This is a genomic window from Nocardia sp. NPDC049707, assembly GCF_040674855.1.
Classification (GTDB): Bacteria; Actinomycetota; Actinomycetes; order Mycobacteriales; family Mycobacteriaceae; genus Nocardia.
In genome coordinates, this window is record NZ_JBFANN010000003.1 from 88437 (window position 1) to 144641 (window position 56205).

A 56205-nucleotide genomic window follows, 5' to 3' on the forward strand; every position below is an offset into this window, starting at 1 on the left:
ACCCCTAGTGGTACCCCCCCCACCACTCGCCGCCCGGGGGCGCGCGCCGCCGCCCCCCGCGGCTGGGCTCCCCCAGGGTCTTTGCGGTCTTTTGAGCTTGTTGGAGATTTAGTGAGATTGATAGTTTAATATGCATATCTAAATATCGAGATGTAGTTTGTGGTGAGGCTCGCCGTTTCAGCAGATACGTTCCCCGTGAACCGATTTCGAGCCTCACCACAACATCGTCCAGCTCGTCGTCGCGGATCGAAGCGCTCCCCTATCCGCGCAACAGCGCGTCGATGTGACGCACACCACCACTGCCCCGCTGTTACAAAACGAACGGATAGGACGTCTGATGAGCGACACCGCCGAGAGTGAACAGGAGCCGCCCATGCCCGGCATGTCGCAGACACCCGCCGACCGCGGCGAGAGCAGCAACCGCGACGACCGTCCGAACTCGGCGACGAAAGCGTTTGTCGCACACCGCAACTTGCTGTTCACTGTCGCGTACGAAATGCTCGGCTCGGCCGCCGACGCCGAAGACGTCCTCCAGGAAACTTGGCTACGGTGGGCCGGCGTCGACCTCGATACCGTGCAGGACCAGCGGGCCTACCTGGTCCGCATCACCACCCGCCAGTCCCTGGACCGCTTGCGCACCCTCGGGCGCCGCAAAGAGTCATACGTCGGCCCCTGGCTGCCGGAACCACTGCTCACCGCACCCGACGTCGCCGAAGACATCGAGCTGGCCGACAGCGTCTCAATGGCGATGCTGCTGGTATTGGAGACCCTCACACCCATCGAGCGTGCGGTGTTCGTACTGCGCGAGGTATTCGATCTGGAGTATGCCGAGATCGCCCAGGCGGTCGACAAGAGCCCGACCGCGGTCCGCCAGCTCGCGTACCGGGCACGATCGCATGTCGCTGCACGGCGACCACGTGGGGCGGTTTCCGCGGACGAAACCCGAGACGCGCTCGCGGCGTTCCAGCAAGCCGTCGAAACCGGCGAACTGCAGAATCTCCTCGACATTCTCGCACCGGATGTCGTCTTCCTAGGCGACGGTGGCGGAGTCGCACAGGCCGCGCTGGTGCCCATCGTCGGAGCCGACGCGGTGGCCGGCTTGCTCGCGGTCGCGCTCGGTAACCTCACCTCCAGGTCGGCGCAGCCTGCCTTGGTCAACGGCTACCCGGCGCTGATCCTGCGACTCGACGGCCAGATCGACTCCGTCGTGGCGGCGCGCATCGACGACGGTCGCATTACCGGGATCTACTCGGTACGCAATCCCGAGAAGCTGTCACGTTTGCAGCATGAGACCACCCTGCATCGCTGAAACGCGGCTTGCCAACAGGCCGCCCACCGACATTTCGGGGGCCGACCCACCGCAGAGCTGGCATGCGATGAGGGCCCTGCCGACCGAGACCACGCCGGAACGCGTCGTCGACGGGCCGTGTTCATCCCCGACAGCAGACCGTACATCTCGCCGAGGCGGTCTGGGAGGGACCGCACGGTTACCGCGCGGCGATCGGTGGCGGAGTTGTGCGGCGACTATTCTCCGAAGGAGTTGGCCTTGCTGGCCGACTTTCTCGACCGAGTCGCCCGCGCGGGCCTACACGCCACCGACAGTCTCGCTTCCGAATCGAGTTGAACACCGGTCAGGCTGCTTGCGTTCGCAAGCCGACTGCCAACCCGACAGGCCCAAAATGGTTACGGCGGCGGTGTCCATCCGAGCGTCGCCCTTAGCTGACTCGGTATAACGTTCGTTGACGAGACGCTATGTAGCGACGAGATGTCCGCCCAGGTCCGGAATGCCTCACCTGCCGTGTCCGCTTCAACGTCTCGTTGTCGAGGGTTCTCGATACAGTTCGCGGCATGAGGATCGGCTATGGACGGGCCTCCACCCGCGACGCATCCGAACAGCCCTCCCCTACCCTTTCCGTGCCCGTTCAGCGAAGCCGGACGTGTTGCTTGCGGTTCAATGGTGAGCATACATGTTTAGATGCGCATATCTACGTATGGACATGTCAATCTGAATTCACGAGCGGATGGTTGTCGGCGTCGGGATAAGGTGAGCCATGGTCGCCGGATCGACAATGCGGCCGCAGCGCTGGTCCGCACCGCCTGCCCCCCAGCTGGCGAAACATGTAGTGCCACAACACTTCCCCAGGTCACGTGATTGGAACTGCGCGGTGCGGCACCCGAGGACACGGTGCGCACCGCCGAGGGGCGGATCATTGCGGGAGCCGATGACGGTTCGATCTACCGCATCGATCCTGCGGATGGTGCGGTGAACTTGCTGGCGAAACCCGGTGGCCGCCCGCTCGGTGCACATGCCGACGCCGATGGGGCGCTACTGGTCTGCGACTTCGATCGCGGCCTGCTGCGACTGGACAGCGAGAGGGCGGTGGCGAGGGTGCTCGTGGACGAAGTCGACGGCGAACCACTCCCCTTCGCCGAGGAAGGCACTATCTACTTCTCCTCGTCGGCGCGCTGCCATCCGCTGGACCAGTGGATGGATGATCTGCTGGAGCATTCCGGCACCGGCCGCCTGCTTCGCCTCGATCCGACCGGCAAGCCCGAAACTCTTACCGACGGAATGCCATTCGCCGATGGCGTGGTCCGCTCCCCTGACGGCTCCTGCGCGCTCATCGCGGAAACCGGCGCTTGCCGCGTGACCCGCTACTGGCTCACCGGGCCGGAAGCGGGCACATTCGACCGCTTGATCGAGAACCAACCACCTCACCCGGTCAACCACGACGCCGTGTACCAGGCGCTGCTCCGACGGCTCGCCGCCGATGTGCACCAGGGCTGGGTGCGCTGCGGTTGATCGGTTCAGAACAGTTGGTCGGGGTGGGCGTCGGCTTCCCTTCTGACATCGGCGGCGAACTGCGCTTCGACCTCCGCGTCGGCACCCGCGGTGTGAGCCGAGTAGAGCAGTAAGCAGCCGCGGATTCCGTCGAGAAGATCTTCCAGTAGGTCAAGAGCCGGGCGGGTAGGGTCGAGGCGGCTGATCCGAAACTCGTCGAGCAGGGCAGCACGGGAGGCGCTGTCGAGATCGAATTTGTGGGCCTGCTCTTCGATTTCGGCGACTCGGGCTACCACCCCCCATGGCGCGGGCACGTGTCCCTCGGAAACGGACATGGCTTCGGCGATGAGGTCGACGACGATGTCGGTCGGGGTTTCGCCGCCGGTCAGCCGCTCCAGCACCAGGGTCGGGGTTTCGACCTGCAGTACCTCGATATCGTCGGCTTCGACGACCACATCGGCGGTCGGCACGCCGGCGAGTTCGCCCGCGACCTCGGCGGCGGCGTAGAGCCAATGCGCGGCCGCGACGGACGCGGAGGCGGGATCGAGTTCGGTGAACAGCTCCGCGGTGCCGAGCGGGTCCGCGCGCAACAGTTCGTCGGCGGCCTGTACCTGGGCCGGTGAGACATCCGGGCGGGAGAGTTCGACCGCTTGGCGCGCGCGGGCGGACAGATCGCCGAGTTCGGCGGATTCGATGGCGGCTTGTTCGGCGCGGACCTCGGCGGCGATGGTGTCTCGCAGGGCGGAGTCGTCGATGGCATGCAGGGTGCGTCCGATGCGGTGCGCGGATTCGACCACGCCGCTGTAGGAAACGACGAGACCGTGATCGGTCGGCAGGTTCGGGGTGCGGATTGCGGCCTCGACCTCCTTGAAGTTGCTGCGCTCCTCCGCGCGCCGCCAGGCCTCACTATTAGGAATGTCGGGATCGCCTGCGGCACTTGCCGGATGGGTATAGGTGCGCCACTGGAACCGGGACAGGATTGTCAGACTCGACGCCAAACTCGTTGCCTGGTCATGGTTTATCGGCGGCAACTCGGCCACCGTTGTCGCGAGATCGCCACGTCCGGTCGCCCAGATGGCGACAAGGGCGTTGCGATCGGCGTCGAATGCATATCGGGTCACGCACGCCAGTCTCGCCGATCCGCGGCCGTTGTGCGCGCGATCGATCGCTTCGATATCCGGTCGTCGGCGTTTCGATTGTCCGATGTCAGCTGTTCGGCATCGCTGCGTGGTCTCGCTGCTCGACCGCGTCCAGGGCGGTATCACTCTGAATGGCAGTGGGATACCTGCGAGGATGGACAGTATGACTCTCGATCACGGTGATCCGGGCGACGCGCCTTCGATTCCACAGCCGACCGCACCGGTGGTGAATCCCGCGCGCCCGTCGGCGGCCGAGGAGGCCAGAACCGTTGCGGCCGCGACGAATATCGCGACCTTGGCGAGTTTGAGCGAGGACGGCGGCCCGTGGGCGTCGTTCGTCACCTACGGGTTGCTGGACGGTCAGCCGGTGCTGTGTGTATCGCGGATGGCCGAGCACGGGCGCAACCTCGCAACGGATCCGCGAGCCAGCCTGTCGGTGGTATCGCCCGATGTGCCCGCGGATCCGCTGGCCGGAACCCGGATCACGCTGGCCGGTGTGGTGGAGCGTCCGGTCGGTGATGAGGCTGCGGCCGCGCGCGAGGCGCATCTGACCGCGGTGCCAGCGGCGAAGTACTACGTGGATTACAGCGATTTCTCGCTGTGGGTGTTGCGGGTGCGGCGCGTTCGGTGGGTCGGTGGGTATGGGCGGATGGATTCCGCGACCGCCGAACAGTATCTGGCAGCCGCGCCGGATCCGGTCGTTCCGGTGGCGGGGCGGGCGATCACGCATCTGAACGACGATCACGCGGAAGCGCTGCTGTCGATGGCGCAGGTTTTGGGCGGGTATCCGGATGCGACCGAGGCGAGTTGTGAACGCGCCGACCGGTACGGGCTGGACTTGCGGGTCGTGACGCCGCGCGGCGTGGCGCGAACACGGGTGGGCTATGCGACGGCGATCGATTCCGCAGCCGAGTTGCGTGCCGCGACAGTCGAGTTGACGCGGCGCTCCCGCGAGGTGTGACGACGCGCGGATGGTGAGTGGGGGCTCTGGTCGCCGTTGCGGACGTCACGTTCTGCCCGTAAGCGCCGCTAGCGGCGGATCGGCCGCAGCCGCCGCTCCGTTCGGCTGGAGCCGGTTAATCGCGCGGCAGCGCGCACCGATCCTGGTTGCCGGGATACGCACCGCCTGGTGGCTGGACAAGAGCCTGCCCGACCCCGACGTCGGGCCGGGCTCGCACACGCACCCGAGCTGACCCCTCGGAGGTCGCGGGTCACGACGTGACCTCGCGCACTGCCAGGGTTCAGTGTGCGAGTGCGCGGCTGATGACCAGGCGCTGGATCTGGTTGGTGCCCTCGAAGATCTGGGTGATCTTGGCTTCACGCATATAGCGTTCGACGCGGAAATCGCGAGTGTAGCCGTAACCGCCGTAGACCTGAACGGCGTCGGTGGTGACCTTCATGGCGGCATCGGTGGCGATCAGCTTCGCCACGCTCGCCTGCCGGGAATAGGTCAGACCGGCATCTCGGCGCCGCGCCGCGTCGAGGTAGGTGGCGCGGGCCGAATCGACGGCGGCGGCCATATCCGCGAGCAGGAAACCCAGACCTTGATGGTCGATGATCGGCCTGCCGAAGGCGGTGCGTTCCTTCGCGTAGGCGACGGCCTCATCGAGCGCGGCCTGGGCCAGGCCGGTCGCGACGGCGGCGATACCGAGTCGCCCGGAATCCAGTGCGCTCAAGGCGATTTGGAGTCCTTGGCCCTCCGCGCCGATGCGGCTTTCCTCTGGGAGGAATGCGTCGTCATAGTGGGCGGTCGTGGTGGGCACGGCGTGCAGGCCCATCTTCGCTTCGGGTTTGCCGAAGGTGAGCCCGGGGGTCTCGCGCGGAACCAGGAAGCAGGAGATGCCACGCGATCCTTCGCCGGTGCGCGCGAAGAGGTTGTAGAAGTCCGCAATGCCGCCGTGGGTGATCCATGCCTTTGTACCGTTGATCCGGTAGCCGCCGTCGCCCGGGGTGGCCCGGCATGCGACGGCGGCGGCGTCGGAGCCGGCCTGTGGTTCGGACAGGCTATAGGCGCCGATCAGGCTGCCGCCCAACATATCCGGCAACCAGCGCTGCTTCTGCTCCTCGGTGCCGAACGCAAGCAGCGGATGGCAGGACAGGCTGTGCACGCTCACCGCAACCGCCACCGCGGCCCATCGGGCCGCGATCTCCTCGAGCACCTGCAGATACACCTCGTACGGCTGTCCCCCGCCGCCCCACTCGACCGGGTACGGCAGGCTCAGCAATCCCGCGGCACCCAAGGTGGCGAAGACGCCCTCAGGATAGGTCTCGGCTCGCTCGTGTTCGTCGACGATCGGGGTGAGGACCTTGTCGGCGATCTCCCTGGTGAGCTCGATCAGATCACGGGCCTCTTCGGTGGGCAGCAGGCGTTCGACGGCCACGGGACTCCTTGGCTACGGATAGCAGTACTGAATTACCGCTCACAGTACTGTCCGGTGGAGCAGTACTGCAAGCCGAGCCTCAGTACTATCGGATCACATGGACCAGCTCACCCGCGGTGGCTTCGCCACTCGTCGACGCACCGAACTCTTCGACGCGCTGGTCGAGTTGTTCCTGTCCGAGGGGTTCGCGCATCTGACCCTCGATGAGATCGCCGCCCGCCTGCGCTGCTCCAAGTCGACGCTTTACACCCTCGCCGGAAGTAAGGAGCAGCTGGTCCGGGCGGCGACGGTGCACTTCTTCCGGCGCGCCACCGGCGATGTGGAGTCCCGCATCGCGGCTGTGACCGAGGCCCGCCAACGCATCACCGACTACCTGTCTGCCGTCGGAGCCGCCCTGTCGGCCGCCTCGCCGCAGTTCATGGCCGACCTGCACGCCTTCGCACCCGCACGCGAAATCTATGAGCGCAACACTCGCATCGCCGCCCGCCGAGTCCGGGAGCTGATCGACGCCGGCGTCACAAGCGGTGAATTCCGCGGTGTGCACGCAGCTTTCGCCGGTGACCTCGCGGCCACCATGATGGCCCGTATCCAGCAGGGCGGAGTGCGCGAATACACCGGTCTCGACGACGCGGCCGCCTACCGCGAATTGGCCGCCATCCTCACCGCGGGTATCAGCGCGTAGCCGTTCCGCCGAAACGCCTGTACCGAAGGCCGATCCGCGAACTCGCCAGACAGCATCCCGCACCATCGCATACGCCAACCACCATACCCACGTCTTATGTATCACCCTTCGATCCGCGCGGCCAAACCCGTTGTGGCGAACGCACTTTCGCCGATTCAACGAGCACTCGTCCGCCCCGAGCGATGCGCGACAGCCACCACGGCAACCGCCCGATGTACTCACCGGGACCACGAACCACATGCAGTGTCCGGGTCCAGCATCATCGTCGCGGTCAACGCCCTGGCACTCAAACGACTCCGGCTCCCCAACCCGACCGGATAAGTCGGCTCCGATCGTCGGTCAGCAGCAGCCAGGCCGCCGCATTCCCGGAGCTGGCGGATGCCTTCGAAATCCCTGATCATTTGCGCTGCACCTTCGCCAGTGCCACGCCGGCGACCACCGCGTAGGGCTGGCCGCGACCGGGATCGCCATGGCTCATGGCAAGGAGTCTCGGATGTCTCACCCGGCGGTTTCGGGCTGGTCGGACAGCCCCAGGCGGAGGTGTTCGCTGTGGTAGACGGCTTCGTCGAGGAGTTGGGCGACGTGGTTGTCGTAGAGGCTGTAGACGATGGAGCGGCCGGTACGGGTGCCGACGACCAGGCCTAGGTTGCGTAGCAGCCGTAGCTGGTGGGAGACCGCGGACTGTTCCATCCCGATCGCGTCGGCCAGTTCGGTGACCGGCCGGGGGCCGTGGCGCAGCTCGGTGAGGATCAGCAGCCGGCTCGGGGTCGCCAGCGCCTGCAGGGTGGTGGCGACGTGGGCGGCGGACTCGGAGTCCAGCCGCGCGGCGGGGCGGTCGCGGCCCTCGATTCCGTGTCCCATACTCGCGCAGCCTACCTCACACATGACACATGAAGACGTGTTCATTTCTTCTGTTATGGTAGCCGGGTTCCATCGCAATCAACTCTGGAGGTGAACCGTGGCCGCGCCGACCCGCACATCCGCCCGTCCGAGACCCGTGCCCGCCCAGGTGCCGGTGCGCCGCACGAAACTGTTCGCCCTGCCCGAGATGCGGTGGGCTGCACTGGCATTGGGCCTGTTTTTGCTCGGCCTGGTCGCTCAGCTGGCCGGTGCCCCGGCCTGGGTGTGGTGGGCGCTGTATCTGGCCTGCTACGGGGCTGGTGGCTGGGAGCCCGGCCTGGCCGGGCTGCAGGCGCTGCGGGCGAAGACCCTGGATGTGGATCTGCTGATGGTGGTCGCGGCGATCGGCGCGGCAGCGATTGGGCAGATCACCGACGGTGCGCTGCTGATCGTCATCTTCGCCACCTCCGGCGCCTTGGAGGCCCTCGCCACCGCCCGCACCGAGGACTCGGTGCGTGGGCTTCTGGATCTTGCGCCGGAGACCGCGACCCGCGTCGACGCCGACGGTGGGGAGCAGACGGTGGCGGCGGCCGACCTCGAGGTCACAGATCTGCTGATAGTGCGTCCCGGTGAGCGGATCCCCGCCGATGCCACGGTGATCGGCGGCGGCAGCGAGGTCGATCAGGCCACCATCACCGGCGAGCCGTTGCCGGTGAACAAGACCACCGGCGACGAGGTGTTCGCCGGAACGACCAACGGCACCGGTGTGCTGCGGTTGCGGGTGGATCGCCGCGCCGCCGATTCGGTGGTGGCGCGCATCGCCGCCCTGGTCGAGCAGGCCAGCCAGACCAAGGCCAAGACGCAGCTGTTCATCGAGAAGGTCGAACAGCGCTACTCCGTGGGGATGGTCGCGGTCACGATCGCGGTATTCGTGGCGCCGCTGCTGTTCGGGGACTCGCTCGATCGTGCGCTGTTGCGGGCGATGACGTTCATGATCGTCGCGTCTCCGTGCGCGGTGGTGCTGGCGACCATGCCGCCACTGCTGGCTGCGATCGCCAACGCCGGCCGCCACGGCGTGCTCGCCAAGTCCGCCGTCGTCATGGAACAGCTCGGCACCGTCACCCAGATCGCGTTCGACAAGACCGGCACCCTGACCCGCGGCACCCCCGAACTCGTCGACATCCGCGTCCTCGACCCTCGGTTCGACCGGGACGAGCTGCTGCGGCTGGCCGCGGCCGCCGAGCACCCCAGCGAGCATCCCCTCGCCGCGGCGATCGTGCGTGCCGCCCACACTCGCAGCCTGGCATGGTCGGCGGTGGAGGAATTCACCGCGCAACCCGGCCGCGGTGTCTCCGCGCTGGTCGGCGACCGCTTCGTCGGTGTGGGTGCGCCGGCCGCGCTGCTCGAACCGGACGGCAGCCGGACCGCCACCACAGCGGCGGCTGCCGTCGATGCGCTGCAGAACCGTGGCTACACAGCCGTGGTCGTCACCTGCGAACGCCAGCCGATCGGGGTGTTGGCCATCACCGACCAGCAACGCGCCGAGGCGGCCACCGCCGTGGCCGCCTCTCGCGCGGTGACCGGCACCGCGCCGGTGCTGTTGACCGGAGACAACCAGGTCGCCGCGGACCAGCTCGCCGTCCGGGTCGGCATCACCGACGTCCGCGCGGGGCTGCTGCCCGACGACAAGGTCGCCGCCGTGCGGATCCTGCAGGCCGGCGGGGCGAAGGTCGCCGTCGTCGGTGACGGCATCAACGACGCTCACGCCCTGGCTGCCGCGCACACCGGCATCGCCATGGGCGGCGCCGGATCGGATCTGACCCTGCAGACCGCCGACGCGGTCGTCGTCCGCGACGATCTCACCACCATCCCCGCAGTGATCAATCTGTCCCGCCGTGCCCGCCGGGTGGTGATCGCCAATCTCGCCATCGCAGCCAGCTTCATCGGGGTACTGGTGATATGGGACCTCGTCGGCACGCTGCCGCTGCCGCTGGGCGTGGCCGGGCACGAAGGCTCCACGATCATCGTCGGTCTCAACGGGCTGCGGCTGCTGCGCCAATCCGCATGGCGGCGCGCAGCACAACTCGACTGACCCGAACAGTCGCATTAGTTGACTTGTGCTGGCCGCGGCCTTGACCCTCACCGTCGCCTGCTGGCGGCTTGCCTCCACACGGTCCCGCCGCTGACAGGCACCACGGAGCCGAATCAGTCGACCGGACAACGGATTTGCTTTGGCCCCCGTAGGGATCACTCAGGAAGCGTCCGATGCCGGTGTAGCACCGACGACGCGGCTGTCGCCGCGGAATTCGGCCACCAGGTTTCCCGCGCTGTCGGTGACGCTGACATCGTAGATTCCGTTGCGGCCGAATCTCGTTCGCTCCACGGCGGTGGCGGCGAGAACATCGCCGACCCTGGTGGGCCGTATGTATCGGATGTCCGCACGGGCCGCCACCGCCGGTCGGCCATGGCTGTTGCAGGCCAAGGCGAAGGTCGTGTCCGCGAGCAGGAATACGTAACCGCCGTGGGTGATCCCGTGTCCGTTGACCATCGTGGCGGTTACCGTCATGGTGGCGGCGGCATGTCCGTGGCCGATGTCGACCATTTCTATGCCGAGTGCCATGGAGGCCGCGTCTGCTTGAAACATGCTGTGGGCGAGTCGAAGTGACGCATCGTCGACGGCCGCCGGAGCGGCTTGTGTTTTCATGCCGGTAGTCAGAGCTTTCCCCTGGATTGGATCTGTTCGGTGTACATGGTGACGCCGCCGGTGGCGAAGTTGCGCACATCGCGACCTGCCGCCTTCATTTCGGGTGACGAAAGCGCTTCGCGCAGAGCCGCTTCGGTCTCGAACGCCAGATGAGCGATGGCGTAGTACGGTGGTTCGCCGCCATCCAGGGAGGTGCATTTGGACCAGGAGAAGCCGGCCAGTCCCGGCACCGCGATCGCCAGCGGGATGTGGCTGGCGACGTAGTAGTCGTCGAAAGCGGCCGGATCGTCGGGCCTTCCGTAGCAGACCGCTATCTCGTAGCTCATCGGTTGTCTCCGTTCGTTTTCGCGACGAGGGTGAGAACGTCGTAGGCGGCGACCACCGCGCCGTCCTGATTGGCGACGGTGGCGTCCCAGCGGACCTCGCCGTAGTCGGCGGTGCTGCGTGGGGTGATCTGCTTGGCGGTCAGCGTCACGGTGAGCTCGTCCTCGGCCTTGACGGGCGTCAGGAATCGCAGGTTGTCCACGCCGAAGTTGGCCAGCACCGGACCGGGCGCGGGGTCGACGAACAGACCCGCCGCCAGCGACACCACCAGATAGCCGTGCGCCACGATTCCGCCGAAGAGCGGATTCGCCGCGGCCGCGACGGGATCGGTGTGCGCGTAGAAGGTGTCACCGGTGAACTCGGCGAAATGCGCGATATCGGCGCGGGTCACGCGGCGCGGCCCGGCGACGATGGTGTCGCCCAGCCGCAACTCCGTGAGGGTCTTGCGGAACGGGTGGACCGTGTCTTCGACCCTATCGGCTCCGGCGACCCAGCGGCGGCCGACGGCGGTGAGGATGTTGGGCGTGGCCTGGACCGCGGTCCGCTGCATATGGTGCAGCACGCCGCGGATGCCGCCGAGTTCCTCACCGCCGCCGGCGCGACCCGGGCCGCCGTGCACCAGTACCGGCAGCGGTGATCCGTGACCGGTCGATTCCGCGGCATCCTCGGCATTGAGAACCAGCACCCGACCGTGGTAGGGCGCGAGGCCGAGGACGATCTCCCGAGCGAGCGCGGTATCGCCGGTGACCACCGACGCCACCAGGCTGCCCTGTCCGCGTGCGGCGAGTTCGATCGCCTCGGCGGTGCTCCGATAGCCGATGATCGTGGCGACCGGGCCGAACGGTTCCACCTCATGCGGCTCGGGTGCGTCGTTGTCGGTGCAGCGCAACAGGATCGGAGGCAGGAACGCGCCCGGCCCCGCAGGGGCCTCGGCATCGCCGAAAACGATCTCGCAGCTCTTGGTCAGGGTACGGACGGCGTCCAGTACTTCCTCGCGCTGCGTCGTGCTCACCAGCGCGCCCATGGTGACCTCCGGGTCGGCGGGATCACCGACGACGGCCCTGGCCAGGCGCGCGGTGGTTGCCCGCGCCACGTCGTCCACCCGGTCGGCGGGAACCAGGGCGCGGCGGATGGCGGTGCATTTCTGACCGGCCTTCACCGTCATCTCGGTGGCCAGTTGTTCGACATACAAATCGAATTCAACCGAGCCGGCCGCGATGTCGGGGCCCAGGATCGAGGCGTTGAGGGAATCGGCCTCGGCGGTGAACCGGACACCGTTCGCCACCACCGCCGGATGGGTGCGCAGCATGCTCGCCGTCGCCGCCGAGCCGGTGAACAGGATCGAATCCTGCCCGCCGAGATGTTCCAGCAAGGGTTGTGCGCTGCCGCAGACCAGCTGCACCGATCCCTCTGGCAGCAGCCCGGATTCGATGATCCGACGGAACACCAACTCCGTCAGGTAGGCGGTCTGGCTCGCCGGTTTCACGATCGATGGCACACCGGCGATGAAGGCGGGCGCCAGCTTCTCCAAGAAGCCCCACACCGGAAAGTTGTACGCGTTGATCTGCACGACCACACCGCGGCGGGACGTGCAGACGTGTTGGCCGGCGAAAGCGCCGGCCTTGCTCAGCTGTTCGACCGGGCCGTCGAGGACGACGGTGTCGTTGGGCAATTCTCGCCGGGTCCGGCTGGCGTAGCTGAGCAGGGTCCCGATCCCGCCGTCGATGTCGACGGCCGCATCGCGATCGGTGGCTCCGGTGGATCGGGACAGCTCGTAGAACTCGGTCTTGCGCTCCTTCAGAGCGAGCGCGAGAGCCTTCAGCGCGGCCGCGCGCTCATGGAAGGTCAGTCGCGCCAGCGCGGGGCCGCCCGTGACACGGGCGTGGTCCACCGCTCCGGCGAAATCCACCCCGGTGGATGAGACCCGAGCGATCTCCGCGCCGTCCACGGCGCTGTGTACGGGCGTGCCCGTATCGGACGCGGTATGCCAGCGTCCCTTCACGTAACTCGTCAGCAGTCTGCTCACCACAACTCCGTTCAACCGTCCATTCGGTCGGTAATTACAATCGCGCCGGAGTCGCGGTATGTCAAGGAGCAGACCTGGGGTCAGGCGGTGCGCAGGCCCTCGAAGGTCATGCGCACCACTGCGACGGCGATCTCGTCGGGGTTCGCGTCGCCCCGCGGGCGGTACCACTCGATGAGCGAGTTCACCATGCCGAACAGCAGCCGGCTGATCACTCCCGGCTCGATGTCCGAGCGCAGATCCCCCTCGGCGACGGCCCGTTTGACCAGGTCGGCGACGAAATCGTCGAATTCGCGGCGCTTGGTGAGGGCACGTCGCTCGACCGCACTGTTGCCCCGCACGCGCAGCAGCAGGGTCACGTACGGCAGTTCCGTGCACAGCACATGCACACTGCGGCAGACCAGGTGCTCGAGGCGGTCGACGTAGCGACCGGAGGTCACCTCGGGCTCCGTGGTGACCGCGAACAGTCCGTTGAGAGCCCGGTTCAGCGCCAGTTCCAGCAGTTCCGACTTACCCGAGACATGGTGATAAATCGAGGATTTGGTGATTCCGAGCCGCTCGGCGAGGGCTTCCATACTTGTGCCTTCGTAGCCCTTGTCGTTGAACACTTTGACGGCGACCGAAAGCAGGGAGTCCAGGTCGTAGCCCGGTCGGCCGGGGCCTGACCTGCGGGCGGGTCGTGCGGAAGTCATGGCCTCATCTTCCCAGTTGCCGGACCGGCTCTCACAGAACCGCTCCCCAACACTCTTGATTACCGACCGAATATTCGGTAATTATTATCCGGCAGAAGATGGGAGCGAGCAGTGCGTGAAGTGTTTCTGATAGACGAGGCCCACACGCCTCGAAAGCGAGAGGGCAGCACTCTGGCCGCTGAGCGACCCGATGATCTCGCCGCCCTCGCGGCGGCCGAAGCGATCCGGCGCACCGGAGTCGATCCGGCCGCCAGGGACGACGCGATCCTGGGCGCGGCCGATCAGGCCGGTGAGGACAACCGCACTATCGCCCGCACGGCCATGCTGGGCCGCGGTCTCGCCAGCCTGTGCGCCGGTGTCGGACAAGGTATTTCGATGCTCATGGCGGCGGCGTGAATAGCGAGTTCACCAACCTGCGGGTGGAAGAGCGCACCGACCGCATGGTGGTCGCGTTGCACCGGCCGCAGCAGCGCAATGCCATCGACGCGCAGATGATCGCCGAACTGCACGCCGTCTGCGCACGCCTGGAGAAGACGCCCAAACCGCTGCTGCTCACCGGAACCGGTGAGCACTTCGCGGGCGGAGCCGATATCCGGCAGCTGCGCGACCGGGGCGCCGACGACGCACTGGCCGGTATCAACCGCACCCTGTTCGACCGGGTCGCGCGCCTGCCGCAGCCGACCGTGGCGGCAGTGAGCGGATATGCCCTCGGCGGCGGTGCGGAACTCGCCTACGCCTGCGATATCCGCATCGCCGCCGAGACCGCGGTATTCGCCAATCCCGAACCCACACTGGGCATTATCGCCGCCGCCGGGGCCACGTACCGGCTAGCGGAACTCGTCGGCGCTTCCATCGCCAAACAGGTGCTGCTGGCGGGCGCGCGCATCGACGCCGCGACGGCGCTGCGGTGCGGCCTGGTCATGGATGTCGTGCCCGCGGGCGAACACGTGGCGGCGGCGCACGCGCTGCTGGACCGCATCACCCGCAGCTCGCCGCTGGCGCTGCGGCTGACCAAGCTGATCGCCGACGCACCGGGGACGCAGCCGTTCGTCGCCGACATTGCCCAGGCCGTGCTGTTCGACACCGCCGACAAACACGACCGGATGACCGCGTTCCTGGAGAAGAAGGAATCCCGATGACATACCCCACGATTCCCCGGCTGGTCGGCGTGGCCGGCGGCGGGCGGATGGGCGCGGGAATCGCGCAGGCATTCGCCACCGGCGGTGCGCGCGTGGTGATCGCCGAACCCGGTGACCGGGCCGCCGTGCAGCACCGGATCAATGCCGGACTCGCCGCCGCGGCCCAGCGAAACATCCTGGACGACAGGCAGATCGATGAGATCTCCGAACGGGTGCGCACCGTGGATCGGGTCGATGAGCTGCCCGAGGACGCCGACCTGGTGATCGAGGCCGTGCCCGAGGACGCGGCGCTCAAGGTCGCCGTGCTGACCGTTCTCGCAGATCACGTCGGGGAGGACACGGTGATCGCGTCCAACACCAGTTCGCTGTCCATCGCCGAACTCGGTGCGGCGTTGCGGGATTCGAGCCGATTCCTGGGCATGCACTTCTTCAATCCGGTGCCCGCTTCGGCATTGGTCGAGATCGTGCGCGCGCCGGCCACCCGCGCCGACGTGATCGAATCCACCTGCACCTGGACTGCCGCGCTCGGCAAGGCCGCGATTGTCGTCAACGACTTCCCCGGCTTCGCTACCAGCCGCCTCGGCGTCTGTCTGGGCTTGGAGGCCATCAGGATGTTGGAGGCGGGCGTCGCCGACGCCGAATCCATCGACCGCGCCATGGAACTCGGCTACCGGCATGCCATGGGTCCACTGCGCTCGACCGACCTGGTAGGACTCGACGTCCGGCTGGCCATCGCCGAGCACCTTGCCGCCACCCTCGGTCCCCGCTTCGAACCGCCACAGTTGCTGCGCGACAAGGTCGCTCGCGGCGAACTCGGCCGCAAGAGCGGCAGCGGCTTCTACCCCTGGCCGGACAACACAGCAGGACCCAACACAGCAGGACCCAGCACCACCGCCGAGTCCGTGACCGCGCGAAAGGAAACCAGCGCATGACCACTCCCACCGAGGTCGTCACCCTCGCGGTCACCGATGGCCTGGCGACCATCACCTTGAATCGCCCTCGAGCATCCAATGCGTTGGATAGCGGGATGAAAGAGGCGCTGCTGCGCACCGTGTCCGCGGTGGCTGCCGATCCGGATGTGCGGGCCGTATTGCTGCGTGCCGAAGGACGCAACTTCTGCGTCGGTCAGGACCTCGCCGAACACAGCGCAGCCCTCGACGCCGACCCGGCCACCGCGATGAGCACCGTCGGCAAGCACTACAACCCGCTGCTGACCGCGTTCGCCGCGTTGACCGTGCCGGTCGTGGCGGTGATCAACGGTGCGTGCGTGGGCGCGGGAATGGGTCTGGCTCTCGCCAGCGATATCCGGATCGCCGGTGCGACAGCCACATTCGCCACCGCCTTCACCGCCATCGGCCTGGCCGCGGACTCCGGGCTCAGCCTCAGCCTCACCGGAGCGGTCGGTCCCAGCCGCGCCAGCGCGCTGCTGCTGCTCGGCGATCGCGTCACCGCCGCGCAAGCCCAGGACTGGGGGCTCGTGCACCGCGTCGTCCCGGACGACCAGCTCGGAGCAGCCGGGAGCGAATTGGCCGCGAGCCTCGCCGCCGGACCCACCCAGGCGTATCGGGAGGTCAAATCAATTCTGGCGCACGAATATTCGTCCCTTACCGCAGCGCTGGAACGTGAACGTCGGGCACAGGAACTGCTCGGCGCGACCGCCGACCACCGTGCGGCCGTCACCGCCTTCCTGACCAAGACCACCCCGGTATTCACCGGCCGCTGAAAGACGTCACATGACCACACCACCCGCCACCGGCGAACTCTCCGCCGCCTTCGACGCCACCATCGCGGCCGACCAACGCATCGAACCGCGCGACTGGATGCCCGACGGCTACCGGCGCACCCTCGTCCGCCAGATCGCCCAGCACGCGCATTCGGAGATCATCGGCATGCAGCCGGAGGGCAATTGGCTCACGCGGGCACCGTCCCTGCGCCGCAAGGCCATTTTGCTGGCCAAGGTGCAGGACGAGGCCGGGCACGGACTGTATCTGTACTCCGCGGCGGAAACTCTGGGCGCGGACCGCGCGGACCTGACCGCGAAACTCATCAATGGAGCGCAGAAGTACTCGTCCATCTTCAACTATCCGAGCCTGACCTTCGCCGATGTCGGCGTGATCGGCTGGCTGGTGGACGGCGCGGCCATCTGCAATCAGGTTCCCTTATGTCGCAGCTCTTTCGGCCCATACGCGCGCGCCATGATTCGCGTCTGCAAGGAGGAATCGTTTCACCAACGGCAGGGCTACGAACTGCTCATGACCATGATGGGCGGCACCGCCGAACAGCGAGACATGGTGCAGGACGCCGTCGATCGCTGGTGGTGGCCGGCGCTGATGATGTTCGGCCCACCCGACGACGCCTCACCCAATACCGAGCAGTCCATGCGCTGGCGGATCAAACGACACACCAATGACGAACTGCGCCAACGCTTCGTCGATATGAGTGTCCCGCAGGCGCAGGCCCTCGGCGTCACGGTCCCCGATCCGGAGCTGGCCTGGAACGACGAACGCGGCCACTACGACTTCGGCACCCCGGACTGGCACGAATTCGCCACGGTGATCGCCGGCAACGGACCGTGCAACACCGAGCGGATCGCGGTGCGCCGCGCCGCGCACGAGGACGGCGCCTGGGTACGCGAGGCCGCAGCCGCCTTCGCCCGACGAGAAGGAGCATCACGATGACCACCGAGCAACACACCGTCCGGTCGGAATGGCCGCTGTACGAGGTTTTCGTGCGCGGCAAGCGCGGCCTCAACCACGTGCACGTCGGTTCGCTGCACGCCGCCGACGACGAGATGGCCCTGCGGCACGCGCGCGACCTGTACACCCGTCGCAACGAGGGCGTCAGCATCTGGGTGATGCGCTCGGACGCCATCGCCGCGACCAGCCCCACCGAGAAGGATTCGTTCTTCGCGCCGAATGCCGACAAGGTCTACCGCCACCCGACGTTCTACGACATCCCCGAGCACGTCCCGCACATGTGAGGCATCCAATGACCGATCACGACAACCCCTTCGACGGCCTGCTCGGCAGCGACGACCACGGCCGATGGGCCTTCGGCGGAAATTTCGATGATCCGCTCGCCGGGCTCGACACCACCGTTCCCGACGGCATCGACGGTCTGGCGCTCGCCCGCTACTGCCTCATGCTCGCCGACGACGCGCTGCTCAGCGCGCAGCGGCTGGCCGAATGGAGCACGCGCGCACCGGAATTGGAGGAGGAGATTGCGCTCATCAACATCGGGCTCGATCTCCTCGGGCAGACCCGCCTGCTGTTCACCCGCGCCGCCGCCGCGGATCCCGCCGTGGTGCCCCATATTTCGGACACCTCACCGATTCCGGCGGAAGACGCCCTGGCCTTCTTCCGCGACCCCATCGAGTACCGCAACGCCCGGCTGTGCGAACTCGACAACGGCGACTTCGCGCAGACGATCACGCGGCTGCTGGTCTTCGCGGCCTGGCGGCTGGCCTGCTTCGAGCGCCTGTGCGAATCCCGTGATCCGGTGCTGTCCGCGATCGCCGACAAGGGCGTCAAGGAGCTGACCTACCACCGCGACTACGCCGCCCGCTGGGTCGTGGTGCTGGGCAGCGGCACCGAGGAATCCCATCGCCGCATGCAGCGTGGCCTCGAACGGATCTGGCCTTTCGTCGGCGAACTGTTCGAGCCGACCGCGGAGGAAACCGAACTCGCCGCCGCGGGTGTCGGCGTCGACCCCGTGACCGTGCGCGCGGAGTTCGACCTCGTGCTGGATACGATCCTGCGCGCGGCCGAGCTGACCGCACCCACGGGGCGCGCGGCCGCGACAGGCAGTGGCCGCACCGGCCGCCACGGCGGGCATACCGAGGCACTGGACCTGCTGCTCGGCGAAATGCAGAGCCTGGCCCGGGCCCATCCAGAGGCGACGTGGTGAAAATGACCGCCGAAGCCGTGACAAGGGCTCGGGCACTGGCGGAAACGGTGTCGGACCCGGAGATGCCGATGATGAGCCTGGCCGACCTCGGCGTACTGCGCGACGTGCACGTCGAGTCCGACGACACGGTCATCGTGACGATCACACCGACCTACTCCGGATGTCCGGCCATGGCGATGATCCGCGCCGACATCGAGCACACCCTGCGCAGCCACGGCTACCCCAGCGTTCGCGTGGACACCGTGCTGGCACCGGCCTGGAGCAGCGACTGGATCACCGCCGCGGGGCGGCGCAAACTCCTCGAACACGGCTACTCCTCGCCGGGACCCGCGCCGCGCCGCGGCCCGACACCGCTGTCCCTCGCGCCCATGCCACGCCGTGTGACCTGTCCTCAGTGCGGATCGGCGGCCACCGAACGGATCTCGGAGTTCTCTGCCACCGCATGTAAGGCCCTCTACCGGTGCCGCGAGTGCCTCGAGCCGTTCGATCACGTGAAGGAAATCTGATATGACCATCGAAGCGGAAGCGGCCATCACCGCGGGAGGTAACCCTCGATTCCACTCGCTCACCGTGTCGGCGGTGGAACGCCTGTGTGACGACGCCGTCGCCGTCACCTTCGCCGTACCGCCCCGGCTGACCGACGAATTCCGGTTCCGGCCAGGCCAATTCCTCACGCTGCGCCGCGAAGTCGACGGCATCGAGCACCGGCGCTCCTATTCGATCTGCGCCCCGGCCGGGCGCGCCCCGCGCGTCGGTGTGCGAGAAGTGGCGCGCGGCATGTTCTCCCACTGGCTGGTCCGCGAGGTCTCCCCCGGCGACCGGATCGACGTCGCACCACCGAGCGGAACCTTCATCGCCGACCCGGAGGCGGGCGGACGTCATCTGCTCATCGGTGCCGGTTCCGGCATCACGCCGCTGCTGTCCATCGCCGCATCCGTGCTGGAGAACCCGGCCGCCGAAGTGACCCTGCTCTACGGCAACCGCCGCGCGGGATCGGTAATGTTCGCCGACGAGATCGCCGACCTCAAAGACGGTCATGGCAGCCGGTTCTCGGTCGCTCACGTGCTGTCACGCGAACCTCGCGACGTCGAATTGTTCACCGGTCGTCTCGACGCCGACCGCCTGCGCGCAATCCTCACCTCCGTCGTCCCCACCGCGGGCATCGACCACGTCTGGCTGTGCGGTCCCCACGAAATGGTCTCCGTCGCGCGAGCCGTGCTCGACGAACTCGGCGTGGAACCGGCGCGCATCCACCGCGAACTGTTCTACGTCGGCGACACCCCGCCACCCCCGGACACCCACCGCGAACCGGACGTCACCGGCCCGGCCAGCACCGTCACCATCACCCACGACGGACGCTCGACCACCGCCGAGCTACCGCGCGACCGCACCATCCTCGATGCGGCCGAACAGATCCGCTCCGACCTGCCCTTCGCCTGCAAGGGCGGGGTATGCGGCACCTGCCGGGCCAAGGTCACCTCCGGCGCGGCCGACATGCGCCGCAACTACGCCCTCGAACCGGGTGAAGTGGACGCGGGGTTCGTTCTCACCTGCCAGAGCTACCCGGCCGCCGACGCCCTTGCCATCGACTTCGATGCCTGACAAATCAAGGAACACCACTCATGAGCACCGTCGCTCCCCCTTCGGGCGAGATTCCCACTGCCGACATCGAATTCGCCAGCCGCGACCATATCTCCGCCCTGCAGCTGGAGCGCCTGCAATGGTCGGTGCGGCACGCTTACGAGAATGTCGCCCACTACCGCCAGGCATTCGACGCCGCCGGCGTGCACCCGTCGGATCTGAAGGATCTGGCCGATCTGGCGAAATTCCCCTTCACCGGCAAGACGGACCTGCGCGCCAACTACCCGTTCGGCATGTTCGCCGTGCCCCGCGACCAGGTTTCACGCATCCACGCCTCCTCCGGCACCACCGGCCAGCCGACCGTCGTCGGCTACACCGCCGGCGACCTGAACAACTGGGCCGACCTCATCGCCCGCAGCCTACGCGCGGCCGGCGTGCGATCCGGAGACATCGTGCACATCGCCTACGGATACGGACTCTTCACCGGCGGACTCGGTGCGCACTACGGCGCGGAACGCCTCGGCTGCACCGTGATACCCATGTCCGGCGGCATGACCGACCGGCAGGTACAGCTGATCGACGACTTCCGGCCCGACGCCATCATGGTCACGCCCTCCTACATGTTGACCATCTTGGACGCCATGGTGCGCAAGGGCTTCGACCCGGCCGCCACCTCGCTGCGGGTCGGCGTCTTCGGCGCCGAGCCGTGGACCGAATCCATGCGCTTGGAACTGGAACAGACCTTCGCCCTGGACGCGGTCGATATCTACGGGCTGTCCGAAGTGATCGGACCCGGCGTAGCCATGGAGTGCGCGGAAACCAAAGACGGCCTGCACATCTGGGAAGACCATTTCTATCCCGAGATCATCGACCCGGAGACCGGACAGGTGCTGCCCGACGGCGCCGAAGGCGAACTGGTGTTCACCTCACTCACCAAAGAGGCGCTGCCGGTCATCCGCTATCGCACGCGTGACCTGACGCGGCTGCTGCCAGGGACCGCCCGATCCATGCGGCGTATGCAGAAGATCACCGGCCGCACCGACGACATGATCATCCTGCGGGGCGTTAACCTCTTCCCGACCCAGATCGAGGAAATCATCCTCACCGTCCCCGCCCTGGCTCCCCAGTTCGAATGCGTCCTCGACCAGCCCGAACGTATGGACAGACTGACCGTTCGGGTGGAAAGCAGAGCCGATGCGACGGCAGACGAGCGACTCTCGGCGTCCGCCGCGCTGACCCAGCGGATCAAACAAAGGATCGGCGTCAATGTCGCCGTCGAGGTCCTTCTCCCGGATTCGCTCGAGCGCTCGCTCGGCAAGGCCCGGCGTCTCGTGGATCGCCGCCCGAAGTAACGCACCGAGCGGCGACATGCCGGCGCGATGACAACCGCAGCTCGAGTTTCCAGTACGCCACGAGCGCGGAGAGCGGGGTCGATGAGTAGGTCGCCGACATCACTCGCAGATCAACGGAAATGATGAGGTAGGACAGCCGGCAGTAGTTGATTTTGGTTGCGGTGCAGTCGATCTTCTCGTATTGCGACCCGGCGTCGGAGTGATGTATCGCGCCCCGCACCGGACCCCGAACCGAGCCCGATGCTCGGCGATGAACGCGCAAACTACCGCTGCCGCGGGTCGCTCGCCCGCGCGAAAAAAGACGTTGCGCAGAAAGTATCTGTTCCAGTTCGGCGATCTTTCGTTTCTGCTCGCGGATCGTCCGCGCTGCCTCACTGGTGGTGCCCTCGGCTGGTCCGCCGACGCCACCACTTGGGAACTCGACTTCCACCTCGACTACAACAAGCTCGCCTGAGCCCGGCTACCTAGGTCGGATCAGGTGAGGGTGTCGACTACATAGGCGGCGGCTTCGGCGAGCAATGCCTGATCGTACTCGGCGTCCTTGGTGGCCTTGCTGGACATCATCGCGATGACAAGTGGTGTGGAGTTCGGCGGCCAGGCGATGGCGATGTCGTTGAGCGTGCCGTAGTCGCCGGTTCCAGTCTTGTCGGCCACTGTCCAGTCCTGTGGTAAACCGGCTCGGATGCGCTGGGCGCCTGCGGCAGTGGCGTTGCGTTGCATCAAGTCGCGCAGAAAGTCGCGCTTGTCGGGTGGCAGGGCATCGCCGAGCACGATTCTCTGGTAGCTGGTGCCGAATGCGCGCGGTGAACTGGTGTCGCGGGGGTCGCCGGGGGTGGCTTCGGTGATCAGCGGCTCGACGCGATCCATTCGGGTGATCGTGTCGCCGAGACTGCGTGCGTAGGACGTCAGCTCGGCCGGGCCGCCGATATCGCGGAGCAGGAGGTTGCCCGCGGTGCCGTCGCTGTAGCGGATCGCGGCGTCACACAACTCACGGATTGTCATCCCGGTGGCCACGTGCTGCGCGGTAACCGCGGCATTCTTCATGAGATCGGCTTGGGTGTAGGTGACTAGGGAATCCAAGTGTGACAGCGGGTTTCGCTGTAGCACCGCAGCCGCTGCGAGCCCCTTGAACGCCGAACAGAACGCGAATCGTTCATCCGCTCGGTGGGCGATCGTGGTGCCCGTACCGGTGGCGAGGGCATATACGCCGAGGCGAGCGTCGAACCTTCGTTCCAACTCGACCAGACTCTCGTGATGTTCATTCGGCGCGGGCGAGGGAGCGGGGGAGCGGGAGGGGTAGTGGGTCTTCGCGCATCCGGCAAGCGGCAAAAGTACTGCCGCCCCGAACAGAGCGCGACGAGTGATGGTCGGTTGCGTCGATGTCATGGGTGATAAGTCCCGTCGGTCGGTCGGAGCACGTGTGCGCTCAACTGGTCACGGATGCCGCGATCGCGGCCGGCGGTGTCGCGTCATCGCCGAGCGACCGGGCGAACGCCGTCACGGCTGAGGGGCCGCCGAGGCGTCGCAGCAGATTGCCCGCACCCGGGATGGTGCGCCAGCACGCAGCGACGACCGTTTCGCACCGCTCGACACTTGACTGGCCGAGATCGAAGAACGCCGGCTCCGCCGACCGAATCCGGTTTCGCCGCAGACCCGTTGAAGACGCCGCAGGCAGTGGCGGCCGACAGCGCGGAGACCGCGAGGGCGGCGGCGAACAAGCGTTGGTGGGTGATAGGAGAAGCAGTGCGTTTCGCGGCGTCGTCATCGGAGCACAACAACATTGCGGGTGTGGTGCGCGCCAATACCCGACCCGAGCGTGACCGAGTCGGCGGCGCTATCGCCACAGGTCATCATGCTCCGGTTCGCTACGAAGATAGCGGCGAGTCACCAACAGCAGGGACGTCGCCGATTCCGCTGGTTCAATGACGGTCATGGATTTGATCCGCCACCTCCGCTTCTTCGTCGCGGTCGCGGACGAAAGGCATTTCGGCAAGGCGGCGGCCGCATTGGACATGACGCAACCGCCCCTGTCGCAAGGTCTTCGGCGACTCGAACGACATCTCGGTGTCGAACTGCTCCACCGCACGCAGCAGGGTGCGGTGCTCACCCCGGCCGGTGTGCAACTGCTCTCCCGCGCCCGCCTGCTCGTCGATGACGCCGATCGCCTTGTCGCCGAATCACATCGGATCGCACGGACACGCGGCACCGTGAACTGGGGGGCGGCCGCGACGGTCCCGGATCGGGTAGTGACCGCGTGCGTGACGGCATTGCGCGGTGTGGTCGGTGCGGGCGGCACGGTGTCCACCACGGTGCGTGCCACCGTCGACCTCGTATCGGATGTTCGATCCGGCATCTGCGAGGTTGCGGTGGTCGAGCATCCGGCTCTGGTGGACGGCGTGGTGGCGGGACCTGTCGTCAAATTGCCGCGGTGGGTGGTCGTTCCGTCTGATCATCGAATCGCCGAGTCCGAGCGCCCCACCTTCCCGATGCTCGCGGGACTGGCGTTCGCCGCTCCGGCACGCGCCACCAATCCGCCCGCCTTCGACGCGGTCCAGGATCTGCTGCGGGAGCGAGGGCTCGACTCGCCGACCATCGTCGCGCGCGATGACCGCACGCTTTTGGCCGCCGTCGCCGCGGGTTCGAGTTTCGGCCTCACCACGGCGCCACCATCAAACGCACCCGGGGTGACCTGGCTGCGGATGGCGCCTGACGCTGTCGCTCTGCGCGTTCGAATCATCCACCGTCCCGGCGCGGACGCTCACACAGACGCGGTGGATCGCGTCCTACACAGGGAGCGACTGCGATGACGACAGTCGCGGAGAACAAGATTCGCGATGTCTTCGCCGACGCGGGCTGCACCGGCTGGGTACATGCCCGCCGTTGCGACGACTCAATCGAGGAAATCTCGATCGGCGCTCACGAACGCGTCGTCACCGCATCGGTATACAAGCTGCCGTTGTTCGTCGCGTTCTGTCGAAGTGTCGACGACGGACTGATTGATCCGATGGCACCGATAACCGTGATACCGGCCGACTGCACACCCGGCCCATCCGGAATCGCCGCGCTGATGGATCCGGTAACGATGAGCAGGCGCGATCTCGCGATATCGATGATGACGGTGTCCGACAACGCCGCAGCGGATGTACTGCTCGGCGAGGTTGGCATCGGTGCCGTGACGAACCTGCTGAACAGCATGGGATTACGACAGACCATCATCATCGGCGGCACCGCCGACGTCCATCGCAGCCTCGTCCGTGATACCGACACCCACACCACTGCCGAGGCGTTCGCCGCACTCGCCGACAATGACGAAGCCTGGTCGGTATCGGCATACGACCCCGCCTACACCAGCGCGACCACTCCGGAGGAGATGACCCGCTTCCTGCGTGCCCTCTGGGCGGGGACCGTATTGTCCGCGCAGCAAACCAATTTCGTCCGCACCGTCATGCGCAAACAGATCTGGTCGCACCGCATCGTATCCGCGTTCCCCCATCGCGGCGTATCGATAGCGAGCAAAACCGGCACCATCGGCGTGATCCGCAACGAGGTTGCGGTAGTGGAATTCCCGCAGGAGCACCCCGTCGCGGTGGCGATCTTCACCCGCGCGGCACGCGCGGACCCGCTGCTGCCCGTCGTCGACGCCGCCATCGCCGAAGCCGCCCGGATCGCGGTCACCGAACTGCGTAGACCGCTTCCCTAGCAAAGCATCGAATGTGAGGCCGAGAGCGGTTTGGTGGGTGATGGTTTCGGTGAGCGGCCGCTGAGGGCTCTGGCCGCTCAGGAGCGGGCGGAGGGGTTGCAGCTGACCGGTGAGAGCGGGCTGCTGACCAAGCTGGTGGTCGAGTCGGCTCCGGAAGGTGAGATGGATGACTATCTCGGTTACAGCAGGCACGACGCGGCCGGGGGTGACAATGAGGTCAGCAGCGGACCCGTCGACGTGGCCCGCACCGGCCGCACCATCCAACGAGCCGATCCGGGCTACTTCGAACTCGGCTCGCAGCTACGCGGCCGCGGCTCGGTGATCCAGAGCAGCCGCGACGCGCCGTTGCGGCCGGGCGATTTCGCCCGCTACGGCACCCATCGCCCGTACACTCTGCGTTCGACGCCGATTTCGGCCAGCCGCCGAGGCCCGACAAGTCAGACAATGACGCCGGAACTGCCTTCGGCCGCAGGTCTCAATCGAGTCCGAGTGCCGATCATGAAGCGGCGCACCGATGCCCCGCCTCCGACCGCCGGATCATTCGCCCGCAGCTTTGTGCTGGACATAGTCGAGGGCCTCGAACAGTAAGTCCAGCTCTGGTCGCGGATTCCCGTCCAAGGTGCAGAGAGTGACGACACTCGGGCTGAGGTCTGCGATGGGCACGAAGCTGACCCGAGGATGGCGGTAATACGAAGGCAGCGACTGCGGCGTGGTCGTCACGCCAGCACCACATGCCACCTCCTCCAGTAATTCCTCGACAGTCGAGACGACTATGCACGGTTCAACTCTCGTCCCGTCGGGGCGCGGATTGACCATCCAGAAGTCGGTCCACTCCATCGGCCCGCCACTGCTGCCGAGGAAAGGCTCCGACGCAATTTCCTCGAACCGGATCGATTCTCTGCCTGCCAGCGGGTGGTCGTGCGCAAGCACCGCGACACGCGGCTCGGAGAGAACGTGACGGCGCCGAACTCCGTCGGCGGGAAACGGCTCTCGCACGAAGACAGCGTCGACCTCCCCCGCCAGCAGCGGAGCCAGCTGTTCGCTCCATTCCAGGTGGCGCAGTCTGATATGCAGGCCAGGATGGGCACACCGGAGCCGGTCCAACACGTCCGATGTCAGTTGACCGGCCCCGGCGGCCATGAACCCGATATCGATTCCCCGCTGGCCGAGCCGAACCGTGTCACGCCACCGAAGGATGGTCTGACTCGCCGCTACAACGGCCCGCGCGTGCGGGATCAACTCGACTCCGGCCTCGGTGAGCTCGACGCGCCGAGAACTTCGTTCGAACAGCGCGAACCGGAGGTCCTTCTCCAATCGCGAAATCTGTTGGCTCAGTGCTGGTCCCGTCATGTGCAACACCGCCGCGGCGCGGCCGAAATGCAGTTCGTCGGCAACAGCCAGAAAGCACCGGAGGGTCTGCGGCGGGATATACACAGGTCACCTCAATACCAACAGAATCGAACGGTCGAGAACCGTCAGACTAGACGATCGCTCCCGACCGCCCGGCGCCGTGCATGTGCTGCGACGGGTCGGTGGCATAGTCGACCAGTTGCAGACTGCCCACGGCATCGTTATCGCGTGCCATGTAATAGTGCAGGCGCGCGTCCGCGACAACCGCGAGTTCGCCACTCGGGAGATACCCCGCAATAGGGCCGTCGATCATGGCGAACATGACACACCCGTTCGGTGAAATCGGCGTGTGTACGGCCCCGGCGACCTCGCAGGTGTACATGCCCGCGGTTCCGGGATCATCCTCGGTGTAGTGGAACCCGCCCTCGAGCAGGTACGCCTGGACGTTACCCATGTGCCAATGGGGTGTAGCGACGGTACCGGGGTCGACCTGCAGGATGAGCGTGAACGCGCCGGACACGAGATTGCAGTACAGCAGTTTGAAACGCGTTCCGGGCATCAGCCAGTCGGTCCAGGGGATGGTCTCAGGATCGACGAACTCCTTCCTGATCCCCTTGGGCGTGACGCCGGGGTCGGTCATCCAGAACTGGGGTCCGAAATTTTCCTTGGTTTCCATAATTCTTCCTTCTTTCGGTGAACGGTGTTTACGCGGTCAGGAAAGGTTCGTCATATCGACCAGGATCTTTATGGCCGTTTGGTTGCGCAGCGCTTCCATGCCGACGGTAACCACGTCCTCGAACGGCACCGTTTGGACCCAGCTGTCGTAGGGAAAAGCCCCGCGGGCCATCAAATCGATCACTTCGGGATAATCGTGGCAGTACGCGATCGAACCGACAATTTCACATTCACCGAACAATATTTCGGTGGGATTGAATTCGACCGGTCGCTGATGGACCGCGACAACGACGACGCGCCCGCGGGCGGCTGTCGAGCGAACCGCGTTGAGGAATGTGGCCGGGGCGCCCCCGGTATCGAATGATCGCGCGACGCCGGCTCCATCAGTGCGTTCCCGCAGTTCAGCGACGACGTCAGAAGCAGTCGGATCGATGATGTCGGTCGCACCCACCGCCTCGATGGCAGCGCGTCGTGCCGCGGATGGCTCGATCACCGTTATGTTGTCGACGCCGTAAGCCCGCAGAGTCAGGAAGACGCCGATTCCGATGGGGCCGGCCCCATGGACCGCGACGGCATGGTCGGCCTGCACCTCACCCCGCCGCACCGCGTGCAGGGCAACGGCGAGCGGTTCGATCAACGCACCTTCGCGGGTGCTCATCCCCGCGGGTAACTGGTAACAGTGATCGGCGTCGACGACCGCGTACTCACCGAGCCCGCCGCCGCCCGGCCAGCTATACCCCACCGCGGCGATTTCCCTGCACAGGTTGTAGGAGCCGGCAAGGCACGCGGCACAGCGGCGGCAATTAACGGTGGGTTCCACCGCCACCTTGTCGCCGACCGAAAGCCCCGCAACCGCTGGGCCGACCTCAACGACCTCGCCCGAAAACTCGTGGCCCAATACAACGGGGACGGTAACTCCCGTCAGTGGATGCGGCGTCATGGGCGACATCATCGGTGCATGGAAATATTCATGGAGATCGCTTCCGCAAATCCCGTTGAAATGCACTCGAATCTTCACCTGGCCGGACCCGGTCACCGGCTCCGAAATTTCCTCCAGTCGAATATCTCGAACCCCATGATAGCGGGCGGCTTTCATTTTCCAACTCCGATCTCACCCGAATGCACAAACATGTGATGCGCACAACAATCCACTGTGGTTATCGGGAAGTCCAGGTTGTTTTACTCGAGCATCGATAAGGTGCGCTTACTGATCCCCGATTTGGTCCGACGCCGGCTGTGTTCGCCACGCGTCGATCTCCTCGATCAATTCGGTGCCAAATCCATCAATATGCGCGCGAGCAGTCGTCCGGAAGCCGAAGCGGCGGGGAGCGGAGTTGGAGCGCTACTGCGTATGCCGACCGATGTGGCCGCGGTATTCCCGCGCAGCTTCGCCGCTCGTACGGGGACTTGCGATCAGCAGGCGGGCGATGTGGATGGTCGCCTCCGACCGGCGCTTGCGGAAAGTTGCCTCCCGGTGAGGTCCTTGCATCCGGGGCGTTCGCGCAGCGCGTGCCGCGTCGCGCTCTGTCGAAAATCCCTACGCACCACCCGAAGTCGCCCCCCGCACCGGCACGGTGAGCATTGCGACGATCATGTCGATGATCTCGGCGGTGTCGCTATCGGGGTCCGCGGTGCGCACCCCCGCTTCCAGCGCGCGTTCGTAGTCGGCGATCAGGGCGAACATGACTGTCGCCATGGTTTCCAGGCGCTGGCGGCGTCGGCGGGGTGGCAGTTGTGGCAGGGCCGCGTCCAGGCGGGTGGCGATGATGCGGACGGCGGCACGGTCGGCGCCCGCGAGGCGGCGGGCGTCGGCAATGACAGGGTGGGCGCGCACCACCTCGAGGAAGCGGCCGTAGTGGGTGACCTGTGCCGCGTAGCTGAGTTCGAGGATGGGAGCGGCGAGCATCGCCACCAGTGTGCGGATCTCGCGTGCGGTGCCCTCGGCCTCGTATCGAGCGAGCAGCCCCATTCGACGATCTTCGAGCCAGTTCATGCGGCGGTCGACGATGGCCTCGAGCAGACCGCCGCGGGAGTCGAAGTAGTAGTGCACCGCGGAGTTGTTGCGCTGGCCCGCGGCCGCGGCGATATCGCGCAGCGGCACGTCCACGCCGCGTTCGGCGATGAGTCGTTCGCCCGCGTCCAGCAGAGCGGCACGCGGATCCTCGGCGGCCATATCAGCACTGTACTAAACCCGAGCATTGACGATATTAAGCAGAAGTGCTTAATTGGGCCGTACGAAAACGAAGGCGTGGCCGTTGCCGCAGACTCGAGGTGATCCGATGGCCATCGCGCGGGGCCCGATCTTCCAGTGGGTGGTGCGCGATAAGGACGCGGCGCAGCGCGAGTTCACCGAGCGCTACGGCGTCGCGAAGTGGTTCCCCATCCAGGACGTGCACTTCGGGCCGCGGATGTGCCAACGCCGAAAGTATGGAAGGCGATCGAGATGCGATTCACCTATGCCGAAACGATGACGGACCCGAGCTTCTATGTGCCGCTGGCGCAGGCCGCGGAGGCGGCCGGATATACGTCGATGACGATCGCGGACAGTGTGGCCTATCCGAAGGAATCCGACGCCACCTATCCGTACACCCCGGACGGCGGTCGAGAGTTCCTGGAGGACAAGCCGTTCATCGAGGCCTTCGTGCTGTCGGCGGCCATCGCGGCGGCCACGACCACGCTCCGGCTCACGCCTTTCGTGGTGAAGCTGCCCATCCGCCCGCCGGTGTTGGTGGCCAAGCAGGCCGCCTCGATCGCGGCCTTGAGCGGAAACCGGTTCGGCTTCGGCGTTGGCATCAGTCCGTGGCCGGATGATTTCGACATCATGGACGTGCCATTCGAACGTCGCGGTGCCCGGATGGACGAGTGCATAGATATCGTGCGCGGACTCACCGCGGGCGGCTATTTCGAATTCCACGGGGAGTTCTACGATCTGCCGCCGATCAAGATCAGCCCGGTGCCGACCGAGCCGATTCCGATCCTCATCGGCGGACACAGCGGCCCGGCATTGCGGCGCGCGGCCCAGCGCGGCGACGGCTGGATGCACGCCGGCGGCGATCCAGCCGAATTGGACCGGCTGCTCGCGAAACTCGATGTGCTGCGCGCCGAATACGGCACCCGCAAGGATTTCGAGATCCACGTCATCTCGCTGGACGGGTTCACCGTCGACGGTGTGAAGCGGTTGGAGGACAAGGGCGTCACCGATGTGATCGTCGGCTTCCGCTACCCGTACACCACCGAGCCCGATACCGAATCGCTGGACACCAAGATCGCGCACCTGTCCAGGTTCGCGGAGAAGGTCATCGCGAAGACGAGCTGAGCCGCTGCCACCCACGGACCCGGCCCGGGGGTGTCGGGCCGGGGGTCAGCCGGTGCGGGACGCGGGTCAGAACCGGCCGGAGGCCACGAAGGCGGCCACGGCGAGGTAGATCAGGTTCAGCGCCATGACCTTCGCTTCGCCATTGCGGAAATGGGTGATCATCGCACCGACCATCAGCAAGATCCAGCAGGCCGCGGTCACCGGCACCATAACCGGTGCGATATCGAGCGCGGCAGGCAGGATCAGCCCGGCCGCGGCCAGGAGTTCGAGGATCCCCAGGGTCTTGATGAAGCCTGCGCTGTAGTGTTCGGTCCATCCGGCGTAAGGGATCTCGGCCAGCTTCTCCTTGGGCACGAAACGTCTTGCTGATGCCGCCGGCCAGAGCGACCACGGCCAGCAATCCGGCGGCGATCCACAGAGCGAGGTTCATGATATTTCTCCTTGCAGTCGGCGACTTCGGACTCGAAACCCTGGGTCGCTATGGGGCGTGCACCAGACGACGACGCTCCGATACCTGTGACGGCTCGGCCGGGTGATGCCCGTCACAAGCACCTGGTGTCACAGAATGCGGTGGTCCGGCGTCTGGTGCGCGACGCAGTCGATATCGAAGAGACAGGAGCCACCCGTGGCCACACACTTCCGGATGCCGGGAGCGCAGTCGTGAGTGCGGACCCCGCCACCGAGGTCTTCGTCACCCACCGCAACCTGCTCTTCACCGTTGCCTACGAGATGCTGGGCTCGGCCGCCGACGCCGAAGACGTCCTGCAGGAGACCTGGCTACGGTGGGCGGGCGTCGACCTCGACACCGTCCGAGACCAGCGGGCCTACCTCGTCCGAATCACCACCCGCCAGTCCCTCGACCGACTGCGCACCCTCGGGCGCCGCAAAGAGTCCTACATCGGTCCCTGGCTCCCCGAACCGCTGCTGACCACGCCCGACATCGCCGACGATGTCGAACTCGCCGAGAACGTCTCGATGGCCATGCTGCTGGTATTGGAGACACTTGCGCCGACCGAGCGCGCGGTGTTCGTACTACGCGAGGTATTCGACCTGCCCTACGACGAAATCGCCGATGCCGTCGACAAAACCCCCGCCGCGGTCCGCCAGATCGCCCATCGGGCCCGAGCACATGTGGCCGCACGCCGACCGCGCGGGACGGTTTCGGCGGCCGAAACCCGAGATGTGCTCGCGGCCTTCCAGCGGGCGGTCGAAACCGGCGATATGCAGGGGCTGCTCGATATGCTCGCACCGGATGTCGTGTTGCTGGGTGACGGCGGCGGAATCAAACAAGCGCTCCCGCGACCTGTCACGGGAGCCGATAAGGTTGGCCGCCTGCTCGGCGCCTTGTGGGGCAGAACCACTGCCTTGTCGCTACAAGCAGCCCAGGTCAATGGCTACCCGGCGCTGGTTATCCGGCTCGACGGCGAGCTGGACACGGTCATGGCGGTGCGCACCGACGACGGGCTCATCACCGGCCTGTACGCCGTCCGCAATCCCGAGAAGCTGTCACGTATGCAGGCTGAAACCGCCCTGCGCCGCTGAGTTCATGGCCCTCGGATCAGCGCGCTCAATCGGCCTGCCGCTGCGGAGCACAGGCGGTGTCCGGCGGGTCCGGGTGGGCGACGAGCTGTTGCTGCCATGACACCCCGCTACAGATCGTCGCCCAGTGTGCGCTGCGGCGCGGCAATCCATTGTCGAAGGCGCGCTGTCCTGGTGATGGCGGCCGCCGACGGTCCACACCGCGCTACCGACATCCGAAGTCGCCGCGCCGGACATCACGACGCGGCGTTGAGGCGCTTCTTCGTCTCAGCATCGGCCGGGAAGAACGATTCGATGGCGAGTTCGGCGACGGTCACGTTCATCGGTGTGCCGAAAACGGTGGTGACGCTGATGAACGACAGTTCGTGGTCTTCGTGGCGCAGGCGCAGTGGGACGACGGCCTGGTCCGGTTCGGGGAGGGTGAGATCGACTGTGCCGCCGGGATATTCGCGCAGTTCGTCGCGGAGCTCGAGCAATTCGGGCGAACCGGTGACTTCGATCTGGCGCGACAGGCGCTCGAAGATATGGCCACGCCATTCGGCCAGATTCACGATGCGGCTCGCCATACCGTCGGGGTGCAGGCTCAGTCGCAGGGCGTTCACCGGTGCGGTGAGCAGTTTCGGATCGATGCCCGTCAACAGCAGTGCCACACCGGAATTGGCGTCGATCATATTCCAGCTCTGGTCGATCGCCAGCGCCGGATAGGGGTCGTGACCCGCGAGGATCTGGCGTATCGCACCGCGCACCGCGTCCATCGCGGGTGTATCGAGCGACGGTTCGGCGTAGGCGGGTGCGAATCCGGCGGCGAGCAGTAGTCGATTGCGTTCCCGCAACGGAATCTCCAACTGCTCGGACAGGTGCACCAGCATGGTGCGGCTCGGATTCGCGCGCCCCGTCTCGATGAAACTCAGATGCCGCGCGGAAGTTTCGGCGCGCCCGGCCAATTCCAGCTGGCTGAGCCTGCGCTCGAGCCGCCAGTGGCGCAGCAGGTCACCGGCTGTTTGCGTACTCACCCTGCCGATCCTACGAAGCCGGCGACCCCGACACGATTACCTGACAGGTAATCGCCGTCAGAACCGCCCGCGCCGCCCGGTTGCGCACAGTTGCGGTTTGCGCGGTCAGGCGATGAACGTGCCACGGCGGCGGGCCAGCGAAGAGGCCCTGTATCGGCGGTGAGCACCTCCACCTGTCAGGGCCAGCCACCGTCGGCCCAGCGCCGGGCCATATCGGCGACGGCGGCGGGATCGTCGATCCTGGCCACGGCGACCAGATCGAATTCACGGGTGGCCACGCTCATCGCCGCACCGCGGATCCGAGCCGGGTCGCGGCCCTTGCTGCCGCGGGTGCGGTCGTGAACCAGAAGCGCCGTCTCCCCCAGATCGCGGACGGCGATGACGTCCTGCCGTCCGAATTGATCATGGTCAGCCAGCAGGTGTACCGGCCGAGGCCACCCGGGAGCTTGTTCGATGCCCGCGTCGGGTCGTTCGCGAATGCTGTCCCAGTCGATCGGCGGCAACTCGTAACGGTCGGCGAGATGATTGTGTCCATATCGGTAGGACGATCGGATCTCGGGAGAACTCACCGGTGTCAGAGGATTTCATCGCCCACGAAGGCCTGGGCCGACTGGGCCGCGGTGAGCTCGGCGCCGATCGCGTCGGTGAATTCGGCGAGGTCCCCGGGACTGCGGGAGGTGATCAACGGCCAGCCGTTCTCATCGGAACGCACCACCGCACGATCGATCCAGCGTCCCTTGGCATTGACTACATCGGTGCGCAGCGAGTAGTAGGACGTCAAGGTCTTGCCCGCGACGACGTCGGCCTCCACGAGCAGCCACGGGCCGTGGCAGATCGCCGCGACGGGCTTGCCCGCACGCACGAATTGTTGGGCGACTTCCACGGCGCGATCGTTGACGCGCAGTTTGTCCGCGTTCACCGTTCCGCCTGGCACGACGAGCAGATCGAAATCGTCGACCTCGAGATCGTTGAGCGCCGCATCCGGCTGCACGACCTCGTCCTTGTCGACATCGTGTCGAAAAGTCTGGACCTCGGCGCGTTCGGGGGTCGCGTGCACGGCGACGGCACCGTGTTCGCGCAACCAGTCCAGCGGCACCGTGAGCTCGTCATGTTCGACGCCGGTATTCGCGGTCATGACCAATGCGCGCACACCGCGCAATTCCTCGGACATGCCGGACCCCTTTCTCACCGATCCTTTACTATCGTCGGCCTACCCCGGCGCGGGGCGCTCAAACGATTCCGGCACCCGTCCGGATCGGCGATAAGCGCAGTAAAATCCAGTAATGGCCGCGGCCCCGCCCACTGTCGGCGTGGAAGAAGAGTTCCTCCTGGCGGATCCGATCACGGGTGCGCCGAGTCCACGGAATGTCGAGGTCGCGGCAGCAGCCGCCGATGTCGGCATCGATCTGCAACTGGAGTTGACGCGCTGTCAGGTCGAGATCAATACCGACGTGCACACCCGGACCCCCGAATTACTCGACGACCTGCGTCGACTGCGCCGCACTGTGGCCAATTGCGCCGAGAAGCACGGCGCACGATTGCTCGCGGTTGCGGTTCCACCCGCGGTACCGGAGACGTTTCCGGTTACCGACACCCCGCGCTATCAACGAATCGCGGACAATTTCGGGATGCTCGCCCATGAGCAGGGTTTGTGTGGCTGCCACGTCCATGTCGGGGTGCCGACACGGGAAATCGCGGTGCTGGTCGGGAATTATTTGCGGCCCTGGCTACCGGTGTTGTTGTCGTTGACGGCCAATTCCCCGGTCTACCGCGCCACCGATACCGGATACGCCAGCTGGCGCAGCATTCAGTGGCAGCGGTGGCCGAGTTCCGGTCCACCGCCCTTCTTCGATTCCGCCGCGGATTTCGACGATATGGTGCGGATGATGCTCGCCAGCGGCAGCATTCTCGATACGGCGATGGTGTATTGGGATGTGCGGCCCTCGGCCTCGTACCCGACCGTCGAGGTGCGCGTGAGTGATGTACCGGCGACCGTCGAGGAAACGGCGTTGTTGGCGACGCTGATTCGCGCCGCGGTCGCCATGGCGCAGGCGGCGATACACGATGGGCTGCCACCGCCCCCGGTGCCCGCGGAGGTGCTGCGGGCCGCGTATTGGAAGGCCGCCAGATCCGGGCTGGACGGATACGGGCTCGACACCATCAGCGGCAACGCCTTTCCGGCCCGTACCCTGCTCACCGGGCTGGTCGACCACCTCGCCCCCACGCTCGAACAGTCGGGTGACCAGCAGTTCGTCATCGATACCGTCGATGCGGTGCTGGCGCGCGGCAACGGCGCCCGGCGCCAACGCACCGCTTTGTACGCACACAATGATGTCACCGATGTCATCGACGTGGTCGCCGCCGCGACCCTCGAGGGGTGCTATTGACCGGACGAGCCGAATACCGAGCGCAGACCAGCATCACGGACGATCTGTACGGCGACGATCGCCAGCAGCGTCGCACCGGTCATCATGTGCTCGATCGCGTCCGAGGTATGGCTCGGGAAGTTGAAGATCAGCACGCGGTGTGAGAACAACGCCCCTACCCCGACCTGAAGACGGCCCATTGCGGAAACTCCACTGGCCCATCCGATTCGCCGCTCGACCATCGATTAGTGGCTCATAGCACCCTCCCCGACTGATCTACTACACAGCGCAGTGGAGATAGCGGTGACGGGAAAGTGCTTCGATTGTGGTATGCCCCTGCTCGTCGGCACGTCGGGTTGGCAGTACCGGGACTGGCGCGACGTGCTGTATCCGAGAAACGTTCCGCAGCGCGCGTGGCTCGAAACCTATGCCGCGGGCTTCGCGACGGTCGAGAGCAACAATGCCTTCTATCGACTGCCCAGCGGCGAGACCTTCGCGGCATGGCGGGATCGCACACCGCCGGACTTCTGTTTCGCGGTCAAGGCCAGCCGTTTCCTCACCCACATCAAGCGGCTGCGTGACCCCGAGGAGCCGGTCGGGCGCTTGCTCGAGCATGCAGGTGTGCTGGGGTACAAGCTGGGGCCGGTGCTCCTGCAACTTCCGCCGACGCTGCGGGTCGATCCGGCACTGCTCGACGCCTGCCTGCGCTGTTTTCCGCCCGAGATCCGGATCGCAGTCGAACCCCGGCACGATTCCTGGTGGATTCCCGAAGTTCGTGCCGTGCTGACGGAATGCGGTGCGGCACTGTGCTGGGCCGATGTCCGGTCCCGCCCGGTCGCCCCGCTGTGGCGCACGGCGGACTGGGGTTATCTGCGACTGCATTCCGGACGTGCGAAACCCGCACCACGCTACGGACGCACGGCACTCACCAGTTGGGCGCGACGGCTGGCCGACACCTGGTCGGATCGCACAGAGGTGTTCGTCTACTTCAACAATGATCCGGGTGGTGCGGCGGTCCGCGACGCGATCATCTTCGCGCGTACCGCCGCCGCGGCCGGAGCCACCGTGAGTCGAACACCCACAACGGTTTTCAGCCGACGATAGCGTTCATAATGGTGCCCGCGCTGGTCGTGATGAGACCACCGACCATCGCGCCAGCGAGCATCTTCGGCGAGTCCAGGGTGCCGCCGCTCCACTTCTCCCAGGCGAAGCGGCCGCCCGCGTAGGTGATGCCGCAGACACCGGACAGCAGGACAAACCAAGTCAGGTAGCGGACCATCTGCAGGATCTTCTCCGAGTTCGGCGGCGCCTCGGGCGTCGGATCCCCGAATTGAGCAAGAACGGTCTCGTGCAAGGTAATCAGCATCATGGGCGCGTACTCATTCCAGGTTGAGGCGGTCAATGAGTGGCAGATAACCGAGCAAAAACCAAATCGCTACCGGGACAGTATGGTCGATGACCACGACTTTCGGGTGGTCTCGGCGGAACCTGTCCGGAATGTCCGAAGGCGCGCGGCGCGCCGGTGCCCGGGTGTAGCATTTCGCCCGAAAACCCCCAACGCGGGAGCTCGGGCACGGCCGGGCTGAGAGGGCGGACCCCACGTTTCGCCGACCGCATGAACCTGTCCGGGTAATGCCGGCGTAGGGAGAGCGGTACCAAGATGTCTACACCTACCCTCGAGCTGTCCGAGCGGCGCGAAGCACCGCTGACCCTGGACCAGCCCGCGCCGAAGGTCCTGTCGTTCTGGGACCAGAGCGCATTCTGGGCGAATCTCGGAGTCAGCCTGTTCGCCTTCTCCGGCGCGTACACGGTACTGGCACCGAACACCGATGGCGCCGCGCAGATCTCCATCGCCGCAGGCATTCTCGCGATGGTCATCGGAACGGTGGTCGGCGGACTCATGCTCGGCCTGGCGGCGGTGCCGGGAGCCCAGACCGGTAAGCCCGCGATGATGCTGCTGCGCGGACTGTTCGGCGCGAAGCTCAGCTACCTGCCGACGGTGCTCAATATCGCGCAACTGATCGGTTGGGGCACTTTCGAACTGATTGTCATCGGCGATGCGGCCGAGGAGTTGTTCGACGGTGGGCCGCACTGGGTCTATGTGGTCGCCGCGGGTGTGCTGACGACGGTATTGACGATCTGGCCGCTCGGTTCGGTACGGATGCTGCGGCGGTTCGTAACCGTCGGCGTGGTGATCGCGTTGATCTGGTTCTACCTCCAGTTCGTCCGCGCGGGTCTGCCGGATCTCACCACCAACCCCGGCCCCGCGGGCGGCGGGCCGTTCGGCGTGGATTGGAATCTCTTCTGGATCGCTAGCGATGCGGCGCTTGCGGTTTCGATCTCGTGGGTGCCGGTGGCGGCCGACTACACTCGGCACTCCCGCAGCACCGGCGCGGCATTCGGCGCGGCCAGTGGGGCGTATGCGTTCACCCAGATCATCGCGTATGTGCTCGGACTGTTCGCATTGGCGCTCGCGTCCGGCGCTGGCGGGGTGTACTCGCCATTCCTGAAGGTCACGCTCGGCGCGGTCTTCTTCTTCGTCTTCGTCTTTCGCGAAGCCGACCAGTCGTTCGCGAATGTGTACTCGACGGCCCTGTCAATCCAGAATCTCGCGCCTCGGGTCGACCGCCGGGTGCTCTCGATCGGTCTCGGCGCGCTCATCACCCTGCTCGCGCTGCGGCTGAATATGGCGAACTACTTCGGCTTCCTCGGCCTGATCGGTTCGGTCTTCGTGCCGCTGCTCGGCGTGCTCGTCGCGGACTTCTTCCTGCGGGCACGGGACCAGTGGGACACCTCGGCGACCGCGCCATCGCGGTGGGGCATGGTTTTCGCCTGGCTGGTAGGACTTTCGGTCTACCAACTGATCAACCCCGGCGACGCCGGAGTGTGGACCGACTTTTGGGTAGACGTGCAGGAAAAGCTGCACTTCACCAAGCAGGCCTGGATGAGCGCGTCCCTCCTGTCGTTCCTGGCCGCGCTCGTCATCGCATGGGGCGTAGGGCGCCTCTCAATGCTGCGCAAGTCCGCGTAGGCCCCGAACCAACGCGCGACTTGGGGCCGACCTGCACGGAGTACACGGCTGAACGAGATTCGCGGCAACTATCGTCAACGCCATGGCTCACGACGTACCCCTGCAGGTGGCGGTGTGTGGACCGCGTGATTGCACAAATACCGAGGCCGAATGGGCCGCGGAGGTGGGGCGACTGCTGGCGGGCGCCGGGGCCACGGTTCTGTGTGGCGGTGGCACCGGCGTCATGGCCGCGGTCGCCGAGGGGGCTTCCGGCGCGGGTGGCTCGTCATCGGGGTCCGACCTGATACCGACCGGTCCGCTGCCTGTCGCGGGCTGTCCGCTGTCCTGTACACCGATATGGGCGAAGGCCGAAACGCGATCCTCATCCACTCCGCCGATGCCGTCATCGTGATCGGCGGCTCCTGGGGCACCCTCTCCGAACTCGCCTTCGCCCGCCACCGCGGCACCATCCCCGTCATCTCGCTCGGCGGCTGGCAACTCCACGACGCCACCGGAAACCCCATCCCCGCAGCCCAACTCGCCGCCGACCCCGCCGACGCCGTCCACCGCGCCCTCACCTGAGCGCCGAACTCTATTCGGCGCCCACGCAGCACTCAGCAGCCGCTGAGTATCGGCCACCCGGGAACCGTTCGCATTCCCGCGCCCGAATCCCCGGATTCCGCAGGATCAGGACAGAAATGGGTGCTGAGTCGGTATGCCCGACCTAGCGGGCGCTCGCGCGCGACAGGTTCCAGCCCTGCCACGTGTCTTCATCGAGATCGAGGCGGATCGCGGACAGCACTTTGCTGCGCTGCGGTTCGGGAAGCCGACCGATGGCAGGGACGATATCGGGAGAAAGACCGCTGAGGTAGCGCGTGTCGAGCTTCCCGCCGTGCTCCCAGCGATCGATATTCCGTTCCGCGACAAGGCCTTCTGGGTTGAGCACTGCCAGCGCGACCAGTGTCGACATCGCCGTGCCGATGGCGGCGCGCGGCAACCAGGTGCCGTCCAGGCGGAGCACCGCCGCGATCATCAGCAGGTACACCAGCCCCAGCCAAAGTTCGCATACCTCGACCAGCACACGCATGACGGTGAAGCCATAAGCCTGCTGGTAGGTCCACATGCGACCGAGGGCGGAGGCGACAATGATCAGCGTCAGCACGCCGATCACGCACAGCAGGATGCGCAACCAGGCCCGGTCGGCGGCGGAATCCTGTGCGGCCCAACGCAGTACGACGGCGATTACGGCAAGGGTGAGGATGGTGACGATCGAAAGCTGCCAGAAGCCGCTGCGCGCGTATTCGGCGTAGGTCAGATTCGCGGTGCGCTGGACGTAGTCGTCACCGCCGAACAGCGCGACGAACTGGGCGGCGACGAAGACCGCGAACAGGATGGTCAGCGCGCCCACCGGCAGTGCCCACTCCAACCGTCGCAAGCATCGGCCGGACGGCGCGCCGGTCGCCGTCGCCCGCGGCCCCGCGAGCAGATACATGGCCCCGACGCTGCCGAGTCCGAGGAGCACGAACAGCACGATCCACCGCACCATCGATCCCGTGTCGAGCTCCGGCGTCACGGCGGCGAGTAGTTTCGCGAATGTCGCGTCGGCGCCACCCAGCAACGGCACGAAAACCGTCAATAATCCGAGCGTCACCGCAACGGATATCCCGGCCCGCCACGACCGCCGTGCCGTACCGTCACCGATCCGACCGAACGCCGAATACACCCACGGAATGCCCGCAAGCGACTCGAACGGCACCGCGATCACGTCGTACCACGCGCCATGCACCGACCGCCGCCCGACGACAGCCAACGACCCAGCCATCCCGGCGCCCACTACACACAGCGCGAACAGCCACCCCGCAGCCCGCACCGCCCCAACCGCCAGCAGCGTGAGCGCCAGGGTCGTCCACCACACTCGACCCCAATTCGCCGCGCGGACAACGAATCTCGATCCAGCGGGATCAGCCTCCGCACCGCCATCTGCCAGTCTCGTCCGGCCGCTGGTCACCAAATGCCCGGGATCATGCTTCGTCGCCCTCGATGCGGGCGATTCCAACGAATCCGGTGTCGACGACGCAACCTCGCCCGTGCTGGTCGAATCAGCCCGATCCGCCCCCACGTTCTTGAGCAACATCCGACCACCGGCAGCCACGGGAGCCGAATGCCCCGGCTCACATTCCACTGCCTTCGAGGCGGGCGATTCCGACGAATCCGGTATCGACACCGCGTCGCCGCTGTTCACCTCGGATCGATCGGATTGCACACCAGTACCTTTGAGCAACGTCCGACCGCCGGGCGCCTCAGCAGTCGAACGTCCTGTGTCATGGGCCGTCTCCTGGGAAGGGGCCGAATGCGTTATCGGCAGCGCTCCTTGGCTCGCTTCCGCCGCCGTACAACGTGCGCGTCGGTCCACCGTGAATACCGCGGCTGCTGCGACCGAACCGGCAAGCACCCAACCGACTCCAGGGCGGTCCAATGGGATGAACACCGCGCCCGCCAGACCTGCGATGCCCGCTGCGGGTAATACGCCGGGCGGACAAGCGATGCGCCGCCACCTCGGCACATGCACAGGCCAGGGTCTCGGCATTGGCAACACGGAGCCAAGCGGCGAAACCGGCGGCGCGGCGGGCGGCAGTGCATTCGACGGCGGGCTCATCGGCACACTCACCTGACTCGACGGACTCGACCACACGTTCGGCGGGCTCGGCGGCGCGGCCGACGGCATTCCCGATGACGCATCCGCCGTACCACTCGACGACACTCCCCGATCCGCAGTCGACAGGCCCGTGGGTGCGCTCGACTCCGTCTGTGCCACGTCCTCGCGCATCGGATCCGATGCGTCCGACACCCGCGCAGCGGACGATGCGGCCGCCCCCTCGGAAGCTGTGTGCTCGTCCGGAATCACATCACTCGCGGACTCGGCCGAGGTCGGCTCATCGCCAACGGACTCGGACGCGGACTGGTCGTCGGACGCCAAGTGTGTCCTCAACCGCCCTGTTTCGGCCGAAGACTCGGCAGCGCTCGGCGCCGATCCCGCTCCTACCTTCGGCCGCGATATCGGTGGCGTGGATGATTCGGGTTGCCATGGGTCGGCTGTGGGTTCGTCGGACATGGTGTCCCTCCTATGGGTGTGCGGGATCGTCCCGGACGTCGTTGGTCCGGGCAGCGGAATTTCGGAGTCGGTTACGGGGCCGGGAGAACCACACGAATGCGGGAGCCCGGATCGGCGACGGCTATGGTGCCGCCGTGTAGGTCGACTATCCAGCGCGAAATGGCAAGGCCGAGTCCGGTACCACCGCCATCGGTGCGCCCGCCGCGGGTGAAGCGGTCGAAGACGGTGGCGCGCTCGGCGATCGGTATGCCGGGGCCTTGGTCTTGGACGTCGATGACAAGACCGCCGCGGTCGACGCGGGCCTCGATGCGGACTTCCCCACCGGCGGGTCCGTGGCGAGCGGCGTTGTCGAGCAGGTTGAGCAACACCTGATGCAAACGTGCACGGTCTGCGAAAACGCTTGCGCTGCTTGGTTGCACGTCGGTGCGGAACCGCACTCCACGCCCGAGCGCTGCGGCGGCCACCTCGGCCTCGGCGACCACCTCGACCAAAAGCGGTGCGACGCTGAGTTCTTCACGGACGAGCGCGCGAGCGCCGGATTCGATGGTGGACAGGTCGAGCAGTTCGGAGACCAGGCGGCCGAGCCGTTCGGTTTGGGCGAGTGCCGTGCGCAGGGTTTTGTCGTCGGGTTCGGATACGCCGTCGACCATGTTCTCCAGCACCGCATTCAGCGCGGTGATCGGGGTGCGCAGTTCGTGGGAGACATTGGCGATCAGGTCGCGGCGCTGTTGGTCGGCGGCGGCCAGGTCGGCCGCCATCTGATTGAAGGCCACGGCCAGTTGCCCGATCTCGTCGCGGGAGCTGGCCCGCACCCGGCGGGTGTAGTCACCCTGCGCCATCCGCTTGGCCGCCGCCGTCATCTCGCGCAGCGGCCGAGTGGCACCATGCGCGAGGATCTGCGAGGTGATCAGCGCGATCACCGTCGCCGTGATCGTCGTCTTCGGTGGCAGCCAGCCGATCCGCAGCCGGAAGAACCCGAATGCCACCCCGGCCGACCCGAGCATCAGAATCGCGAACTTCAGCTTGATCGATGTCACCGGATCCAGCGGTCGCGGCAGCACCTCCGCGACCGCGTCCGATATCGCACGCAGCTTCGGCGAAACAGCCGCGCGCCACGCCCCACCGGCGCGCACGACCTCCCCGGTAGCGCGATCGGAACCGGAATCTCCGCTCATCGTGCGTCCAACGCGTAACCGACACCATGCACCGTACGGATGACGTCGGCGCCGAGCTTGCGGCGCAATGCCTTGATATGACTGTCGACCGCCCGGGTGCCCGCGGCGTCGGCCCAGTCCCACACCTCTTCGAGCAATCGTTCCCGGGCCAGTACCACGCGGGGACGCCGGGCGAGGCGAGCCAGCAGGTCGAATTCGAGCGGAGTGAGTTGGGCTTCCATATCGGCTCGCCACACGCGGCGCTGCTCCACATCGATGCGCAGGTCGCCGACGACGATGGTGGCGACGTCGCGTTCGGCGGCGCGGTCCATGCGGCGTAGTAGAGCGTGGACTCGGGCGGCCAGGACACGAAGCGAGAACGGCTTGGTCAAGTAGTCGTCCGCGCCGACACCGAGACCGATGAGCTGATCGGTTTCGTCGGTGCGCGCGGTGAGCATCAAGACCGGAATCGGGCGCGCGGCCTGTAGGCGGCGGCACACCTCGAGACCGTCGAAGCCGGGCAGCATCACATCCAGCACGACCAGATCGGGCACAACGGCCTCGGCCGCCGCGACCGCACCGGGCCCGTCATGCGCCAGATCGACGGTGAATCCCTCGGCCCGCAGCCGCGCCGCCACCGATTCCGCGATGGTCACCTCATCGTCGACCACCAGAATCCGTCGCGCCACCTGCCCGTTGCCCGCCCCGTGCTGTTCCATGAACCGAAACCCTAGCCACCCGCTGTGGAGAGAAGCCGCGCCAATTGTGGAGATTCCGTGTGCACCGCGGGCGCATGTGCTCGCGGACGACGGCGGAGCCGACGCGATCACATCGTGTCTCACCGAGAGCGAACACCAGAAAGCCGTGCCCATAGCAGACAGTTGGGGACATGGCTGCCATGGGCAGGATCGGGATACGCGTGTCCGATTCCTGCTAGCGACAGCACTCCGGGTCGAGTACGAAACATAAGGCGGACAACGCATCCCGGCGTGCCGCATGCTGAACGGTCATGCCCTGACGCACCGATTCCACCAACCCGGCGGCGCGCAACTGCCCCAGATGATGGCTCACCGTCGACTCCGCCAGCGCTACCGCGGCGGCAAGCTCACGGGTGTTGACTGTGCGGTCCCGCTCGGAAAGCAGTAGCGACATCAGCTTGACCCGCACCGGATCTGCCAGCGCCTTCAGCCGCAATGCCACTTCCAGCGCGACCCGCTCGTCGACCGGAGCCGCCGCCACCGGCGCGCAACAGATCGGCGCGGACACATCGAGCGCAGGTAGCGTCTTCGGCATATCCATATCGTGGCACACATCGAAAGCCCTGAGGAGGCGCGGCGAAAAGGTCAGTCCCGCACCAGAAATACGCCCGCGGCGGCCACTGGGAGCGACGGCTAGCCGATCCGAGATCTCAGACCTGGGCGAGCTTCTTCGCATCCCTGCGGACACCGAACGAGGTGACGATCTCCACGATGCCCAGGATGATCAGCCACCACCCGGCGACCAACGCCAGCGTCGCCACCGACTGGACCGGCCACACGATCAGCACGACACCACCGATCGCGGTAAGGATCCCGAAGAAAGCCTGCCAGCCTCGACCCGGCAGCGCGGGCTCCGAGATCGCCGCCATCAGCAGCGCGACACCGCGGAACAGCCAGCCGATGCCGATCCACAGGCCGAGCAAAAGAATCGACTCCAACTCGTTACGGAAGCAGAAGATACCGATGATGATCGACAAGACACCACTGATGAATGCCAGCACTCGGATTCCGGTGCTGGTGTGCGTGCCGAACGCGGCCAGCAGCTGCAGGAAGCCACTCACCACCAGATAGATGCCGAAGATGATCCCAGCGGCCACCAGTGTCACATTGGGCCAGACCAGGATCATCACACCGAGGACCACCGACAGGATGCCGGTGACCAGAACCGATTGCCACGCACTGCGCGCAAGCGACTGCAGAGGACCCTCTAGCACGCTGTTTGTCGTCATGACGTGATGTTAGGACTTGCAGCAGAGGTTTTCTGGAGATTTGCTCGACAAGTGCCCTGACCGGGCCGCCCGGACTAGGCGGATGCTGAGATGTTGACCATCCACGCGACGCCGAAGCGGTCCAGGCACATGCCGAATTCGTCGCCCCACATCTGCTTCTCCAACGGCACGGTCACGGTGCCACCCGCGCACAGCTTGTCCCAGTAGCCGCGCAGTTCCTTGGCGTCGTCACCGCTGAGACTGATCGAAATGCTGCTTCCTGGTTTGTATTCCATACCTGGCGGGGTATCCGAAGCCATCAACGTGAATCCGCTCGGCGTCTGCAGCATGCCGTGCATGATCAGCTCCGCGCCAGGCGCGTCCTTATCCCCCATATCCCCGAAGGTCTGCATGGTCAGCGTGCCGTCGAACACATCTCGATAGAACTGCAATGCGGTCCGCGCCGAGTCCGAAAAACTGATGTACGGATTGAGTCGGGAGGTCATGGAAACGCTCCTTAGGTGGTAGTGGCCGCCATCGCTGAGGTTAGTCCTCCGGCTCGACCACGGGCTCGATAACGAGCTACCCGCTCACGTTTATCGCCGACGGGGCTCGGGTAGTCATCCCTCAGTGGCTCTCGTCGTGTGCACCCATGAGGTGAAGCGGGTGGGTCGGGTTCGCGATCTCGGGTGGCTAGGAGAAGAGGGTGGCGGTTGTTCTCGTGCTGCAGGCACGTGGCCTCGGTGATCTGCTCACCGCGGTTCCCGCGTTGCGCGCGCTGCGACGGGCGAAACCGCACGATCAGATCATCCTAGCCGCTCCGCACCGTTTGAAGCCGATCGTCGACCTCATCGCCTCCGTCGACTCCATGATCCCCACCGCTGACCTCGGCGATCTGCGCTGGGACGCTCCCGAACCCGCACTCGCGGTGAATCTGCACGGGCCGAGCGCCGAGAGCATCGTCGCGCTCACCAAGACCGATCCCGGGCGCATCCTCTCCTACCGCAATCCGGCCTTCCCGGAGTTCGACGGCCCGGAATGGCAGACCGATATGCACCACGTCGAGCGGTGGTGCCATCTGCTCGAATCCGACGGCATCGTCGCCGATCGCCGCAATCTCGGACTCGTCCCGCCGGTCGCGACCACCAGTCGTCGCGATTGTGTCGTGGTGCACGTCGGTGCGGGTGCACCGGCCCGCCGCTGGCCGCCGGACCGGTTTGCCGCGGTTGTACGGCATCTGCTGGTGCTCGGCCGCGAGGTGGTGCTCACCGGTGACGAGTCCGAGCGCTATACCGCGCTGAATATCGCCGCCCGTGGCGGGCTGCCCGTGGACCGGGTGCTCGCCGGCGAGCAGAATCTCATCGAACTCGCGGCCACGGTCGCCGAGGCCGCGCTGGTCATCTCTGGCGATACCGGCGTCGCACATCTGGCCACCGCGTTCGGCACCCGCACCGTCTTGCTGTTCGGTCCGACACCGCCACACTGGGGTGGTCCGCCACCGCATCTTCTCGGCAGGCATGCGATGCTGTGGGCCGGTCAGCTCGGCGATCCGATGGCCGATACGCCTGACCCCGGATTGCTGCGGATCGGCGTCACCGAGGTGATCAGCGCAGTCGACAAGCAGCTCGCCAAGCGAGCGTGGCCGGGTAGCGGAAACAATCGCGGGCGAACGGCGTATCGCCGCGTGGGTTGACCTCACAGCGATATTCAGGTGTCGCCCTCGGCGCGAGCGTTGCTCAAAGCGGCGGCATAGGCCGCTAGCGCGCTGGGCCAGAACTGCTCCAGATAATCGCGCGCATCGCCCAGTCCGCGAGGATCCAGAAAGTACCACCGCCGATTCCCGTCCGGGCGCATCATCACCAGGCGAGCCTCGCGCAGTACACGTAGATGCTGGGAGGCCGCCGAACTCGTCACGCCGACGAGCTTCGCCAGATCGCCGACAGACAGCGGAGCGGTCGGCAATGCCTCGAAGATGGCCCGGCGGGTCGGGTCGGCGAGCGCCTCGATGGCACGAACTCCATTAGTCGCCACTGAAATAGTGTGACCACCTGACATCATGCTGGTCAATTCCGCAGTATTCGACATATCGCCAGGCGGACCACCCACCACGACGTTCCGTTACCTATTCGTCATCAACCAACTGGGCTTTTGCCGACAAGTGACGGTTGCCACACGATAGCGGAACCCTCACGATGGTCCCGTAGCTTCAAGCCATGCCCGTGACCGTACCGTTACCTTATTGTCTCGGCGGGACCCGTTCACGCCGCAACCGCGCCGCGACCCGGGTTGTTGCCGCGGCCGCAATCGTCAGCGCATCGCTCGGCGTAACGTCCGCCGCGGACCCCGACACACAGCCCCGGAGTACCGCCAAGACCGATCAGTCGGCCGATCAGGCCGAGGGCGCCGCCACTTTAACCGCGTTCACCCCGCCCGAGGCCCAGATACCCCAGACCGTTCCCGAGGCCGTGGTCTGGGAGCAGAACCGCATAGCCGCGGAGGCGGCCCGGCCGCGCACCGTTCGTCCCATCCAGGGCGTGCTGACATCCAACTTCGGCATGCGCTGGGGTGCGCAACACGCGGGCCTCGATTTCGCCGACCCCATCGGGACCCCGATCGCCGCGGTCACTGACGGCACCGTCATCGATGCGGGTCCGGCTTCCGGGTTCGGTCAGTGGGTGCGGGTGCAGCAGGATGACGGCACCATCGGCATCTACGGCCATGTAAACGATATTCTCGCCACCGTCGGTCAGCAGGTGCGCGCGGGCGATGTCATCGCGACCGTCGGCAACCGTGGCTTCTCCACCGGCCCGCACCTGCACTACGAAATCCACTCGGACAACGGCACGCCGATCGATCCGAGGCCCTGGCTCGGCGCGCGCGGTATCGCCGTCGGCATCGCCTCGGAATAGCGGGCTCGTCCGATTCGGCCACCCGCGCATTCGCGATTCGATGAGCAGATTGCACATGCACCCGGTGGCCGAATTCCAGTACCTCGGTACTACCTGCGAATGGCGCCGCAGCGGGACGTGACCGAGCGGCGTGGATTTCTACCGTCGGTTCATGCCGACGATCGATACCCTTTCCGCCCCTGGCAATTCCGCGCGCCACCGCCGTCCCGCTGTCGCCCCCTACCTGCCGCGCGGTGGCCGCCTGCACCGCCCACTGCTCTGGATGGTGGCCACTATGGCCGCGCTGGTCCTGTTCTCGGCCGCTGGCATGGTGTTCGACACTCGGATGCTGCTCGACGAATCCGTGTGGCTCAAGCCGTTCAAGTTCGGGCTCGCATTCGTGCTCTACGGAATCACGCTGGCGTGGCTGCTGTCGCTGCCGCACAGGGGAAGTCGGGTCACCTGGTGGATGGGAACGGTGTTCGCCGTCACCGGAGTCATGGACGTCGGGTTCATCGTGGTGCAGGCCGCCCGCGGCACCTACAGCCATTTCAATGACGAGACCGACGCGGTGAATTCAATCGGTCAGCTGGTGTTCGCGTCCGGTGTGCCGGCCTTGTTCTTCGCGAATCTCGTTATCGTGCTGATCCTTTCATGGCAGCGGCTGGTGGACCGGCCGACCGCGCGGGCCATTCACACCGGACTCGGTCTTGCTGTCGCCGGAATGGCCCTCGGGTACCTGATGGGGTTCACCGGGAAACAGCTGGTGCGCGACGCCGATGGCAATGTGGTCGAGTTGGTGGCTGGACACACCGTGCTGGACATTGCGTCGTTGAATGCACGTGACGGTGTCGGCGGTATGCCGATCACGGGCTGGAGCACCATCGGGGGCGATCTGCGTATCCCGCATTTCCTCGGGCTGCACGCCATTCAGGTGTTACTGCTCGCGGTTGTCGCGTTGGCCTGGTTGGCGCCGCGCAATCCGTGGCTGCGGGACGAACGCACGCGCGCCGCATTGATCGGTGTGTTCGCATCGGGCTATACCGGGCTGCTCGCGATCGTGCTCTGGCAGGCGATGCGGGCGCAGTCACTGGTGCATCCGGACGGTCGAACGCTGTTCGCCGTCGGTGTATTGATCTCGGTGGTTACGCTGCTGACCCTCGCCGTCTACTGGCGGGCGCACACCGCGGCGGCAACGCCCGGAGCGCGGTGCGACCGTTCGCCGCGGGCACGCACATCCGCGGGTAGTAGCGACGTTCACTAAGCTCCTGCTCCTATGGCCCTCAACGCGACACTGCACAACTTCGCCGTCCAACTCGCCGACGTCGACCGTGCCGTCTATCAGGAGTTGGAGTTGCGGGTTGCGCGCCACCCGTCCGAATCCGCCGAGTTCATGCTGACGCGACTGCTCGCCTACTGCCTCGAGTACGAGGAGGGCATTGCCTTCAGTGACGGGGGCGTTTCGTCCACCGACGAGCCCGCGGTGCTGGTGCGCGATCTCACCGGACGGCTCACCGCCTGGATCGAGGTCGGCGCACCCGATGCCGAGCGCGTACACCGCGGCAGCAAATCGGCCGAGCGCGTTGCCATCTATACCCATCGCGACCCGGCCAAGGTGCTCGCGCAGCTCGCCGGTAAGCGGATCCACCGCGCCGAAACGATTCCGCTGTATAGCTTCGATCGCGACTTCATCGATTCCGCGGTAGCCGCGATCGAACGCCGCAACGCGGTTACGCTCTCGATTACCGAACGACTGCTGTACCTGGATCTCAATGGCACTGGCCTGAGCACATCGGTCGAAGAGCGCGGACTCGGCTAGCTGTCGACGGTCACCGTAGCCGTTCGGCCTCGCGGGTGAGAGTCAACAGCGTGGCGCTCAGTGCCGCTAGCTCTTCGGTATCGGCACCCTCGTCGATTGCGGTGGCGACGTCCTCGGCGGCGCAGCGGGCGGCGAACCAGCGGTCGGCCAGATCGGCCGCCTCCTGGGCGCTCAGCACCACCGAATCTTCCGGAATTCCGGTTCCCTTCAGGCTGTTGCGGTGTTCGTAGGCGCGTTGGCGACAGGACTGACGGCAGTACCGGCGACGACGTCCGGCCTCCGATTCGACGATCTCCCGCCCACACCACAGGCAGCAGGACAGCACGCGGCGCGACATGACGCAGAACCCTAATGGTTATGCCGACCGAATGAGACGCCCGACCCTGGTTTGCCGGCGCGGCGCGGGCGTGGCGGAGTCCGGCCGGGACACCCACTACAATGCAACGGTTGGCCCCGCGCTGGCGACTGCTTGCAGGTCGCTCGAAAGGGCCAGCGCCGATGGGGAACTATTGGCGCAGGCACGATCGTTACATCTAAGGTCCAGCGAGCGTCACGCGTTCGTCCGGTAGTGACCGACGAAGGACGCGGTCGCAGCGCAACAAGACTCGAGCACACAGGGAGAGGCACACCATGGCAGATCGCGTACTCCGGGGAAGTCGGCTCGGAGCGGTGAGCTACGAAACCGATCGCGACCACGACCTGGCCCCACGACGGGTTGCTCGGTACCGGACCGATAACGGCGAGGAGTTCGACGTCCCCTTCGCCGACGACGCCGAGATCCCCCCGACCTGGCTCTGCCGCAACGGCCAGGAGGGCACCCTCATGGAGGGCACCACCCAGGAGACCAAGAAGGTCAAGCCGCCGCGCACGCACTGGGACATGCTGCTGGAGCGTCGCAGCAAGGAGGAGCTCGAGGAGCTGCTGAAAGAGCGGCTCGACCTGTTGAAGACCCGGCGTCGGGTTTAGGTTTCCTCCGGGCTCTCCGAGATCTTCGTGACGGAGGTTGTGGGCGGAACTGCGCAGGAACCTTCGAAGACGTGAGAAGGCCGCTTGTATCAGCTGGTGCAGGCGGCCTTTCTCGTACCCCAGTCCCGGTGGCGGGTAACGTATTTCCCTCGAGCCCGAGGTTTGGGATGCCGTTTGTGGCAGCTGCACACCGGTATAGCAGGCGCGCAGCTGCCAGAAGACGTGCTGGGGACCGGCCTTCGGCACCGACCTGACGCTGCATGGCGGCTGGGGCAGTAGGCGTCACCGTTTCATTCGACTCGCTGCCGGCGCACCGCCACCGCGAGCACTACTTGCTGGCGACCTTGCGGTAGCGCAGCAGAGCCAACGGCACGACCACCACCAGGATGGCGAGGGAACACGCCACCGCGTACTCGATGCAGTGGTCGGCAGGCCAACCGGTTGGGGTGCCGAACGCAGGTGGTGCCCCATTGTCGAAGAGCTTCCGGCCGGCGGCGGAAACTGCGGTAATGGGGTTCCATTCGGCGACGGCGCGCAGCGGGCCCGGCAGCGATTCCGCGGAGATGAAGGCCGAGGAGATGAATGTCAGCGGGAACAGCCAGATCAAGCCCGCACTTTGCGCAACCTCGATGGTAGGTGCGAGCAGACCGGTGATAGCCCCGACCCAGGACATGGCGAAAGCGAACAGCAGGATTATCGCGAAAGCCAGTACGGCATCGGCGATCCCGCCGTTGATACGCCAGCCGACGATATAGCCGCAGCCGACCATGACAGCCAGGCTCACGATATTCACCACCAGATCCGAGAGTGTGCGGCCCATCAGCACCGCCAGCCGCGACATCGGCAGTGTGCGCATGCGGTCGATGATGCCCTTTTCCAGATCGCCCGCCAGGCCGACCGTGGTGAAGGCGGCGTTGAAAGCGACTGTCTGGGTGAAGATTCCGGCGAGCAAGAATTCGCGATATTGGCCGCCGCCGAGTGAGGCGCCGAAGATGTATGCGAACAGAAAGACGAACATCAGCGGCTGGATAGTCGCGGTCACCAGCAGGGTCGGAACCCGCAGTATGGTCAGCAGATTACGGTAGGCGACGATGGCGCTGTCCCGGACGATCCGGGCGTGGGGCTGCGGAATCTCCTGCGGGGATTCGGTTTTCGCGGTCGGTTCCGCTTCGGCGCGCGCGACTGCGGTGCTCATCAAGACAAGATCTCCTCTTGTACATCGTCGGTTTCCGGCTCGAGTTCGTGCGCGGTGGTGCCGGTAAGGGACAGGAATACGTCGTCGAGACTGGGCCGATGCACCCTGGCGTCGACCACGCACACCCCGGCATCGTCGAGCCTGCGCAGCGCTTCGACCATGGTTCGGGTGCCGTCGGCAACCACGATGGACACTTCGTCCGCGCCCCGATCATGGGTCGGCTCACCGATACCGACCTGCGCGAGGATCGTCAGCGGGGGCAGCACGTCCTGGCCTGCGGCCAGCGTGACGGTGAGCCGGTCGCCACCGATGGAGGTCTTCAGCTCGTCGGCCGAACCCTTGGCGATGACCTGCCCGCGATCGATGACCGTGATGCGGTCGGCGAGTTGGTCGGCCTCCTCCAGATACTGGGTGGTGAGCAGGACCGTGGTGCCGTCGTCGACGAGATCGCCGATGACGCCCCACATATCGAGACGGCCGCGCGGATCCAGTCCGGTGGTCGGCTCGTCGAGCACCACCACCGCCGGCCGCGCCACCAATGCCCCGGCCAGGTCGAGCCGCCGCGCCATACCGCCAGAATAGGTACCCGCGCGGCGGTGCGCGGCATGGTCCAGTCCGAAAGAGCTCAGCAACTCCGCCGCGCGCGCTGTAGCCTGCCGCTGCGACATTCCGTACAGCCGCGCCACCATGCGCAGATTCTCATACCCGGTCAGGTTGGCGTCGACCGCCGCGTACTGACCGGACAGCCCGATGCGCCGCCGCGCGGCCGCCGGATCGTGCAAGACATCGATACCGGCCACCCGCACCGATCCGGCACAAGGCCGCAGCAGGGTGGTCACGATGCGCACCGTCGTCGTCTTACCCGCACCGTTCGGCCCGAGCAGCGCCATCACCGTGCCCGCCGGAATCTGCAGGTCGATCTCGTCCAGCACTCGCAGCCGGCCGTAAGTCTTGACCAGCCCGAGCACCTCTACCGCCAGACTCACGACGCTACCTGCCGACCCATCGCCCCCTGTGCCCACACTCTCGCCGGGCCTGTCACGAACTGCTCATGGCCTGTCGATTCACCGCATTCGCTCACGACTCGCTCCTACTCCAACTCTCTCGACCGACGTCGCGGCCCCGCGCAGTAGTCCGCGGTATCTCGCGCGAATCCGCCTGGTAACACCAGGTTTCGCCGATGCGTACGGGTGCTGTTTTTGTGGATTGTGCGTAACGCTCTCTCACGACCGTGGCTCCGGCCCCGGTGCGCCTTCCAGCTGCTCGTTGAGCACCGGACCGATGACGGCGAGTGACTCCGGTGTCGTCATGGCCGAATGTTTGCAAGGCAGGTCGTGGTTGTGGATGGTGCCGGTAACAAAGGGTGCCCACGCCGCGGCGCAGCGGGTCGGGTCGGTGTGGTTGATCTCGTCTTCGGCCGCGGTGAAGAAGAGCAGGTCACCATCGAAGGTCCGGGGCCGGAAGCCGTGGGCCAGGACGGTGCCATTGGTGTAGCCCGCGTAGAGGTGCTCCAGGTGTTCGACGGTCAAGGCCGCGAACGGTCCGGGACGCGAGCGCAGCAGTTCGGCGGCGTCACGCAGGGTCATGCGCGGGTCGAGTTCGGCGGCATCGGCGGCGCTGCCGAATTCGCCGATGATCTCGGCCACCGTGGGGATCGCATGCTCGAGCCATTGGTCGGTCAGCTGGTAGCTGTCCATCATCGACAGCAGCGCGACCTCTTCGCCCGCATCCTGCAATTGGACCGCCACTTCGTGCGCGATCAGGCCGCCCAGCGACCAGCCGAGCAGGTGGTAGGGCCCTGCGGGCTGGACCGACTTGATATGTGCCACATAACTTTCCGCGGCCTCGCTGATCGAATCGAACCCGTCCTCGCCCGCTACATGCGGTGCCTGCAATCCGTACACCGGACGGTCGGCAGCCAGATGCGCGAGCAGGCCCGAGTAGCACCAGGCCAGTCCGATCGCGGGGTGGATACAGAACAGCGGGGCCCGGCTCGCGTCGGTGCGGGCGCGGATCGGCAGTACCGGATCCAGCGCCGCGGCGATGGCCGCGTCGGCGTTACCGGCTCCGTCCAGCCGCGCCGCGATGGCGGCCGGGGTGGAATCGCCGAACATCAGCTGCACCGGAAGATCGATCCCGTTGGCGCGCAGCTGTGCTACGACCTTGGTGGCCAGCAGTGAGTTACCGCCGAGTTCGAAGAATCCGTCGTCGACACCCACTGTTTCAACGCCGAGCACCGTCGCGAAGGCGGCGCACAGCTCCACCTCGGTCGGGGTAATCGGCGCCCGATAGCCCTCGCTCGCACTGAAGACCGGTTCGGGCAACGCCTTTCGGTCGAGCTTTCCGACCGGGCTGAGCGGAATCTCGTCGATCAGCATGATCGATTGCGGCATCATGTAATTCGGCACCCGCTCGGCGAGATGTTCGGTGAGCTCGGCCGCGCTTAGCGTTATTCCATTGCACGGCTTCACATACGACACCAATGCCATCGCACCGGCGGGGGTCCGATGACCGATGGTCGTCGAGAACTCGACCGCCTCGTGTCGCGCAAGCGCGGCGTCGATCTCGCCGAGTTCGATACGGAAGCCGCGAATCTTCACCTGATGATCGGTGCGGCCGAGGTATTCGATTTCGCGAGCGGAGTCGGAGCAGTGTCCGAACCAGCGCACGAGATCGCCGGTGCGGTACATCCTTTCACCCGGCTTGCCATAGGGATTCGCGATGAACCGCTGCGCGGTCAGCCCAGGACGATTCAGATAGCCCCGCGCCAACGCACTACCCGCCAGATGCAGTTCACCGGCCACCCCGACCGGCGCGGGGTGCAGCCGCCCATCGAGGATGGTCGCGTTGACGCCGCGAATCGGCCCACCGATCGTGATCGGTCCGCCCGGCGTCATGGGCTGGGAAATCACCGTGACAATCGTGGTCTCCGTCGGCCCGTACACGTTGTACAGATTGCGTCCGGGTGCCCAACGCGTCACCAGTTCCGGCGGCAGCGCCTCGCCGCCCACCAGCACATGCGCCAATTCGGTGACGCCAGTCGGATCGACCGTGGCCAGTGCCAAGGTGGTGATGAACGCGTGGGTAATTCCCTCGTCGATGAACACCTGGCCGAGTTCGGTTCCGCCGACCACACCCGGTGGTGTGATCACCAGCGTCGCCGCCCCACCCAGTGCAAACAGCAGGTCGAGCATCGCGGCATCGAAGCTCGGCGTCGCAAAATGCAGGACCCGGCAACCGGGGCGTACCTCGAAGCGCTCCGCGGTCTCCGCGGCGAAGTTCGACAGACCACCGTGGGTGACCACGACGCCCTTTGGTGTGCCGGTCGAGCCGGAGGTGTAGATGACGTAGGCCGGATTGTCCACCCGCAGTACACTGGTCCGCTCGGCGGGCCGGATCGGCACATCAGACGTATCCCGCACTCGCCCACGGAATTCGGCATCGTCGAGCACGATCCACTCGGCATCGCCGGGCATCTGATCACGGTACGCGGCGAGCGTGATCCCCAGTGCCGCACCGGAATCGGTGAGCATATAGGAGATCCGCTGCGCCGGATACAGCGGATCGACCGGCACGAATGCCGCACCCGCCTTGGCCACCGCCAGCATCGTCGCAATCGATTCGACCGAGCGCGGAATCCCCAATACCACTAGTGTTTCCGGTCCGACCCCGGATTCGATGAGCACCCGTGCCAACCGGTTGGTCCACCGGTCGAGCGCGTCGTAGCTCACCTGGGTATCGCCCGAGCGCAGCGCGATGGCGTTGCGGTCGACATTCACCGCGGCCTCGAACACCTCCGGGAAGGTGACCGGGCGGTCCGCCTCGGTGCCGCGCACCGGGGCCAGCCCGGACCATTCTGCGGGATCGAGCAGCTCGAGATCCCCCACGGCGGTGGTCGGGTTCGCGGCGACGCCCGCCAGCAGCCGAACCAGTCTCCGGCCGAGCCGCTGCGCGGTCTCCTCGTCGAACAGATCGCTCGCGTAATTGACCGACAGCTTTATGCCGTCGGGTTCCCTTGTGCTGGTGTGGGATTCGGTCAGCGTGAACTGCAGATCGAACTTCGCGATACCGGTGTCGACATCCTCCGCCTCGATGCGCAGCCCGGGCAGCTCGAGCACCTGCACCGGCTGGTTCTGCACCGAGAGCATCACCTGGAACATCGGGTGATGGGCCTGCGAACGGACCGGATTCAGCACCTCGACGAGCCGCTCGAACGGCAGATCCGCATGCGCGAACGCGTCCAGATCGGTATCGCGCACGGCGTGCAGCAGGTCGGTGAACCTGGCGTCCGGATCGATCCGGGTGCGCAGCACCAACGTGTTGACGAACATGCCGACCATCCGATCCAGCTCGGGATGGCCGCCGCGGCCGGCGATCGGCGTACCGACGGTGATGTCGTCGGTCGCGGTCATCCGATGCAGCAGTACCGCGAGCGCGGCGTGCAGCACCATGAACATGCTCACGTTATTGCTGGCGGCAATCGTTCGCAGTTCCCGATGGGTCAATGCGTCGATCACGCACTCGACGTTGCCGCCGCGATAGGTCGGCACGGCCGGGCGCGACCGGTCCGCGGGCAGGTTCAACAGCTCCG

58 protein-coding genes, 2 pseudogenes and 1 riboswitch (1 of these 61 cut by a window edge) are annotated in these 56205 nt (G+C 66.2%); of the genes and pseudogenes, 30 read left to right on the top strand and 30 right to left on the bottom strand.

The annotated features are described in order from the left end of the window. The first annotated feature begins 373 nt into the window (after positions 1-373). Together AB0J29_RS04670 and AB0J29_RS04675 are read left to right on the top strand one after the other, a co-directional pair. The gene (locus AB0J29_RS04670; RefSeq protein WP_364779976.1) at positions 374-1309 is read left to right on the top strand and encodes an RNA polymerase sigma-70 factor; all 936 of its coding nucleotides are present in this window, start codon (positions 374-376) and stop codon (positions 1307-1309) included. Between the two features lie 843 nt (positions 1310-2152). Continuing rightward, positions 2153-2803 carry a hypothetical protein gene (locus tag AB0J29_RS04675; protein ID WP_364779225.1) on the top strand — a complete coding sequence of 217 codons (651 nt, stop codon included), beginning with the start codon at positions 2153-2155 and terminating at the stop codon, positions 2801-2803. A 5-nt stretch (positions 2804-2808) separates the two neighbouring features. Here AB0J29_RS04675 and AB0J29_RS04680 read toward each other — a convergent pair whose 3' ends face one another. Beyond that, on the bottom strand, positions 2809-3903 hold the full coding sequence (locus tag AB0J29_RS04680) for a hypothetical protein (RefSeq protein ID WP_364779228.1): 1095 nt from the start codon (positions 3901-3903) through the stop codon (positions 2809-2811). 181 nt (positions 3904-4084) lie between these two features. Between AB0J29_RS04680 and AB0J29_RS04685 the strand changes: the two genes are divergently transcribed. After that, complete coding sequence (locus AB0J29_RS04685) at positions 4085-4882, top strand: DUF2470 domain-containing protein (RefSeq protein ID WP_364779231.1); 798 nt, start codon at positions 4085-4087, stop codon at positions 4880-4882. 280 nt (positions 4883-5162) lie between these two features. Here AB0J29_RS04685 and AB0J29_RS04690 read toward each other — a convergent pair whose 3' ends face one another. After that, a complete protein-coding gene (locus AB0J29_RS04690) occupies positions 5163-6302 on the bottom strand; it encodes an acyl-CoA dehydrogenase family protein (RefSeq protein WP_364779234.1) in 1140 nt (379 codons plus the stop codon). Positions 6303-6399: 97 nt separating this feature from the next. Between AB0J29_RS04690 and AB0J29_RS04695 the strand changes: the two genes are divergently transcribed. Continuing rightward, positions 6400-6984 (top strand): TetR/AcrR family transcriptional regulator, encoded by a 585-nt coding sequence (locus AB0J29_RS04695; RefSeq protein WP_364779237.1) that lies wholly within the window; start codon positions 6400-6402, stop codon positions 6982-6984. A gap of 498 nt (positions 6985-7482) precedes the next feature. Here AB0J29_RS04695 and AB0J29_RS04700 read toward each other — a convergent pair whose 3' ends face one another. Next, a complete protein-coding gene (locus tag AB0J29_RS04700) occupies positions 7483-7845 on the bottom strand; it encodes a metalloregulator ArsR/SmtB family transcription factor (protein WP_364779240.1) in 363 nt (120 codons plus the stop codon). A 97-nt stretch (positions 7846-7942) separates the two neighbouring features. On the opposite strand from AB0J29_RS04700, the gene AB0J29_RS04705 reads away from it, so the two are divergent. Further along, the gene (locus AB0J29_RS04705) at positions 7943-9916 is read left to right on the top strand and encodes a heavy metal translocating P-type ATPase (protein WP_364779243.1); all 1974 of its coding nucleotides are present in this window, start codon (positions 7943-7945) and stop codon (positions 9914-9916) included. 159 nt (positions 9917-10075) lie between these two features. On the opposite strand, the gene paaI is transcribed toward AB0J29_RS04705, so the two are convergent. The 4 genes from paaI to AB0J29_RS04725 all read right to left on the bottom strand — a co-directional run bounded on the left by paaI (position 10076) and on the right by AB0J29_RS04725 (position 13567). After that, the gene (gene paaI, locus AB0J29_RS04710; protein ID WP_364779246.1) at positions 10076-10528 is read right to left on the bottom strand and encodes a hydroxyphenylacetyl-CoA thioesterase PaaI; all 453 of its coding nucleotides are present in this window, start codon (positions 10526-10528) and stop codon (positions 10076-10078) included. 8 nt (positions 10529-10536) lie between these two features. Then, entirely contained in the window at positions 10537-10854 is a 318-nt protein-coding gene (locus AB0J29_RS04715; protein WP_364779249.1) for an EthD family reductase, read from the bottom strand. Then, positions 10851-12878, bottom strand: coding sequence for a phenylacetic acid degradation bifunctional protein PaaZ (gene paaZ, locus AB0J29_RS04720; RefSeq protein ID WP_364779252.1), 2028 nt, complete (start codon positions 12876-12878; stop codon positions 10851-10853). Before paaZ ends, AB0J29_RS04715 begins: the two co-directional genes overlap by 4 nt. 80 nt (positions 12879-12958) lie before the next feature. Next, positions 12959-13567, bottom strand: a complete 609-nt coding sequence (locus tag AB0J29_RS04725; protein ID WP_364779255.1) for a TetR/AcrR family transcriptional regulator — start codon at positions 13565-13567, stop codon at positions 12959-12961. Between the two features lie 111 nt (positions 13568-13678). Between AB0J29_RS04725 and AB0J29_RS04730 the strand changes: the two genes are divergently transcribed. Genes AB0J29_RS04730 through paaK form a run of 10 tightly spaced genes read left to right on the top strand, consistent with a single transcriptional unit; the run spans position 13679 to position 21545 of the window. After that, positions 13679-13963 carry a hypothetical protein gene (locus AB0J29_RS04730; RefSeq protein WP_364779258.1) on the top strand — a complete coding sequence of 95 codons (285 nt, stop codon included), beginning with the start codon at positions 13679-13681 and terminating at the stop codon, positions 13961-13963. Positions 13964-14007: 44 nt separating this feature from the next. Further along, positions 14008-14706 (top strand): enoyl-CoA hydratase/isomerase family protein, encoded by a 699-nt coding sequence (locus AB0J29_RS04735; RefSeq protein ID WP_364779979.1) that lies wholly within the window; start codon positions 14008-14010, stop codon positions 14704-14706. Then, positions 14703-15638 (top strand): 3-hydroxyacyl-CoA dehydrogenase family protein, encoded by a 936-nt coding sequence (locus AB0J29_RS04740; RefSeq protein WP_364779261.1) that lies wholly within the window; start codon positions 14703-14705, stop codon positions 15636-15638. The genes AB0J29_RS04735 and AB0J29_RS04740 overlap by 4 nt, the downstream gene beginning before the upstream one ends. After that, positions 15635-16429: an enoyl-CoA hydratase-related protein gene (locus AB0J29_RS04745; RefSeq protein ID WP_364779264.1), complete on the top strand. Its 795-nt coding sequence runs from the start codon at positions 15635-15637 to the stop codon at positions 16427-16429. The genes AB0J29_RS04740 and AB0J29_RS04745 overlap by 4 nt, the downstream gene beginning before the upstream one ends. Before the next feature lie 10 nt (positions 16430-16439). Then, the gene (gene paaA / locus AB0J29_RS04750; protein ID WP_364779267.1) at positions 16440-17384 is read left to right on the top strand and encodes a 1,2-phenylacetyl-CoA epoxidase subunit PaaA; all 945 of its coding nucleotides are present in this window, start codon (positions 16440-16442) and stop codon (positions 17382-17384) included. Then, the gene (paaB, locus tag AB0J29_RS04755) at positions 17381-17686 is read left to right on the top strand and encodes a 1,2-phenylacetyl-CoA epoxidase subunit PaaB (protein ID WP_364779270.1); all 306 of its coding nucleotides are present in this window, start codon (positions 17381-17383) and stop codon (positions 17684-17686) included. Before paaA ends, paaB begins: the two co-directional genes overlap by 4 nt. Before the next feature lie 8 nt (positions 17687-17694). Continuing rightward, positions 17695-18612, top strand: coding sequence for a 1,2-phenylacetyl-CoA epoxidase subunit PaaC (gene paaC, locus AB0J29_RS04760; RefSeq protein WP_364779273.1), 918 nt, complete (start codon positions 17695-17697; stop codon positions 18610-18612). A 2-nt stretch (positions 18613-18614) separates the two neighbouring features. Beyond that, positions 18615-19118 (top strand): 1,2-phenylacetyl-CoA epoxidase subunit PaaD, encoded by a 504-nt coding sequence (paaD, locus tag AB0J29_RS04765; protein ID WP_364779276.1) that lies wholly within the window; start codon positions 18615-18617, stop codon positions 19116-19118. Position 19119: 1 nt separating this feature from the next. Next, positions 19120-20214: a 1,2-phenylacetyl-CoA epoxidase subunit PaaE gene (gene paaE, locus AB0J29_RS04770; protein WP_364779279.1), complete on the top strand. Its 1095-nt coding sequence runs from the start codon at positions 19120-19122 to the stop codon at positions 20212-20214. A gap of 20 nt (positions 20215-20234) precedes the next feature. Beyond that, entirely contained in the window at positions 20235-21545 is a 1311-nt protein-coding gene (paaK, locus tag AB0J29_RS04775; RefSeq protein WP_364779282.1) for a phenylacetate--CoA ligase PaaK, read from the top strand. Between the two features lie 222 nt (positions 21546-21767). Here the strand turns inward: paaK and AB0J29_RS04780 are convergent. Together AB0J29_RS04780 and bla are read right to left on the bottom strand one after the other, a co-directional pair. Continuing rightward, positions 21768-21933, bottom strand: a pseudogene (locus AB0J29_RS04780) (IS3 family transposase); the annotation flags it as partial. An 86-nt stretch (positions 21934-22019) separates the two neighbouring features. Then, positions 22020-22931 carry a class A beta-lactamase gene (gene bla, locus AB0J29_RS04785; RefSeq protein WP_364779285.1) on the bottom strand — a complete coding sequence of 304 codons (912 nt, stop codon included), beginning with the start codon at positions 22929-22931 and terminating at the stop codon, positions 22020-22022. A gap of 545 nt (positions 22932-23476) precedes the next feature. On the opposite strand from bla, the gene AB0J29_RS04790 reads away from it, so the two are divergent. The 3 genes from AB0J29_RS04790 to AB0J29_RS04800 are packed head-to-tail and all read left to right on the top strand — an operon-like array spanning position 23477 to position 25833. Continuing rightward, positions 23477-24352 (top strand): LysR family transcriptional regulator, encoded by an 876-nt coding sequence (locus tag AB0J29_RS04790; RefSeq protein WP_364779288.1) that lies wholly within the window; start codon positions 23477-23479, stop codon positions 24350-24352. Beyond that, complete coding sequence (locus tag AB0J29_RS04795) at positions 24349-25245, top strand: serine hydrolase (RefSeq protein ID WP_364779292.1); 897 nt, start codon at positions 24349-24351, stop codon at positions 25243-25245. The genes AB0J29_RS04790 and AB0J29_RS04795 overlap by 4 nt, the downstream gene beginning before the upstream one ends. Positions 25246-25278: 33 nt before the next feature. Continuing rightward, entirely contained in the window at positions 25279-25833 is a 555-nt protein-coding gene (locus AB0J29_RS04800) for a hypothetical protein (RefSeq protein WP_364779295.1), read from the top strand. Here AB0J29_RS04800 and AB0J29_RS04805 read toward each other — a convergent pair. From AB0J29_RS04805 to AB0J29_RS04820, 4 genes are all read right to left on the bottom strand, one after another. Then, complete coding sequence (locus tag AB0J29_RS04805; protein WP_364779298.1) at positions 25783-26679, bottom strand: LysR substrate-binding domain-containing protein; 897 nt, start codon at positions 26677-26679, stop codon at positions 25783-25785. The genes AB0J29_RS04800 and AB0J29_RS04805 overlap by 51 nt on opposite strands. Before the next feature lie 46 nt (positions 26680-26725). Continuing rightward, a complete protein-coding gene (locus AB0J29_RS04810; protein WP_364779302.1) occupies positions 26726-27271 on the bottom strand; it encodes a 2,4'-dihydroxyacetophenone dioxygenase family protein in 546 nt (181 codons plus the stop codon). A 36-nt stretch (positions 27272-27307) separates the two neighbouring features. Further along, the gene (locus AB0J29_RS04815; RefSeq protein WP_364779305.1) at positions 27308-28366 is read right to left on the bottom strand and encodes a 2,3-butanediol dehydrogenase; all 1059 of its coding nucleotides are present in this window, start codon (positions 28364-28366) and stop codon (positions 27308-27310) included. 441 nt (positions 28367-28807) lie between these two features. Further along, the gene (locus tag AB0J29_RS04820; RefSeq protein WP_364779308.1) at positions 28808-29443 is read right to left on the bottom strand and encodes a TetR family transcriptional regulator; all 636 of its coding nucleotides are present in this window, start codon (positions 29441-29443) and stop codon (positions 28808-28810) included. Positions 29444-29549: 106 nt separating this feature from the next. Between AB0J29_RS04820 and AB0J29_RS04825 the strand changes: the two genes are divergently transcribed. After that, positions 29550-29741, top strand: a complete 192-nt coding sequence (locus AB0J29_RS04825; protein WP_364779311.1) for a hypothetical protein — start codon at positions 29550-29552, stop codon at positions 29739-29741. Continuing rightward, positions 29714-30586: a TIGR03619 family F420-dependent LLM class oxidoreductase gene (locus tag AB0J29_RS04830; RefSeq protein ID WP_364779314.1), complete on the top strand. Its 873-nt coding sequence runs from the start codon at positions 29714-29716 to the stop codon at positions 30584-30586. The genes AB0J29_RS04825 and AB0J29_RS04830 overlap by 28 nt, the downstream gene beginning before the upstream one ends. 66 nt (positions 30587-30652) lie before the next feature. On the opposite strand, the gene AB0J29_RS04835 is transcribed toward AB0J29_RS04830, so the two are convergent. Beyond that, a complete protein-coding gene (locus AB0J29_RS04835) occupies positions 30653-30940 on the bottom strand; it encodes a DoxX family protein (RefSeq protein WP_364779318.1) in 288 nt (95 codons plus the stop codon). A gap of 306 nt (positions 30941-31246) precedes the next feature. Here AB0J29_RS04835 and AB0J29_RS04840 point away from each other — a divergent pair, with 306 nt between their 5' ends. Then, positions 31247-32128 carry an RNA polymerase sigma-70 factor gene (locus AB0J29_RS04840; RefSeq protein ID WP_364779321.1) on the top strand — a complete coding sequence of 294 codons (882 nt, stop codon included), beginning with the start codon at positions 31247-31249 and terminating at the stop codon, positions 32126-32128. A 233-nt stretch (positions 32129-32361) separates the two neighbouring features. Here the strand turns inward: AB0J29_RS04840 and AB0J29_RS04845 are convergent, their stop codons facing one another. The 3 genes from AB0J29_RS04845 to AB0J29_RS04855 all read right to left on the bottom strand — a co-directional run bounded on the left by AB0J29_RS04845 (position 32362) and on the right by AB0J29_RS04855 (position 34309). Then, positions 32362-33138 (bottom strand): helix-turn-helix transcriptional regulator, encoded by a 777-nt coding sequence (locus tag AB0J29_RS04845; RefSeq protein ID WP_364779324.1) that lies wholly within the window; start codon positions 33136-33138, stop codon positions 32362-32364. A 176-nt stretch (positions 33139-33314) separates the two neighbouring features. Then, a complete protein-coding gene (locus tag AB0J29_RS04850; RefSeq protein ID WP_364779327.1) occupies positions 33315-33707 on the bottom strand; it encodes a hypothetical protein in 393 nt (130 codons plus the stop codon). A 5-nt stretch (positions 33708-33712) separates the two neighbouring features. Beyond that, the gene (locus AB0J29_RS04855; RefSeq protein WP_364779330.1) at positions 33713-34309 is read right to left on the bottom strand and encodes a type 1 glutamine amidotransferase domain-containing protein; all 597 of its coding nucleotides are present in this window, start codon (positions 34307-34309) and stop codon (positions 33713-33715) included. Between the two features lie 112 nt (positions 34310-34421). Between AB0J29_RS04855 and AB0J29_RS04860 the strand changes: the two genes are divergently transcribed. Beyond that, the gene (locus AB0J29_RS04860; RefSeq protein ID WP_364779333.1) at positions 34422-35525 is read left to right on the top strand and encodes a glutamate--cysteine ligase; all 1104 of its coding nucleotides are present in this window, start codon (positions 34422-34424) and stop codon (positions 35523-35525) included. Here the strand turns inward: AB0J29_RS04860 and AB0J29_RS04865 are convergent. Beyond that, complete coding sequence (locus AB0J29_RS04865) at positions 35519-35704, bottom strand: hypothetical protein (RefSeq protein WP_364779336.1); 186 nt, start codon at positions 35702-35704, stop codon at positions 35519-35521. The genes AB0J29_RS04860 and AB0J29_RS04865 overlap by 7 nt on opposite strands. A 130-nt stretch (positions 35705-35834) precedes the next feature. Here AB0J29_RS04865 and AB0J29_RS04870 point away from each other — a divergent pair, with 130 nt between their 5' ends. Continuing rightward, complete coding sequence (locus tag AB0J29_RS04870; protein ID WP_364779340.1) at positions 35835-36608, top strand: DUF72 domain-containing protein; 774 nt, start codon at positions 35835-35837, stop codon at positions 36606-36608. On the opposite strand, the gene AB0J29_RS04875 is transcribed toward AB0J29_RS04870, so the two are convergent. Next, a complete protein-coding gene (locus AB0J29_RS04875) occupies positions 36595-36873 on the bottom strand; it encodes a hypothetical protein (protein WP_364495358.1) in 279 nt (92 codons plus the stop codon). The two genes, AB0J29_RS04870 and AB0J29_RS04875, sit on opposite strands and share 14 nt — an antisense overlap. Before the next feature lie 180 nt (positions 36874-37053). Beyond that, positions 37054-37168: riboswitch (TPP riboswitch) on the top strand. On the opposite strand from AB0J29_RS04875, the gene AB0J29_RS04880 reads away from it, so the two are divergent. Continuing rightward, positions 37165-38535, top strand: a complete 1371-nt coding sequence (locus AB0J29_RS04880; protein WP_364779343.1) for a cytosine permease — start codon at positions 37165-37167, stop codon at positions 38533-38535. It overlaps the preceding riboswitch by 4 nt. Positions 38536-38617: 82 nt before the next feature. Next, positions 38618-39096, top strand: a pseudogene (locus AB0J29_RS04885) (dethiobiotin synthetase). Between the two features lie 142 nt (positions 39097-39238). On the opposite strand, the gene AB0J29_RS04890 reads toward AB0J29_RS04885, so the two are convergent. The 6 genes from AB0J29_RS04890 to AB0J29_RS04915 all read right to left on the bottom strand — a co-directional run bounded on the left by AB0J29_RS04890 (position 39239) and on the right by AB0J29_RS04915 (position 45252). Beyond that, positions 39239-40429 carry a DUF4173 domain-containing protein gene (locus tag AB0J29_RS04890; RefSeq protein WP_364779346.1) on the bottom strand — a complete coding sequence of 397 codons (1191 nt, stop codon included), beginning with the start codon at positions 40427-40429 and terminating at the stop codon, positions 39239-39241. Positions 40430-41697: 1268 nt separating this feature from the next. Then, positions 41698-42801, bottom strand: coding sequence for an ATP-binding protein (locus AB0J29_RS04895; protein ID WP_364779349.1), 1104 nt, complete (start codon positions 42799-42801; stop codon positions 41698-41700). Beyond that, on the bottom strand, positions 42798-43499 hold the full coding sequence (locus AB0J29_RS04900; protein WP_364779352.1) for a response regulator transcription factor: 702 nt from the start codon (positions 43497-43499) through the stop codon (positions 42798-42800). Before AB0J29_RS04900 ends, AB0J29_RS04895 begins: the two co-directional genes overlap by 4 nt. Before the next feature lie 214 nt (positions 43500-43713). Next, a complete protein-coding gene (locus AB0J29_RS04905; RefSeq protein WP_364779355.1) occupies positions 43714-44073 on the bottom strand; it encodes an Rv2640c family ArsR-like transcriptional regulator in 360 nt (119 codons plus the stop codon). A gap of 115 nt (positions 44074-44188) precedes the next feature. Then, a complete protein-coding gene (locus tag AB0J29_RS04910) occupies positions 44189-44767 on the bottom strand; it encodes an HdeD family acid-resistance protein (RefSeq protein WP_364779358.1) in 579 nt (192 codons plus the stop codon). Positions 44768-44841: 74 nt separating this feature from the next. Next, a complete protein-coding gene (locus AB0J29_RS04915) occupies positions 44842-45252 on the bottom strand; it encodes a VOC family protein (RefSeq protein ID WP_364779361.1) in 411 nt (136 codons plus the stop codon). A gap of 200 nt (positions 45253-45452) precedes the next feature. Between AB0J29_RS04915 and AB0J29_RS04920 the strand changes: the two genes are divergently transcribed. Beyond that, positions 45453-46439 carry a glycosyltransferase family 9 protein gene (locus AB0J29_RS04920; RefSeq protein WP_364779364.1) on the top strand — a complete coding sequence of 329 codons (987 nt, stop codon included), beginning with the start codon at positions 45453-45455 and terminating at the stop codon, positions 46437-46439. Positions 46440-46453: 14 nt separating this feature from the next. On the opposite strand, the gene AB0J29_RS04925 is transcribed toward AB0J29_RS04920, so the two are convergent. Next, the gene (locus tag AB0J29_RS04925; protein WP_364779367.1) at positions 46454-46777 is read right to left on the bottom strand and encodes a metalloregulator ArsR/SmtB family transcription factor; all 324 of its coding nucleotides are present in this window, start codon (positions 46775-46777) and stop codon (positions 46454-46456) included. Between the two features lie 182 nt (positions 46778-46959). Between AB0J29_RS04925 and AB0J29_RS04930 the strand changes: the two genes are divergently transcribed. The 3 genes from AB0J29_RS04930 (at position 46960) to AB0J29_RS04940 (ending at position 49453) form a co-directional block, all read left to right on the top strand. Further along, positions 46960-47655, top strand: coding sequence for a M23 family metallopeptidase (locus tag AB0J29_RS04930; RefSeq protein WP_364779370.1), 696 nt, complete (start codon positions 46960-46962; stop codon positions 47653-47655). A 151-nt stretch (positions 47656-47806) separates the two neighbouring features. Then, positions 47807-48898, top strand: coding sequence for a hypothetical protein (locus tag AB0J29_RS04935; RefSeq protein ID WP_364779373.1), 1092 nt, complete (start codon positions 47807-47809; stop codon positions 48896-48898). A gap of 12 nt (positions 48899-48910) precedes the next feature. Further along, positions 48911-49453, top strand: coding sequence for a YaeQ family protein (locus AB0J29_RS04940; RefSeq protein WP_364779376.1), 543 nt, complete (start codon positions 48911-48913; stop codon positions 49451-49453). 10 nt (positions 49454-49463) lie between these two features. Here the strand turns inward: AB0J29_RS04940 and AB0J29_RS04945 are convergent, their stop codons facing one another. Continuing rightward, positions 49464-49790 carry a hypothetical protein gene (locus AB0J29_RS04945; protein ID WP_364779379.1) on the bottom strand — a complete coding sequence of 109 codons (327 nt, stop codon included), beginning with the start codon at positions 49788-49790 and terminating at the stop codon, positions 49464-49466. Between the two features lie 293 nt (positions 49791-50083). Between AB0J29_RS04945 and AB0J29_RS04950 the strand changes: the two genes are divergently transcribed. Further along, complete coding sequence (locus AB0J29_RS04950; protein WP_364495313.1) at positions 50084-50419, top strand: RNA polymerase-binding protein RbpA; 336 nt, start codon at positions 50084-50086, stop codon at positions 50417-50419. Between the two features lie 328 nt (positions 50420-50747). Here the strand turns inward: AB0J29_RS04950 and AB0J29_RS04955 are convergent, their stop codons facing one another. The 3 genes from AB0J29_RS04955 to AB0J29_RS04965 all read right to left on the bottom strand — a co-directional run. Beyond that, positions 50748-51614 (bottom strand): ABC transporter permease, encoded by an 867-nt coding sequence (locus tag AB0J29_RS04955; RefSeq protein ID WP_364779382.1) that lies wholly within the window; start codon positions 51612-51614, stop codon positions 50748-50750. Continuing rightward, complete coding sequence (locus AB0J29_RS04960) at positions 51614-52600, bottom strand: ATP-binding cassette domain-containing protein (protein ID WP_364779385.1); 987 nt, start codon at positions 52598-52600, stop codon at positions 51614-51616. Before AB0J29_RS04960 ends, AB0J29_RS04955 begins: the two co-directional genes overlap by 1 nt. A gap of 237 nt (positions 52601-52837) precedes the next feature. Continuing rightward, positions 52838-56205: the end of an amino acid adenylation domain-containing protein gene (locus tag AB0J29_RS04965; protein WP_364779389.1), read on the bottom strand. 10279 nt of this gene lie beyond the right edge of the window; only the last 3368 of its 13647 coding nucleotides appear in the window; its start codon lies off the right edge, out of view; its stop codon occupies positions 52838-52840.

Coding starts and splice junctions, on each gene's coding strand:
- AB0J29_RS04670 (WP_364779976.1), top strand. CDS start 374: ATGCCCGGCATGTCGCAGACACCCGCCGACCGCGGCGAGAGCAGCAAC.
- AB0J29_RS04685 (WP_364779231.1), top strand. CDS start 4,085: ATGACTCTCGATCACGGTGATCCGGGCGACGCGCCTTCGATTCCACAG.
- AB0J29_RS04695 (WP_364779237.1), top strand. CDS start 6,400: ATGGACCAGCTCACCCGCGGTGGCTTCGCCACTCGTCGACGCACCGAA.
- AB0J29_RS04700 (WP_364779240.1), bottom strand. CDS start 7,845: ATGGGACACGGAATCGAGGGCCGCGACCGCCCCGCCGCGCGGCTGGAC.
- paaI (WP_364779246.1), bottom strand. CDS start 10,528: ATGAAAACACAAGCCGCTCCGGCGGCCGTCGACGATGCGTCACTTCGA.
- AB0J29_RS04715 (WP_364779249.1), bottom strand. CDS start 10,854: ATGAGCTACGAGATAGCGGTCTGCTACGGAAGGCCCGACGATCCGGCC.
- AB0J29_RS04725 (WP_364779255.1), bottom strand. CDS start 13,567: ATGACTTCCGCACGACCCGCCCGCAGGTCAGGCCCCGGCCGACCGGGC.
- AB0J29_RS04735 (WP_364779979.1), top strand. CDS start 14,008: ATGGTGGTCGCGTTGCACCGGCCGCAGCAGCGCAATGCCATCGACGCG.
- AB0J29_RS04740 (WP_364779261.1), top strand. CDS start 14,703: ATGACATACCCCACGATTCCCCGGCTGGTCGGCGTGGCCGGCGGCGGG.
- AB0J29_RS04745 (WP_364779264.1), top strand. CDS start 15,635: ATGACCACTCCCACCGAGGTCGTCACCCTCGCGGTCACCGATGGCCTG.
- paaA (WP_364779267.1), top strand. CDS start 16,440: ATGACCACACCACCCGCCACCGGCGAACTCTCCGCCGCCTTCGACGCC.
- paaB (WP_364779270.1), top strand. CDS start 17,381: ATGACCACCGAGCAACACACCGTCCGGTCGGAATGGCCGCTGTACGAG.
- paaC (WP_364779273.1), top strand. CDS start 17,695: ATGACCGATCACGACAACCCCTTCGACGGCCTGCTCGGCAGCGACGAC.
- paaD (WP_364779276.1), top strand. CDS start 18,615: ATGACCGCCGAAGCCGTGACAAGGGCTCGGGCACTGGCGGAAACGGTG.
- paaE (WP_364779279.1), top strand. CDS start 19,120: ATGACCATCGAAGCGGAAGCGGCCATCACCGCGGGAGGTAACCCTCGA.
- paaK (WP_364779282.1), top strand. CDS start 20,235: ATGAGCACCGTCGCTCCCCCTTCGGGCGAGATTCCCACTGCCGACATC.
- bla (WP_364779285.1), bottom strand. CDS start 22,931: ATGACATCGACGCAACCGACCATCACTCGTCGCGCTCTGTTCGGGGCG.
- AB0J29_RS04790 (WP_364779288.1), top strand. CDS start 23,477: ATGGATTTGATCCGCCACCTCCGCTTCTTCGTCGCGGTCGCGGACGAA.
- AB0J29_RS04795 (WP_364779292.1), top strand. CDS start 24,349: ATGACGACAGTCGCGGAGAACAAGATTCGCGATGTCTTCGCCGACGCG.
- AB0J29_RS04810 (WP_364779302.1), bottom strand. CDS start 27,271: ATGGAAACCAAGGAAAATTTCGGACCCCAGTTCTGGATGACCGACCCC.
- AB0J29_RS04815 (WP_364779305.1), bottom strand. CDS start 28,366: ATGAAAGCCGCCCGCTATCATGGGGTTCGAGATATTCGACTGGAGGAA.
- AB0J29_RS04820 (WP_364779308.1), bottom strand. CDS start 29,443: ATGGCCGCCGAGGATCCGCGTGCCGCTCTGCTGGACGCGGGCGAACGA.
- AB0J29_RS04825 (WP_364779311.1), top strand. CDS start 29,550: ATGGCCATCGCGCGGGGCCCGATCTTCCAGTGGGTGGTGCGCGATAAG.
- AB0J29_RS04830 (WP_364779314.1), top strand. CDS start 29,714: ATGCGATTCACCTATGCCGAAACGATGACGGACCCGAGCTTCTATGTG.
- AB0J29_RS04855 (WP_364779330.1), bottom strand. CDS start 34,309: ATGTCCGAGGAATTGCGCGGTGTGCGCGCATTGGTCATGACCGCGAAT.
- AB0J29_RS04860 (WP_364779333.1), top strand. CDS start 34,422: ATGGCCGCGGCCCCGCCCACTGTCGGCGTGGAAGAAGAGTTCCTCCTG.
- AB0J29_RS04865 (WP_364779336.1), bottom strand. CDS start 35,704: ATGGGCCGTCTTCAGGTCGGGGTAGGGGCGTTGTTCTCACACCGCGTG.
- AB0J29_RS04870 (WP_364779340.1), top strand. CDS start 35,835: ATGCCCCTGCTCGTCGGCACGTCGGGTTGGCAGTACCGGGACTGGCGC.
- AB0J29_RS04875 (WP_364495358.1), bottom strand. CDS start 36,873: ATGATGCTGATTACCTTGCACGAGACCGTTCTTGCTCAATTCGGGGAT.
- AB0J29_RS04880 (WP_364779343.1), top strand. CDS start 37,165: ATGTCTACACCTACCCTCGAGCTGTCCGAGCGGCGCGAAGCACCGCTG.
- AB0J29_RS04895 (WP_364779349.1), bottom strand. CDS start 42,801: ATGAGCGGAGATTCCGGTTCCGATCGCGCTACCGGGGAGGTCGTGCGC.
- AB0J29_RS04900 (WP_364779352.1), bottom strand. CDS start 43,499: ATGGAACAGCACGGGGCGGGCAACGGGCAGGTGGCGCGACGGATTCTG.
- AB0J29_RS04905 (WP_364779355.1), bottom strand. CDS start 44,073: ATGCCGAAGACGCTACCTGCGCTCGATGTGTCCGCGCCGATCTGTTGC.
- AB0J29_RS04910 (WP_364779358.1), bottom strand. CDS start 44,767: ATGACGACAAACAGCGTGCTAGAGGGTCCTCTGCAGTCGCTTGCGCGC.
- AB0J29_RS04915 (WP_364779361.1), bottom strand. CDS start 45,252: ATGACCTCCCGACTCAATCCGTACATCAGTTTTTCGGACTCGGCGCGG.
- AB0J29_RS04930 (WP_364779370.1), top strand. CDS start 46,960: ATGCCCGTGACCGTACCGTTACCTTATTGTCTCGGCGGGACCCGTTCA.
- AB0J29_RS04935 (WP_364779373.1), top strand. CDS start 47,807: ATGCCGACGATCGATACCCTTTCCGCCCCTGGCAATTCCGCGCGCCAC.
- AB0J29_RS04940 (WP_364779376.1), top strand. CDS start 48,911: ATGGCCCTCAACGCGACACTGCACAACTTCGCCGTCCAACTCGCCGAC.
- AB0J29_RS04945 (WP_364779379.1), bottom strand. CDS start 49,790: ATGTCGCGCCGCGTGCTGTCCTGCTGCCTGTGGTGTGGGCGGGAGATC.
- AB0J29_RS04950 (WP_364495313.1), top strand. CDS start 50,084: ATGGCAGATCGCGTACTCCGGGGAAGTCGGCTCGGAGCGGTGAGCTAC.
- AB0J29_RS04955 (WP_364779382.1), bottom strand. CDS start 51,614: ATGAGCACCGCAGTCGCGCGCGCCGAAGCGGAACCGACCGCGAAAACC.